General features: G+C 68.1%; 53 protein-coding genes and 2 pseudogenes (1 of these 55 only partly in view). 23 read left to right on the top strand and 32 right to left on the bottom strand.

From position 1 onward, the window contains the following. The coding region (locus JJB11_RS17620) for an integrase core domain-containing protein (protein ID WP_201171588.1) at positions 1–157 on the top strand (157 nt) is incomplete at its 5' end. 35 nt (positions 158–192) lie between these two features. Here the strand turns inward: JJB11_RS17620 and JJB11_RS17615 are convergent. Continuing rightward, positions 193–1155: a recombination-associated protein RdgC gene (locus JJB11_RS17615; RefSeq protein WP_201174272.1), complete on the bottom strand. Its 963-nt coding sequence runs from the start codon at positions 1153–1155 to the stop codon at positions 193–195. Between the two features lie 148 nt (positions 1156–1303). Between JJB11_RS17615 and JJB11_RS17610 the strand changes: the two genes are divergently transcribed. Then, a complete protein-coding gene (locus JJB11_RS17610) occupies positions 1304–2638 on the top strand; it encodes an MFS transporter (protein WP_201174352.1) in 1335 nt (444 codons plus the stop codon). Between the two features lie 45 nt (positions 2639–2683). Here the strand turns inward: JJB11_RS17610 and JJB11_RS17605 are convergent, their stop codons facing one another. Then, entirely contained in the window at positions 2684–3442 is a 759-nt protein-coding gene (locus tag JJB11_RS17605) for a glutathione binding-like protein (RefSeq protein ID WP_201174270.1), read from the bottom strand. On the opposite strand from JJB11_RS17605, the gene JJB11_RS17600 reads away from it, so the two are divergent. Then, on the top strand, positions 3441–4121 hold the full coding sequence (locus JJB11_RS17600; protein WP_201174268.1) for a hypothetical protein: 681 nt from the start codon (positions 3441–3443) through the stop codon (positions 4119–4121). The two genes, JJB11_RS17605 and JJB11_RS17600, sit on opposite strands and share 2 nt — an antisense overlap. On the opposite strand, the gene JJB11_RS17595 is transcribed toward JJB11_RS17600, so the two are convergent. From JJB11_RS17595 to JJB11_RS17560, 8 genes are all read right to left on the bottom strand, one after another. Next, on the bottom strand, positions 4111–6093 hold the full coding sequence (locus JJB11_RS17595; RefSeq protein ID WP_201174266.1) for an O-linked N-acetylglucosamine transferase, SPINDLY family protein: 1983 nt from the start codon (positions 6091–6093) through the stop codon (positions 4111–4113). The genes JJB11_RS17600 and JJB11_RS17595 overlap by 11 nt on opposite strands. A gap of 170 nt (positions 6094–6263) precedes the next feature. Next, complete coding sequence (locus JJB11_RS17590; RefSeq protein ID WP_201174264.1) at positions 6264–7538, bottom strand: acyl-CoA dehydrogenase family protein; 1275 nt, start codon at positions 7536–7538, stop codon at positions 6264–6266. Positions 7539–7565: 27 nt separating this feature from the next. Beyond that, on the bottom strand, positions 7566–8672 hold the full coding sequence (locus JJB11_RS17585) for a phosphotransferase (protein WP_201174262.1): 1107 nt from the start codon (positions 8670–8672) through the stop codon (positions 7566–7568). A gap of 20 nt (positions 8673–8692) precedes the next feature. Next, positions 8693–9412: a Crp/Fnr family transcriptional regulator gene (locus JJB11_RS17580; protein ID WP_201174260.1), complete on the bottom strand. Its 720-nt coding sequence runs from the start codon at positions 9410–9412 to the stop codon at positions 8693–8695. 92 nt (positions 9413–9504) lie between these two features. Then, positions 9505–10284 (bottom strand): oxepin-CoA hydrolase, alternative type, encoded by a 780-nt coding sequence (locus JJB11_RS17575; RefSeq protein WP_201174258.1) that lies wholly within the window; start codon positions 10282–10284, stop codon positions 9505–9507. Between the two features lies 1 nt (position 10285). Beyond that, a complete protein-coding gene (locus JJB11_RS17570) occupies positions 10286–11806 on the bottom strand; it encodes a 3-hydroxyacyl-CoA dehydrogenase (RefSeq protein WP_201174256.1) in 1521 nt (506 codons plus the stop codon). A 123-nt stretch (positions 11807–11929) separates the two neighbouring features. Beyond that, positions 11930–13117, bottom strand: coding sequence for an MFS transporter (locus JJB11_RS17565; protein ID WP_201174254.1), 1188 nt, complete (start codon positions 13115–13117; stop codon positions 11930–11932). A gap of 85 nt (positions 13118–13202) precedes the next feature. Beyond that, positions 13203–14210: a D-2-hydroxyacid dehydrogenase family protein gene (locus JJB11_RS17560; RefSeq protein ID WP_201174252.1), complete on the bottom strand. Its 1008-nt coding sequence runs from the start codon at positions 14208–14210 to the stop codon at positions 13203–13205. 94 nt (positions 14211–14304) lie between these two features. Here JJB11_RS17560 and JJB11_RS17555 point away from each other — a divergent pair, with 94 nt between their 5' ends. Next, entirely contained in the window at positions 14305–14820 is a 516-nt protein-coding gene (locus JJB11_RS17555) for a DUF1993 domain-containing protein (protein WP_201174250.1), read from the top strand. A gap of 49 nt (positions 14821–14869) precedes the next feature. On the opposite strand, the gene JJB11_RS26110 is transcribed toward JJB11_RS17555, so the two are convergent. Together JJB11_RS26110 and lexA are read right to left on the bottom strand one after the other, a co-directional pair. Continuing rightward, positions 14870–15181, bottom strand: coding sequence for a hypothetical protein (locus JJB11_RS26110; RefSeq protein WP_201964917.1), 312 nt, complete (start codon positions 15179–15181; stop codon positions 14870–14872). A gap of 111 nt (positions 15182–15292) precedes the next feature. Next, the gene (gene lexA, locus JJB11_RS17545) at positions 15293–15967 is read right to left on the bottom strand and encodes a transcriptional repressor LexA (RefSeq protein ID WP_201174248.1); all 675 of its coding nucleotides are present in this window, start codon (positions 15965–15967) and stop codon (positions 15293–15295) included. Positions 15968–16033: 66 nt separating this feature from the next. Here lexA and JJB11_RS17540 point away from each other — a divergent pair, with 66 nt between their 5' ends. Continuing rightward, complete coding sequence (locus tag JJB11_RS17540) at positions 16034–16969, top strand: asparaginase (RefSeq protein ID WP_201174246.1); 936 nt, start codon at positions 16034–16036, stop codon at positions 16967–16969. A gap of 66 nt (positions 16970–17035) precedes the next feature. Here JJB11_RS17540 and adk read toward each other — a convergent pair whose 3' ends face one another. From adk to JJB11_RS17510, 6 genes are all read right to left on the bottom strand, one after another. Then, positions 17036–17695: an adenylate kinase gene (adk, locus tag JJB11_RS17535; RefSeq protein WP_201174244.1), complete on the bottom strand. Its 660-nt coding sequence runs from the start codon at positions 17693–17695 to the stop codon at positions 17036–17038. 124 nt (positions 17696–17819) lie between these two features. Next, positions 17820–18578, bottom strand: coding sequence for a 3-deoxy-manno-octulosonate cytidylyltransferase (kdsB, locus tag JJB11_RS17530; RefSeq protein WP_201174242.1), 759 nt, complete (start codon positions 18576–18578; stop codon positions 17820–17822). 1 nt (position 18579) lies between these two features. Then, positions 18580–18786 (bottom strand): Trm112 family protein, encoded by a 207-nt coding sequence (locus tag JJB11_RS17525; RefSeq protein ID WP_201174240.1) that lies wholly within the window; start codon positions 18784–18786, stop codon positions 18580–18582. Further along, positions 18767–19759, bottom strand: coding sequence for a tetraacyldisaccharide 4'-kinase (lpxK, locus tag JJB11_RS17520; protein ID WP_201174238.1), 993 nt, complete (start codon positions 19757–19759; stop codon positions 18767–18769). The genes JJB11_RS17525 and lpxK overlap by 20 nt, the downstream gene beginning before the upstream one ends. Then, entirely contained in the window at positions 19756–20184 is a 429-nt protein-coding gene (locus tag JJB11_RS17515) for an ExbD/TolR family protein (protein WP_201174237.1), read from the bottom strand. Before JJB11_RS17515 ends, lpxK begins: the two co-directional genes overlap by 4 nt. Further along, the gene (locus JJB11_RS17510; protein WP_201174235.1) at positions 20181–20813 is read right to left on the bottom strand and encodes a MotA/TolQ/ExbB proton channel family protein; all 633 of its coding nucleotides are present in this window, start codon (positions 20811–20813) and stop codon (positions 20181–20183) included. Before JJB11_RS17510 ends, JJB11_RS17515 begins: the two co-directional genes overlap by 4 nt. Positions 20814–21182: 369 nt before the next feature. Here JJB11_RS17510 and xseA point away from each other — a divergent pair, with 369 nt between their 5' ends. Then, positions 21183–22487, top strand: a complete 1305-nt coding sequence (xseA, locus tag JJB11_RS17505; protein WP_377372022.1) for an exodeoxyribonuclease VII large subunit — start codon at positions 21183–21185, stop codon at positions 22485–22487. A 37-nt stretch (positions 22488–22524) separates the two neighbouring features. After that, positions 22525–23106, top strand: coding sequence for a superoxide dismutase (locus JJB11_RS17500; protein WP_201174232.1), 582 nt, complete (start codon positions 22525–22527; stop codon positions 23104–23106). Between the two features lie 111 nt (positions 23107–23217). Here the strand turns inward: JJB11_RS17500 and JJB11_RS17495 are convergent, their stop codons facing one another. The 3 genes from JJB11_RS17495 to JJB11_RS17485 all read right to left on the bottom strand — a co-directional run bounded on the left by JJB11_RS17495 (position 23218) and on the right by JJB11_RS17485 (position 24368). Next, on the bottom strand, positions 23218–23652 hold the full coding sequence (locus tag JJB11_RS17495) for a DUF192 domain-containing protein (protein WP_201174231.1): 435 nt from the start codon (positions 23650–23652) through the stop codon (positions 23218–23220). Between the two features lie 67 nt (positions 23653–23719). Then, positions 23720–23917: a hypothetical protein gene (locus tag JJB11_RS17490; protein WP_201174229.1), complete on the bottom strand. Its 198-nt coding sequence runs from the start codon at positions 23915–23917 to the stop codon at positions 23720–23722. A gap of 181 nt (positions 23918–24098) precedes the next feature. Beyond that, positions 24099–24368, bottom strand: a complete 270-nt coding sequence (locus JJB11_RS17485; protein ID WP_201174228.1) for a hypothetical protein — start codon at positions 24366–24368, stop codon at positions 24099–24101. A gap of 203 nt (positions 24369–24571) precedes the next feature. Between JJB11_RS17485 and icd the strand changes: the two genes are divergently transcribed. The 3 genes and pseudogenes from icd to JJB11_RS26105 all read left to right on the top strand — a co-directional run. Next, positions 24572–25828 carry an NADP-dependent isocitrate dehydrogenase gene (gene icd, locus JJB11_RS17480; protein WP_201174227.1) on the top strand — a complete coding sequence of 419 codons (1257 nt, stop codon included), beginning with the start codon at positions 24572–24574 and terminating at the stop codon, positions 25826–25828. Between the two features lie 171 nt (positions 25829–25999). Continuing rightward, positions 26000–28234, top strand: a complete 2235-nt coding sequence (locus tag JJB11_RS17475) for an NADP-dependent isocitrate dehydrogenase (RefSeq protein WP_201174225.1) — start codon at positions 26000–26002, stop codon at positions 28232–28234. 216 nt (positions 28235–28450) lie between these two features. After that, positions 28451–28930, top strand: a pseudogene (locus tag JJB11_RS26105) (glycine zipper 2TM domain-containing protein); the annotation flags it as partial. 161 nt (positions 28931–29091) lie between these two features. Here JJB11_RS26105 and JJB11_RS26670 read toward each other — a convergent pair. Both JJB11_RS26670 and JJB11_RS26100 read right to left on the bottom strand, forming a co-directional pair. Then, positions 29092–29172 (bottom strand): hypothetical protein, encoded by an 81-nt coding sequence (locus JJB11_RS26670; protein WP_201174350.1) that lies wholly within the window; start codon positions 29170–29172, stop codon positions 29092–29094. Positions 29173–29406: 234 nt separating this feature from the next. Next, a pseudogene (locus JJB11_RS26100) lies at positions 29407–29604 on the bottom strand (cold-shock protein); the annotation flags it as partial. A gap of 241 nt (positions 29605–29845) precedes the next feature. Between JJB11_RS26100 and clpS the strand changes: the two are divergent. The 4 genes from clpS (at position 29846) to JJB11_RS17440 (ending at position 35360) form a co-directional block, all read left to right on the top strand. Further along, positions 29846–30205 carry an ATP-dependent Clp protease adapter ClpS gene (gene clpS, locus JJB11_RS17455; RefSeq protein ID WP_201964914.1) on the top strand — a complete coding sequence of 120 codons (360 nt, stop codon included), beginning with the start codon at positions 29846–29848 and terminating at the stop codon, positions 30203–30205. A gap of 53 nt (positions 30206–30258) precedes the next feature. Then, positions 30259–32604 carry an ATP-dependent Clp protease ATP-binding subunit ClpA gene (gene clpA, locus JJB11_RS17450; RefSeq protein ID WP_201174221.1) on the top strand — a complete coding sequence of 782 codons (2346 nt, stop codon included), beginning with the start codon at positions 30259–30261 and terminating at the stop codon, positions 32602–32604. A gap of 228 nt (positions 32605–32832) precedes the next feature. Beyond that, positions 32833–34209: a DUF1800 domain-containing protein gene (locus JJB11_RS17445; RefSeq protein WP_201964913.1), complete on the top strand. Its 1377-nt coding sequence runs from the start codon at positions 32833–32835 to the stop codon at positions 34207–34209. Between the two features lie 2 nt (positions 34210–34211). Then, on the top strand, positions 34212–35360 hold the full coding sequence (locus tag JJB11_RS17440; RefSeq protein WP_201174219.1) for a DUF1501 domain-containing protein: 1149 nt from the start codon (positions 34212–34214) through the stop codon (positions 35358–35360). A 3-nt stretch (positions 35361–35363) separates the two neighbouring features. Here JJB11_RS17440 and JJB11_RS17435 read toward each other — a convergent pair whose 3' ends face one another. From JJB11_RS17435 to JJB11_RS17425, 3 genes are read right to left on the bottom strand one after another with little or no spacing between them, the layout of a single operon-like run. Next, positions 35364–36125 carry a sulfite exporter TauE/SafE family protein gene (locus JJB11_RS17435; protein ID WP_201174217.1) on the bottom strand — a complete coding sequence of 254 codons (762 nt, stop codon included), beginning with the start codon at positions 36123–36125 and terminating at the stop codon, positions 35364–35366. Continuing rightward, entirely contained in the window at positions 36122–36592 is a 471-nt protein-coding gene (locus tag JJB11_RS17430; protein WP_201174216.1) for an EVE domain-containing protein, read from the bottom strand. The genes JJB11_RS17435 and JJB11_RS17430 overlap by 4 nt, the downstream gene beginning before the upstream one ends. Before the next feature lie 28 nt (positions 36593–36620). After that, the gene (locus JJB11_RS17425; protein WP_201174207.1) at positions 36621–38027 is read right to left on the bottom strand and encodes a cytochrome P450; all 1407 of its coding nucleotides are present in this window, start codon (positions 38025–38027) and stop codon (positions 36621–36623) included. A 217-nt stretch (positions 38028–38244) separates the two neighbouring features. On the opposite strand from JJB11_RS17425, the gene JJB11_RS17420 reads away from it, so the two are divergent. Further along, complete coding sequence (locus JJB11_RS17420) at positions 38245–39135, top strand: ketopantoate reductase family protein (protein ID WP_201174346.1); 891 nt, start codon at positions 38245–38247, stop codon at positions 39133–39135. 68 nt (positions 39136–39203) lie between these two features. Here JJB11_RS17420 and JJB11_RS17415 read toward each other — a convergent pair whose 3' ends face one another. Further along, positions 39204–39650 carry a hypothetical protein gene (locus JJB11_RS17415; RefSeq protein WP_201174205.1) on the bottom strand — a complete coding sequence of 149 codons (447 nt, stop codon included), beginning with the start codon at positions 39648–39650 and terminating at the stop codon, positions 39204–39206. A 225-nt stretch (positions 39651–39875) separates the two neighbouring features. Between JJB11_RS17415 and JJB11_RS17410 the strand changes: the two genes are divergently transcribed. The 5 genes from JJB11_RS17410 to JJB11_RS17390 all read left to right on the top strand — a co-directional run bounded on the left by JJB11_RS17410 (position 39876) and on the right by JJB11_RS17390 (position 47340). Beyond that, complete coding sequence (locus JJB11_RS17410; RefSeq protein WP_201174344.1) at positions 39876–41642, top strand: DEAD/DEAH box helicase; 1767 nt, start codon at positions 39876–39878, stop codon at positions 41640–41642. An 11-nt stretch (positions 41643–41653) separates the two neighbouring features. Continuing rightward, a complete protein-coding gene (locus JJB11_RS17405; RefSeq protein ID WP_201174203.1) occupies positions 41654–42697 on the top strand; it encodes an SIR2 family protein in 1044 nt (347 codons plus the stop codon). Then, positions 42688–44547, top strand: coding sequence for an ATP-binding protein (locus JJB11_RS17400; RefSeq protein ID WP_201174201.1), 1860 nt, complete (start codon positions 42688–42690; stop codon positions 44545–44547). The genes JJB11_RS17405 and JJB11_RS17400 overlap by 10 nt, the downstream gene beginning before the upstream one ends. Before the next feature lie 638 nt (positions 44548–45185). After that, positions 45186–46694: an indoleacetamide hydrolase gene (gene iaaH, locus JJB11_RS17395; protein WP_201174200.1), complete on the top strand. Its 1509-nt coding sequence runs from the start codon at positions 45186–45188 to the stop codon at positions 46692–46694. Between the two features lie 244 nt (positions 46695–46938). Beyond that, a complete protein-coding gene (locus JJB11_RS17390; protein WP_201174198.1) occupies positions 46939–47340 on the top strand; it encodes a collagen-like protein in 402 nt (133 codons plus the stop codon). On the opposite strand, the gene JJB11_RS17385 is transcribed toward JJB11_RS17390, so the two are convergent. The 5 genes from JJB11_RS17385 to JJB11_RS26095 form a co-directional block, all read right to left on the bottom strand. Further along, positions 47309–48601 carry an amidohydrolase family protein gene (locus JJB11_RS17385; RefSeq protein WP_201174195.1) on the bottom strand — a complete coding sequence of 431 codons (1293 nt, stop codon included), beginning with the start codon at positions 48599–48601 and terminating at the stop codon, positions 47309–47311. The genes JJB11_RS17390 and JJB11_RS17385 overlap by 32 nt on opposite strands. Positions 48602–48670: 69 nt before the next feature. Further along, positions 48671–49309, bottom strand: a complete 639-nt coding sequence (upp, locus tag JJB11_RS17380) for a uracil phosphoribosyltransferase (RefSeq protein WP_201174193.1) — start codon at positions 49307–49309, stop codon at positions 48671–48673. 11 nt (positions 49310–49320) lie between these two features. Beyond that, positions 49321–50592 (bottom strand): URC4/urg3 family protein, encoded by a 1272-nt coding sequence (locus JJB11_RS17375; protein WP_201174191.1) that lies wholly within the window; start codon positions 50590–50592, stop codon positions 49321–49323. A gap of 55 nt (positions 50593–50647) precedes the next feature. Then, on the bottom strand, positions 50648–51895 hold the full coding sequence (locus JJB11_RS17370) for a GTP cyclohydrolase II (protein ID WP_201174189.1): 1248 nt from the start codon (positions 51893–51895) through the stop codon (positions 50648–50650). A gap of 114 nt (positions 51896–52009) precedes the next feature. Beyond that, complete coding sequence (locus JJB11_RS26095; RefSeq protein ID WP_242529005.1) at positions 52010–52549, bottom strand: REP-associated tyrosine transposase; 540 nt, start codon at positions 52547–52549, stop codon at positions 52010–52012. 422 nt (positions 52550–52971) lie between these two features. On the opposite strand from JJB11_RS26095, the gene JJB11_RS17360 reads away from it, so the two are divergent. The 3 genes in view from JJB11_RS17360 to hemF are tightly spaced (at most 1 nt apart) and all read left to right on the top strand, a layout consistent with a single transcriptional unit that may run on beyond the window. Then, complete coding sequence (locus JJB11_RS17360) at positions 52972–53697, top strand: YebC/PmpR family DNA-binding transcriptional regulator (protein ID WP_201174342.1); 726 nt, start codon at positions 52972–52974, stop codon at positions 53695–53697. Continuing rightward, positions 53694–54974: a phosphoribosylamine--glycine ligase gene (gene purD / locus JJB11_RS17355; protein ID WP_201174185.1), complete on the top strand. Its 1281-nt coding sequence runs from the start codon at positions 53694–53696 to the stop codon at positions 54972–54974. Before JJB11_RS17360 ends, purD begins: the two co-directional genes overlap by 4 nt. Before the next feature lies 1 nt (position 54975). Then, a protein-coding gene (hemF, locus tag JJB11_RS17350) for an oxygen-dependent coproporphyrinogen oxidase (protein ID WP_377372019.1) crosses the window boundary here: on the top strand, positions 54976–55383 show its 5' portion. The gene runs 507 nt beyond the window's last position; only the first 408 of its 915 coding nucleotides appear in the window; its start codon is at positions 54976–54978; its stop codon lies beyond the right edge, outside the window.

The raw sequence follows: 55383 nt of genomic DNA, 5'->3' as shown, positions 1-55383 counted from the left end.
CTATGTACGACCCTACGAGAGCTCAGCCGAACGCGAAGCCGCTTTGCAGCCCTTCATTGACCGCTACAACTGGCTGCGACCACACTCCGCTCTTAATCACAGGCCGCCCATGTCTCGGATCCGTGCTGTGAACAACCTCCTGAGATTCGACAGCTAGCGCGCATATTTCGACACCCTCCGGGCGGTCAGCGTTCAGGCGGCCACGGCCTCCGCCTCAGCCTGCGCCCCCACTTCCGCTTCCCCGCCCAGCGCCTCCAGCAGGTCCGGGATCAGCTGCGACAGCTCCCCCGTGAGGATCGCGGCGTTGGCGTCGAAGTTGTCGTCGTCCTTGCCCTTCGCGTCCTCGGCCTCCTTCACCACCACGTCCAGCATCTTCAGCTTGCGGATCTGGCCCGCGTCGGTGAGCGTGAAGGACACCCGGTCGTTCCAGGTCAGGGCGAGCTGCGTCGGCACCTTGCCCGCGGCGATGTGCTGCGCGACTTCGTCGATGTCCAGCGTGTGCCGCGCGTAGCGCACGGCGGACTTCTGTTCGTCGGCGGCCTTCAGTTCGCAGTCGCGGTCGACGGTGAAGCGCCAGGGCGCCTCGCGCGTGCTGAGCCAGTGCGACATGGATGCCGCGGGCGAGCTCTGCGTATGCACCAGCTGCAGGTCCAGCGCGGGGCCGGCCCCGGGCACTTCGAGCAGGGCCGCGAGCAGCGAGGACACGACGCGGTCGGCGGCGGCGAGGCTGCCTGCATCCACCACCAGCATCTTCGACTTCGGGTCCAGCCAGAGCAGGGTGGTGATGCGCTTGCTGAAGGCGCGCGGCAGCAGGTCCAGCAGCACCTCCTCCTTGAATTCCTTCTTCAGCTTCGCCGGCACGCGCTCGTTGCCGGTCTCCGTCTTGTAACGCTCGATGCGCTCCTCCACGGCGGACTTGATGGCGGAAGAGGGCACGGCCCGCTTCTCGGTGCACAGCTTCAGCACGAGATGGCCGCCCACCAGTTCAGCCAGCACCTTGCTCTTGTTGCCGCGCGGCGGCACCCAGCCCGTGGACTCGGGCTGCGTCGGGCCGCACGCAACGAAGCGCGCCTTGTGCAGGACGCGCTCGAGGGCGTCGAGGGGGGGCAACTGGAAATCGTCGGCGATGCGGAAAAAACACGCGCTCTTGAACATGGGAATCCGATACTGCCAAAGGGCGCGATTCTAGTGGGCGCCGCAAGGACTCCCGCACGCGGTTAGACTGCCGCCGGTGCAACAGAGAGTGGAACAGGGCGCTGCCGCCGTCGCCGACGGCCTGCCGGCGCCGGAGCGGTATTGGGCGATGGCGGCGATCCTCATGGGGATCGCGCTCTCGGTTCTCGACAGCACCATCGTCAACCTGGCCCTGCCGGACATCACGCGCCACTTCGGCGCGTCGGCCTCCGATGCCGTGTGGGTGGTCAACGCCTACCAGCTCGCGACCCTCGTGCTGCTGCTGCCCTGCGCGAAGATCGGCGAACGCGTGGGCTACCGCCGCGTGTACATGGTGGGCCTGGTGGTCTTCACCATCGCCTCCCTGGCCTGCGCAGTCGCACCGTCGTTGCTGCTGCTCGAACTCTCGCGGGCCTTGGAAGGCCTCGGCGCGGCCGGCATGATGGCCGTCAATGCGGCCCTCGTGCGCCTCACCTATCCGTCCCGCATGTTGGGGCGCGGCCTCGCGTTCAACTCGATGGTCGTCGCGGCGTCGTCGGTCGCCGGGCCCAGCCTCGCGGCGCTGGTGTTGTCCGTCGCCTCCTGGCCCTGGCTGTTCCTGATCCAGATCCCGCTGTGCGTGGTCGTCCTGGTGCTGGGGCGACGGGCCTTGCCGCGCAACACGTCGGCCGCGACCGGCCCGCGCCTGCATCCGCTCGACGTCGTCCTGAACATCGCGACCTTCTCGCTGGTCTTCCTGGGCGCGGACGCGCTCGGGGTGAGCGAAGGCGGCGTGCAGGGGGGCCATGGTTTCGCGCTACCCGCGCTGCTGCTGGCGGGCGCCGTCGTGGTCGGCACCTTCTACGTGCGCAGGATGTGGCGCCAGCCCGCGCCGCTGCTGCCGGTGGACCTGCTGCGCATCCGGGTGTTCGCGTTGTCCATGTGCACGTCGGTGAGCGCCTTCGCGGCGCAGACGCTGGCGTTCGTGGCCTTGCCCTTCCTGCTGCTGGAGGGCCAGGGCCGCAGCCACTTCGAAGCGGGCCTGCTGATCACCGCCTGGCCGGCCGCGATCGTGCTGTTCGCGCCGCTGGCGGGCCGCCTGATCCATCGCGTCGGCGGTGGTGCGCTGGGCGGGTTCGGGCTGGCGCTGCTCGCGGTGGGGCTGGCCCTGGTCGCCGTCCTGCCCGCGCATCCGTCCACCTGGCGCATTGCCTTGCCGCTCGCCTTGTGCGGTGCGGGCTTCGGGCTGTTCCAGACGCCCAACAACCACACGATCGTGACCAGCGCGCCCCTGAAGCGGGCAGGCGCCGCAAGCGGGATGCTGGGCACCGCGCGCCTCACGGGCCAGTCGCTCGGGGCGGTGCTGCTGGCGTTGATCTTCAGCGTCGCCGGCGTGCGCACCGGAGGCTCCATCGCGCTCGGGCTTGGCGCCGCGCTCGCCGCGGTCGGATCGCTGTTCAGCAGCTTGCGGATTCGCCGGGCCTAGCGTTCCGGGGGCCGAGGCAGGGTCGTGGCCTTGGCCACGCGCCTGCTAGTGCCGCTGGTACTGCGTCGAGCCGAACAGGTTCTCGCGCGCCTTGTCGTCGGTGATCGGCTTGCGCAGGTGCGCCAGCACCTGCACGCCGCGCTGCACCGCGGGGCGCGCGGCGACCGTGTCGAACCACCGTTTCAGGTGCGGGTACTCGTCCAGCACGATGCCCTGGTTCTGCCAGCTGCGCAGCCACGGGAACGTGGCGATGTCCGCGATGGAGTACTCCGCACCCCCGACCCACTCGCTTTGCGACAGGCGCCGGTCGATGACGCCATAGAGGCGGCGCGCCTCGTTGGTGTAGCGGTCGATCGCGTACGGGATCTTCTCAGGCGCATACAGGCGGAAGTGGTGCGCCTGCCCGAGCATCGGGCCGACCCCGCCCATCTGGAACATCAGCCACTGCAGCACCTCGAACTTCGCGCGATCCGACGCCGGCAGGAAGCGGCCCGTCTTCGAGGCGAGATACACGAGTATGGCGCCCGACTCGAACAGCGAGATCGGCGCGCCGTCGGGGCCGTCCGGGTCCACGATGGCGGGGATCTTGTTGTTCGGACTGATCGCGAGGAAGTCGGGGCGGAATTGCTCGCCAGCGCCGATGTTCACGGGAATGGCCCGGTAGGCCAGTCCGCATTCCTCCAGCATGATGTGGACTTTGTGCCCGTTGGGCGTGGGCCAGGAGTAAACGTCGATGGCGGACAACGGCGTAACCTTATGTTTCAGTTCATAATCCCTGCACTTTAGGCGAAAGCTCGGTGGCATGTTCGACCGCATCAAGAAAGCCTTCCTGCGTGATTCGAGGGATCACCCCGACAGCGTGCTCGCGCAGGCGCACGGGCCGGTCTCGGAATGGGCGGCCACCCGCGGGATGACCTTCTCCGGTGCGGCGCTCGGCAGCTCGATGACGATGCAGGGCAAGGTGGGCAACCGGCCCTGGCGCATGGAGCTCGGACGCCCGACGCGCGACTACATCAGCGGCGAGGAACTGCGCGCACGCGCGGAGATCGCCGTGTCCGACCAGGTCGGCGCCATGGTGATCAACCGCCCGCTGAAGGAAGTGCTGGAGCGGCGCGCCTACAGCATGATCACGGACACGCTGCAGACGACGGCCGACCCGCGCCTGCCCGAGGAGATGCGCTGGCTGGCGATGTACGACGAGATCGGCTGGGAGGGCCCGGGCGACGCATTCTGGACCCGCTATGCCGTGCTCTCGGACACGCGCGAACATGCGCTCGCCTGGGTGGACGACCACCTGGTCAAGCAGCTGATGTCCTGGCCCGAGCCCTCGCCCTCGGCGCAGGTGCCGTTCATGATCGTCCTGCTGCGCGGCAAGTGCTACCTGCGCATGCAGTACGCCCCGCCGGCCATGGGCACGCTCGACCACGCGACCGACATCTTCGTGAGCGCCTGCGAAAACGCGCTGCGGGCGTTCAGGAAGTAGCCGCGGGCTCGACGGCGAACGCCGCGGGCGGTTCGCCGCGCAGGTGCCGCTCCCACATGATGCGGTAGGCAGCCTCGATGCGCCGGCAGGTGCGCGCCGTGTCGAAGAGGCTGCTGGTGGCGCGGTTGCGAGCGAGCTTCGCGCGCACCTCCGCCAGCGCCTGCGGCTGCAGCGCCAGCTTCAGAGCCAGCGCCTCGTAGTCCCCCAGGCTGTCGGTGACCAGTTCGGGCAGCCCCAGCGCGAGCAGCAGGCTCGCCGCCACGCGGCCAGCGAAGGTGTGGCCCATGCAGGTGACCATCGGCACGCCGGCGCGCAGCGCGTCGCTCGCCGTCGTGTGCGCGTTCACGGGCAGGGTGTCGAGGAACAGGTCTGCGCACGCGTGCCGCGCGAGGTGCTCGCCAAGGGGCAGCTTGGGCGCGAACACCAGCCGCTCCGGGGCTATGCCCGCCGCGCCGGCCTGCTCGCGCAGGCGGCGCTCCATCGCCGGGTTGTTCGCCAGCAGCCACAGCACGCTGCCCGGCACCCCGCGCAGCAGCCGCAGCCAGAGCGCGAACGTCTCCGGCCGCAGCTTGTAGGCGTTGTTGAAGGCGCAGAACACGAAGCCTTGCGCGGGCAAGCCGTGCGCGGCGCGTGACTGCGGCGCGGGCGGCACGACGATCCGGTCGTCGTTCACCTGGTAGCTGTCCGGCAGCCACACGACCCGCTCCGTGTAGAAGCGCTGCTGCTCGGGCGGGATCACCACGCGGTCGGCGAGCACGTAGTCGATGTAGGGCGCGCCCACCGTGGCGGGATAGCCGAGGTAGGTGACCTGCACCGGCGCGGGCCGCCAGCCCAGGATGTTCATGCGCGACCCTTCGGTGTGTCCCTTCAGGTCGATGGCGATGTCCACGCCGAGGTCCGCGATCTGCCGCGCGGCCTGTGCATCGCTCGCACGCTCCACGTCGATGAAGCGATCGAAGGCCCGCTCGAGGCGCGCGCGCATCGGGCTGCCGTCGTTGACGCCCGTCGACAGCCCGATCACCTCGAAGGCGCTGCGGTCGTGCAGCTCGAACAACCGCGTCATGAGTTGCGCGGTTGCGTGCTGGTGGAAGTCGGACGACAGGTAGGCGATGCGGATGCGGGGCGCACGCGTGCGCATTGGCCGCGAGAGCGGCGGCCGCTCGCCGAAGTCCTTGTCCCGCAGGTACACCTGCGTGGCCTGCAGTTGCTCGGCGGGCGAATCCGTGACGGCCAGCAGCATGAAGGGCGAGACGGGCACCCGCTGCTCGCGCGCCTGGGCCCGCAGCGCGGCGATGTGCGGACCGATGGCGCGCCAGTCGCAGGCAAACAGCTCGGCCCAGACCTGCGAGCTCAGGCCATAAGGCAGGTCCGGGTCGATCGCCAGGGCGCGGCCCACACTGGCGGCAGCCTCTTCGTAGCGCTGCAGCGCGTGTTGCACCAGTCCCAGGTTCAGGTGCGCGTGGGCGAACCCTGGTTGTGCGGCGGCGGCCCGTTCGAGCAGGGGCAAGGCCTCCGCGTGCCTGCCGAGCGTGTGCAAGGCCGTACCCGCGTTCACGAGGGCCTCCACGTGCGCGGGATTCACCCGCAGCGCCGCCTGGAAGGCCTCGAGGGCCTCGGCATGGCGGCCCTGGGCGGACAGCACGCTCCCGAGCGTATTCTGGGCATCGGCGGACTGCGGATAGGCCTGCGCCTCGCGTCGCAGGCTGGCTTCCGCGCCGGCGAGATCCCCCAGGCCGAACTGGCAGTGTCCCAGGCGGTACCCGACGCCGCGGCGTTGCAGCCGCGCGGCTGCGGCAGTCAGCGGGGCCAGCGCCTCCGGCAGCCGACCTTCGAAGAGGAAGGTGCTGCCAAGCAGGTAGAGCGCCTCGGCATCCTGGGCATCGCGCGCGATCGCCTCGCGCGCCCGCGCTTCGGCCAAGCGGAAATCATCGCGGTCCAGCGCATCCCAAGCGTCCTTCAGTGGCGCAAGCATTCGGTGGGTCTTCCTTCATCACTCCGGGGCACCGCACTATAGCGACGTGCGCCGCAACGGGAGAAGGCGGACCGCCGGACGAAGAGGTCGCAACGGACATCCGGCTTCGGATGTCCATTTGTGCGCGGCCTGTCCGTTTCTGTCACGAACCCTCGCGTTCGCCAGCGGCTTCAGCCCCCGCGCGTCACCGGCGCCGACGCGTCCTTGCCGTAGGCGCCGTACTTGCCCAGTTCCCACTTCGCGATCGCGTTGCGGTGCACTTCGTCCGGGCCGTCGGCGAAGCGCAGCGTGCGCGCGCCGGCATAGGCGCTCGCGAGCGGGAAGTCGTCGGACACGCCGCCGCCGCCATGCGCCTGCATCGCCCAGTCGATCACCTGGCAGGCCATGGTAGGCGCCACCACCTTGATCATCGCGATCTCGGTGCGGGCCACCTTGTTGCCCGCCAGGTCCATGATCCACGCCGCCTTCAGCGTCAGCAGGCGGGCCATGTCGATCTTGCAGCGCGCCTCGGCGATGCGCTCCTGCGTCACGGTCTGCTGCGCCACGGTCTTGCCGAAGGCCGTGCGGGACAGCGAACGGCGGCACATCAGCTCCAGCGCGCGCTCGGCGAGGCCGATCAGGCGCATGCAGTGGTGGATGCGCCCGGGGCCGAGGCGCCCCTGTGCGATCTCGAAGCCGCGACCTTCGCCCAGCAGGATGTTGCCGGCCGGCACCTTCACGTTCTCGAAGTACATCTCGACGTGCCCGTGCGGTGCGTCGTCGTAGCCGAACACGTTCAGCGGACGCACGATGCGAATGCCGGGGGTGTCCCCCGGAATGACGATCATGCTTTGCTGCGAATGGCGGGGCGCGTCGGGATCGGTCTTGCCCATGGTGATGAACACCTTGCAGCGCGGGTCGGCCGCACCGGAGATCCACCACTTGTGGCCGTTCACCACGTAGCTGTCGCCCTGGCGCTCGATGCGCGTCGCGATGTTCGTCGCGTCGGACGAGGCGACCTCCGGCTCGGTCATGGCGAAGGCGGAGCGGATCTCGCCATTCAGCAGCGGCTTGAGCCAGCGCGCCTTGATCTCGTCGGAGCCGTAGCGGGCGATGGTCTCCATGTTGCCGGTGTCCGGCGCCGAGCAGTTGAACACCTCGGACGACCACGGCACCCGGCCCATGATCTCGGCCAGCGGCGCGTATTCCTGGTTCGTGAGGCCCGCGCCCTTGTAGCCGGAGGCCTCGGCGGTGTCCACCGGCAGGAACAGGTTCCACAGCCCCGCGGACCGCGCCTTCGGCTTGAGCTCCTCGATGATGGGCAGCGGGGTCCAGCGCTTGCCGGCCTCGGTGTTGGACTGCAGCTGCTGCTTATACGTCTTCTCGTTCGGATAGACGTAGTCGTCCATGAACTTCTGCAGGCGCGCCTGGAGTTCCTTGGTCTTGTCGGAGTAGTCGAAGTCCATGTGCGTGCTCCCGGGGATGAAAAGGGGTCAGGCCTTCTGCGCGAAGGACCAGGCGAGTTCCGCCATCGGGCGCGCCGTCTTGCCGGAGGCGACGGCCTGTGCGCTCGAGGCCGTGCCGGCCTCCACGCGCTTGGCGATGCCCTGCAGGATGGCCGCGATGCGGAACATGTTGTAGGCCAGGTAGAAGTTCCAGTCGGCCTTCAGGTCGGCGACCGTGGCGAGGCCGGTGCGGTCGCAGTAACGGCGGATGTATTCGTCCTCGCCGGGAATGCCCAGCGCTGCGAGGTCCAGCCCGCCGATGCCGCGGAAGGAGCCGTGCGGGATGTGCCAGGCCATGCAGTGGTAGCTGAAGTCGGCGAGCGGATGGCCGAGGGTCGACAGCTCCCAGTCCAGCACCGCGATGATGCGCGGCTCGCTGGCATGGAACATCAGGTTGTCCAGGCGGTAGTCGCCGTGCACGATAGCGACCTTGCTCTCGTCGCGTGCCGCGGCGGGGATGTGCGCCGGCAGCCATTCGACCAGCCGCTCCATCTCCGGGATCGGCTGGCTCATCGGGCCGACGCCGTCCGCGGAAGCCTTGTACTGCTTGCTCCAGCGGCCGATCTGGCGATCGAAGTAGTTGCCAGGCTTGCCGTAGTTCGCGAGTCCGCGCTCGGCGAACTTCACGGTGTGCAGGGCGGCGATGACGCGGTTCATCTCGTCGTAGATCTCGCCGCGCTGCGGCGGCGTCATGCCGGGCAGCGCCTGGTCCCACAGCACGCGGCCTTCCATGAACTCCATGACGTAGAAGGCGCGGCCGATCACGGACTCGTCTTCGCACAGGCAGTACATCTGCGGAACCGGTACGCCGGTGCCGTGCAGGCCGCGCATCACGGCGAACTCGCGTTCGATCGCGTGCGCCGAAGGCAGCAGCTTGGCGACCGGCCCCGGCTTGGCACGCATCACGTAGTTGCGCGTCGGCGTGACCAGCTTGTAGGTGGGATTGGACTGGCCGCCCTTGAACATCTCCACGGTCAGGGGCCCGCGGAAGCCGTCCAGGTTCCGCTCCAGCCAGGCGACCAGCGCACCCGTGTCGAAGGCGTGCTGGTCGGAGACGGCCCGGGTGCCGACGAAATGCTCGTAGTTGTCGCTCATGGCCTGGTCTCGGTGTCGTTCTAGTCGTCGGCTTCGACGATGTGCATCAGCGCTTCGCGATTGCGTACCACCAGACCGCCCGGTTCGATGCGGATCACTTCCTCGCGCTCCATCTGCTTGAGCTCCTGGTTCACGCGCTGCCGCGACGCGCCCAGCAGCTGCGCCAGTTCCTCCTGCGCGAGCTGCAGGCCGATGCGCACCTCGCCGCCATTCGCGAGCGAGGGCACGCCGTAGCTGCGCACCAGGTGCGCGAGCTGCTTGGCCAGTCGCGCCCGCAAGGGCAGGGTGTTGAGGTCCTCGACCAGCCCGAACAGCTGGCGGATGCGCCGCGCCTGCAGCTTCAGCAGCGCCTCGTACAGCTCGACGTGCTGCGACAGGATCTTCTGCAGGTCCGCGCGCGAGACCATCAGCATCGTGGTGTCGCCATGCGCATAGGCGTCGTGCGTGCGCCGCTCGCCATCGAAGATCGCGATGTCGCCGAACCAGATGCCCGGCTCGACGTACTGCAGCGTCACCTGCTTGCCGGTGATCGAGGTCGAACTCACGCGCACCGAGCCGCGTGCCACGGCGCTCCAGAATTCGGCCGGATCCCCGCGCGCGCAGATCAGGTCGCCATCCTTGAAGCGTTTGACGAAGGCGCATCGCAGGATGTCGTGGCGTAACGAGGGCGAGAGGGAGGAGAACCAGCGACCGTTGTTGATCGCTGCGCGTTCCTCGATGGTAAGAATGGGCTCGTCCATGGTCTGTCTTGTGAGCGACTGGCGCCTGGGGCATTGTCGCGTCCGGGACCGGGCGCGACGCTCAGGGTTGTCACCTGCGCGTCGCGCCGCTGTCAGGAGTACCGCGGCGGCTGTTTCGAGAGAAAGGCCTGGATGCCCACGCCGGCATTGGCGTGGTGCAGGTTGCGCACGAAGTGCTCGCGTTCGCGCGCGAGCTGCGCGGTGAGGGAAGCTTCGGGAGCCTCGTTGAGCAATTCCTTGATGCTCGCGAGGGCGTTGGGCGCGCGCTCGTTCAGGCGGGACGCCAGCGCGAGCGCCTCGGCCAGGGCGCTGCCCGCGGGCACCACGCGATTGACCAGCCCGAGCTGCTGCAGGCGCGCGCTGACTATGCGCTCCCCGCACATGAGCAGTTCGCTCACGAGCGGCCGGGGCAGGGCGCGCGCCAGGCTCCAGGTGCCGCCGCCGTCCGGCGACAGCGCCACGTTGCTGTACGCCATGACGAACACGGCGTTCTCGGCGGCCACGACGAAGTCGCAGGCGAGCGCCAGCGAGAAGCCGGCGCCGGCCGCGGCGCCTTCCACCGCGGCGATCACCGGCTTCGGGAAGGTGCGGATCGCTTCGATCCAGCCGTGCAGCCCTTCGATGGACTGGGCCTGCACCTCGGGGGGCTTCGCGCGGTTGTCCAGCAGGCGCTGCAGGTTGCCGCCGGCGCAGAAGGTCGTGCCCGCGCCCGTGATGACGACGCTGCGCACTTCCGGATTGCTGTCGGCGGCGTTGAGCGCCTCGACACCGGCCGCGTAGACCTCCGGGCCCAGGGCGTTGCGGTGGTCGGGGTTGCTGATCGTGAGGACCATCGTGCGGCCCTCGCTCGCGCTCTTCAGTTCCGCAGCCATATCAGGCCTCTTCCTGCAGCAGCGACAGCCCGATGGCGCCGCGCCGGCGCAGCCACGGGCTGGGGCGGTAACGCTGGTCGCCGTACACGGTCTGCATGTTGAACAGCACTTCCAGCACGTTGGTGGGGCCCCAGCGGTTGCCCATCGCGAGCGGCCCCATCGGGTAGCCGAGTCCCAGCGTGACGGCGGTCTCGAGGTCGGCCGGCGTGCAGATGCGCTGCTGGCACATGTCGGAGGCGATGTTCACGATGGTGGCAACGACGCGCTGGGTGACGAAGCCACCCGAGTCACGGATCACGCTGACGGCCTTGCCGTCGCGTGCAAAGAGGGCGTGCGCCGCGTCGCGCATGTCGCTGCGGGTGGCGGGATTGGTCGCGAGCACGCGCCGCTTGGTGGCAGCGTCCTCCACCAGCAGGTCGATGCCGACGGTGCGCGCCGGGTCCAGGCGCTCGACGACTGCAACGGTGGTCACGTCGAAGCCCAGCGGTGCGACCAGCGTCAGCGCCTGCAGCGAGGGCGACTGGCCGGTCTCCACCTTGGCGCCGAGGTCCTTCAGCAACTGGTACAGCTCGGCGCGGCGGGCGGCGCGCGTGGAGACCCATACCGGCGGCAGCTCCGCGACCTGCGGCACCGGCGGCTCCGGCGGGACCTGCGCCTTGCCGTCCACGTAGCGGTAGAAGCCTTCGCCCGTCTTGCGTCCGAGCACGTTGCCCGCGAGGCGCTGCGCGGTGATCACGCTGGGCCGGTAGCGCGCCTCGTCGTAGTACTGCCGGTACACCGACTCCATCACCGGGTGCGACACGTCGAGTCCGGTGAGGTCCATCAGCTCGAAGGGGCCGAGCTTGAAGCCGACCTGGTCGCGCAGGATGCGGTCGATGGTGGCGAAATCGGCGACCCCTTCGCCGGCGATGCGCAGCGCCTCGGTGTTGTAGCCGCGGCCGGCGTGGTTGACGATGAACCCCGGCGTGTCCTGGGCCTGCACCGGGGTGTGGCCCATCTCCCGCGCGAACGCGGTGAGTCCCTCGCAGACCTCGGGCGCGGTGCGCAGGCCGGCGATGACTTCCACCACCTTCATCAGAGGGACCGGGTTGAAGAAGTGATAGCCGGCGAAGCGCTGCGGACGCTGCAGGCCGGCCGCGATCGCCGTCACCGAGAGCGACGAGGTGTTGGTGGCCAGCACGGCGTCGGGCCCGACGATGCCTTCGAGCTGGGCGAACAGCGAGCGCTTGACGTCCAGTCGTTCGACAACGGCTTCGACGACCAGGTCGCAATCGGCGAAGTCCTGGAGGTTCGTGGCCGGGAGCAGCCGTTCCTTCGCCGCGGCCACGGCGGCCGCGTCCATCCGGCCTTTCTCCAGCAGGCGGTCCCACTGTTTGCCGAGTTCGGCGATGGCACGCTGCACGGCCTCCGGCTGCGTGTCGTAGAGGCGCACGACGCTGCCCGCCTGCGCGGCGATCTGTGCGATGCCGCGTCCCATGGCGCCGGCTCCGGCGACGCCTGTCGTCTTGTAACGAGTCTGCATCGCGCCATTATCGGTGCGTCGCCGCAAGCGCCCCGCGGAGATTCTGGCGGGGGAGCGGCCGCGCCGCCGGCTCTCCCGTTTCCGCCGATGAGCTCCAGGACCGGCGGCGCCGGCCAGGCCTCCTCAGCCCGCCCGGCGCGCGAAGCGCGTGGCCAGCGCGCTCGCCACCATCGCCGCGAGCAGTCCGGCGAAGCCGGCCCAGTGCAGCGAATCCATGGCGCCGCGCGCGATCAGCCAGCCCCCGGTGGCGGCGCCGATCGCCTGTCCCGCGTACATCGCCGAGGAGTTGAGCGCCACCGACGCAGCGGCGAGCGCCGGCGCCACGGCCACCAGCCGGGCCTGCTGGGCCGAATTCGACGAGAAGCAGCCCAGGGCCCACGGCACGCTCACGAGGGCTGCCAGCCAGAACGTGGTGCCGAGCGAAAACAGCAGCAAGCTCACGGCCATGAGGGCGATGCCGGCCATCACGGCGCGCGCGGCGCCGACGCGGTCGATCGTGCGGGACATGACGACGTTCCCCAGCAGGCCGAACGCGCCGAACCACATGAAGTACAGGCTCAGCGCCGTCGGCGAGAGGTCCAGCTTCTGGCGGAAGTAGGGGGCGAAATACGAGAACTGCACGAACTGCCCGGCCGCATACAGCACCGTCACCAGCACGCAGGTCATGAGCGCGCGCGAGCGGAAGGTCTCGGCCCAGGCGGCGCGGGACAGGGCGGCCGGACGAACGCCGTCGGGCATCGCGCGCCACACCCACAGCGCGCTCACCGCACTCATGGCGGCGACGACGCCGAAGGCGCTGCGCCAGCCGAGCGTGCCGCCCACGTACGCGGCTATCGGCATGCCCAGCACCGAAGCGACGGACCAGCCCAGGAAGATGAAGGTGATCGCGCGCCCGCGCTGGTCGGGCGGCACCAGCAGGCCCATGCACGCCGCGGCCTGCGGCGTGAAGATCGCGGGTGACACCAGCGCAAGCACCCGCAGCACGAGCAGGCTGCGGAAGTCCGGTGCGAAGGCGCAGGCCAGGTGCAGCAGCGCGTACCACACCATGGAGAGGGCCAGCAGCCGGCGGCGGTCCCATCCGGCCACGAGGGCGGCGCACAGCGGCGCGCCCACGCACATCAGCACGGCACCGGCGGAAATGAGCACGCCCGCCGTGGCCACGGGCACCCCGAGGCCGGAGCTGATCTCGTTGAGCGTCCCCGCCACGGTCATGACCCCGCTGCCGATGACGAAATTGCCGAACAGCATCGGCCACAGCACCGCGGGCAGGCGGTCGGTGGCAGGCGAGGCCGTCAGGGTGGTGGAGGACATGGGTCGTGGCGGGCGGGGCCGCCCATCTTCGCCGAATCGAATAACCCCAGGAGCCTGCGCAGGCTTGTTTTCCTGCCGCCGGCTCCTAGCGCCGTACCTGCAGCGCGCCGGGATTGACGATGTTGGTGGGCGTGCCCTTGATGTAATTCACCACGTTGTCGAAGGCGGCGCCGAAGTACAGCTCGTAGCTTTCCTGCTCCACGTAGCCGATGTGCGGCGTGCAAATGCAGTTCTCCAGCCGCAACAGGGCGTGGCCTTGCAGGATGGGTTCGCTCTCGAACACGTCGATGGCCGCCATCCCGGGCCGGCCACGGTTCAAGGCGGCGATCAGCGCTTCCGGCTCCACCAGTTCGGCGCGCGAGGTGTTGACGATCAGCGCCGTCGGTTTCATGCGATTGAGGTCCTCCAGCTTCACGATGCCGAAGGTCTCCTCGTTCAGGCGCAGGTGCAGGCTGAGCACGTCGCTTTCGGTGAAGAGCGCATCCCGGCTCGGCGCCGCGATGAGGCCGTCCGACTCCGCCTTCGCGCGCGACTCGGGACTGCCCCAGACCTGCACGCGCATGCCGAACGCCTTGCCGTAACCGGCCACCAGCTGGCCGATCTTGCCGTAGCCCCAGATGCCGAGCGTCTTGCCCCGCAGCACCATGCCCACGCCGAAGTTGGGCGGCATGGACGCCGCCTTCATCCCGGACTGCTGCCAGGCCCCGTGCTTGAGGCTGGCGATGTACTGCGGCAGGCGGCGCATGGCCGTCATGATGAGCGCCCAGGTCAGTTCGGCGGGCGCGATCGGCGAACCGACGCCTTCTGCCACCGCAATGCCGCGCTCGGTGCACGCCTCGATGTCGATGTGCGCGCCGACGCGGCCCGTCTGCGAGATCAGCTTCAGGCGCGGCAGCTTCTCGATCAGCTGGCGGCTGATGGCGCTGCGCTCGCGGATCAAGACAATCACATCCGCGTCGCGCAGGCGCACGGAGAGTTGGCCGATGCCCTTGACGGTGTTGGTGAAGACCTTGGCCGGGTAGGCCTCCAGCTTGGACGCGCACTGCAGCTTGCGGACGGCGTCCTGGTAATCGTCGAGGATCACGATGTTCATTCCCTCGATTGTGCCTTGGCTCCCGGCCGCCGCCGCTGCAGGGCTCGCGCAGGAGCGCTAGCATCCACGCTTTCCCAACAGCAGGAGCGCCTCGATGGCCATTTCGATGTACACCGCCAGTGTCCCCGTCTTCCAGCACATGCTGCGCAACCTCTCGCACATCCTGGACAAGGGCGAGGCAAGCGCTCAGGCCCGCAAGTTCGAACCGGCCGTGCTGGCCACGGCGCGCCTGGCCCCGGACATGCTGCCCTTCACCCGGCAGATCCTGATCGCCTGCGACGCCGCGAAGAACGGCGTCGCGCGCATCGCAGGCATCGAAGCGCCCAAGTTCGAGGACAACGAAGCGACTTTCCCCGAGCTGAAGGCGCGCATCCAGAAGACGCTGGCGTTCCTGGAGACCGTGCCCGCCGCGAAACTGGAGGGCACGGAGAACAAGGAAGTGACTTTCCCCGTCGGCCGTGACGCCACCCGGACCATGACCTCCCAGGCCTACCTCACCACCTGGGTGCTGCCCAATTTCTTCTTCCACGTGACGACCGCGTACGCGATCCTGCGGCACAACGGCGTGGACCTGGGCAAGGCGGACTACCTGGCCGGCGCGCAGCGCTGATCGCCACGGCCGCTGGCGCCCTTGGCGCCAGCGGCACCCGAGCGTGGCCTCAGCGCCATCCGACTGCGGAGCGCAGCGCGGTGGGCTCATTGCCTGCCTCCAGTGCGGCGAGCCGGTCGAGCTCGGCGCACACATCGGCGAGACGTCCGGAAATCACCATGCGGCCCGCGACCGTGCGCGGGGCGCTCGGCTCCACGACGCGCACGACCCGCAGCGGCGTGGCGGCCCTGGCCGTCGCCGCTTGCGCAGGCGCGCGCGAGGGCAGGGTCGCGCTCGGCTGCGGCCGGGGTGAGAACCAGTAGACCAGCGATTCGACGGCGGTGAACAGCTTGGTGAGCGGGAGGAAAAGTGCGTTTGCCATGTGACAGCTCCTTCGGTGCAGGACACAGGCAGGATTCACTCGGACATGCGGCGGCCGCAGGGTGATGGCGATGCCCGCCATACGCCTGCCACCTGCGATCGCCGCGGGGGGTTACATGAGCATGGTGTTGCGGATGAGGCCGACGGCCACGCCCTCCACCTCGAAGGGCTCCCCGGGCTCCACCACGATGGTGGGGTAGTCCGGGTTCTCCGCATGCAGCTCGATGAGGTGCTTGTTGCGCCGGAAGCGCTTGACGGTGACGTCGTCGCCGAGGCGCGCGACGATGATCTGGCCGTTCTTCGCGTCCTTGGTGGACTGCACTGCGAGCAGGTCGCCGTCCATGATGCCGGCGTCGCGCATGGACATGCCGCGCACCTTCAGCAGGTAGTCGGGGCGCCGCTGGAACAAACCGCTCTCGACGTAATAGGTCTGGTCGACGTGTTCCTGCGCGAGGATGGGCGAGCCCGCCGCGACCCGGCCCACCAGGGGCAGGGCCAGCTGGGCCAGGCCTTGCAGCGGCAGCTGGAACTGCTTGATGCGCGACTCGTGGATGGAGCGCAGGGCTTCGCTCTGCAGGCGGATGCCGCGCGAAGTGCCGCTCACCAGTTCGATCACGCCCTTGCGCGCGAGCGCCTGCAGGTGTTCCTCCGCCGCGTTGGCCGACTTGAAGCCGAGCTCCGCCGCGATTTCCGCCCGTGTAGGCGGCGCACCCGTGCGCGCGATGGCGCTCTGGATCAGGTCCAGAATCTGTTGCTGGCGGGGCGTCAGCTTCGGTGTGTCCATCATCGCGGGCTCCTCGGGAGGCACTGTGTTGATATCCAGTATCTGTATTTTTGAACAGTTTGGCCGGGAATGCAAGTGAGGCAAAGAACAATCGTGGTCCTCGGCACCGGCGGCACCATCGCCGGGCGCGCCGCGTCGGCCCAGGACAACCTGGCTTACCGGGCTGGCGAGGTCGGCGTGGCGGACCTGCTCGCGGGCGTCACGCTGCCCGAAGGCGTGGCGGCGCAGTGCGAGCAGGTCGCGCAGATGGACAGCAAGGACATGGACTTCGCGACTTGGTGCGCGCTGTCCGAGCGCTGCGCGCACTGGCTCGCGCAGCAGGACGTCGACGGCATCGTGGTCACGCACGGCACGGACACGATGGAGGAGACCGCGTTCTTCCTCCAGTGCGTGCTGGCACCGGTGAAGCCGGTCGTGCTCACGGGCGCGATGCGCCCCGCCACTTCAGCGGCAGCGGACGGCCCGCAGAACCTCGTCGATGCGATCGCCGTTGCCGCATCGCCGCTGGCGCAAGGCGTGTGCGTGGCGTTCGCCGGCGGGGTGCATTCCGCGGCGGATGTGCAGAAGCTGCGCAGCTACCGGCTGGATGCGTTCGCCTCGGGCGACGCCGGTCCGCTGGCCTGGATCGAAGAGGGGCGCCTGCGCGTGCTGCGGGCCTGGCCGCAAGGCGTCGCGCTGCGCAGCGCGGCGTCGCTGCCGCTGTCGCCGCAGTGGCCGCGCGTGGAGATCGTCTTCAGCCATGCAGGTGCGAGTGGCGCGCTGGTGGACGCGCTGGTGCGCGACGGCGTCGCGGGCCTCGTCGTTGCAGCCACCGGCAACGGCACCGTCCACGAGGCGCTGGAGGAGGCGCTGATGCGCGCCCAGGAGCAAGGGGTGGCCGTGCGGCGCGCGAGCCGCTGTGCGGAGGGGCGCGTGCCGCCGCAGCCTGGCGATCGCCTGCCTGGGGCCGACGGACTGTCGCCGGTCAAGGCGCGGATCGCGCTGATGCTCGAGCTGATGAAGTGAGGCGGGCGCGGCCTCGCAGTGGCTGCGCCGCGCGAAGCGGCCCGTGCCCGCCGGTGCGCCGGCGAATCAGTTCCCGCCGAGGGCGGCCAGTGCACGCGCGGTGATCTCTTCGACGGTGCCGAGCCCGTCGATCTTGCGGACCTTGGGCGCGTTCTGCGGATCGGCCTTGGCCCAGTTCGCGTAGTAGTCCACCAGCGGGCGCGTCTGGTCGGAGTAAACCTGCAGGCGCTTGAGCACCGTCTCCTCGCGGTCGTCGTCGCGCTGGATCAGTGGCTCGCCCGTGACGTCGTCGACGCCCTGCATGCGCGGCGGGTTGAACTTGACGTGGTAGGTGCGCCCCGAGGCGGGGTGCGAGCGGCGGCCGCTCATGCGCTCCACGATGGCGGCGAAGGGCACGTCGATCTCCAGCACGTAGTCGATCTTCACGCCGGCGGTCTTCATCGCCTCGGCCTGCGGGATCGTGCGCGGGAATCCGTCGAACAGGAAACCGCGCGCGCAGTCCGCCTGGGCGATGCGCTCCTGCACCAGCCCGATGATGATGTCGTCGCTCACGAGCGCACCCGAGTCCATGACCTTCCTGGCTGCCAGCCCGAGCGGCGTGCCGGCCTTGACGGCGGCGCGCAGCATGTCGCCCGTGGAGATCTGCGGGATGCCGTACTTCTGGCAGAGAAAGGTGGCCTGTGTTCCCTTGCCGGCGCCTGGCGCGCCCAACAGGATCAGTCTCATGGGGTCCTCGGATGGAGTTTTGGAATCGCTCGCGGCGCTGCGGGCAGCGCCTCCCGCGCCGCCGTCGCACCTGTTGCCGCGGAGGATATCACGCACCCCCTCCGTGGAACTGACAGCGGAGGGCTCAGCCGGCCGCGAAAAACGAGCGCACGCGCTCCAGGTCCTCGGGGGTGTCCACGCCCGCGCCGGGATCGTCCGGCGTCACGTGCACCGCGATCCGATGCCCGTGCCAAAGGGCCCGCAACTGCTCCAGGGCCTCGCAACTCTCTACCGGCGCTTGCGGCAGGCGCGGGAAGGTGCGCAGGAAGCCCGCGCGGTACCCGTAGATCCCGATGTGGCGCAAGGGTGCGGGCTCGGGCAGGGCGGTGATGCCGGCCGCGAAGCCGTCGCGCCACCACGGGATGGGCGCGCGGCTGAAGTAGAGCGCGAGGCCGTCGGACTGCAGCACCACCTTCACGACGTTCGGGTTGCGGAACTCCTCGACGCTCGCGATCGGGTGCGCGGCCGTGCTCATGCTCGCATCGCGGCGCCGCTCCAGCAGGTGCGCCACGGCGTCGATCAGCGCCGGGGCTATCAGCGGCTCGTCGCCCTGCACGTTGACCACGACGTCGTCGTCCTGCAGGCCCAGGAGCTCGCAGGCTTCGGCCAGGCGATCGCTCCCCGAGGGATGATCGTTGCGCGTGAGGACGGCGCGCACGCCGTGGCGGCTGCACGCGTCGGCGATGCGGGGGCTGTCGGCGGCGACCACCACCTGCGCGGCTTCCGACTGCTCGGCGCGCTGGGCCACGCGCACCACCATCGGCACGCCGGCGATATCGGCCAGGGGTTTGTCCGGCAGGCGCGTGGAGGCCAGCCGCGCGGGGATCAGGACCGTGAAACCCACGCTACACCAGCGGCGTGCGCGCGGGCAGGCGCTCCAGTTCCTCGTCGGACAGCGTGCGCGCTTCTTCCTCCAGCAGGATCGGGATGCCGTCGCGGATCGGATAGGCGAGCCGCGCGCTGCGGGACAGGAGTTCCTGGCGTTGACGGTCGTAGTCCAGGGGGCCCTTGGTGACCGGGCACACCAGCAGCTCAAGCAGGCGAGGATCCATGCAGGGATGATAGCCGGGCGTCCAGCAGCCGATCGAACTCCTGCCAGAACGCGGTCGGGATGCGCACCTCCAGCGGCACCGCCCAGGCATCGGGCCGGATGCGCCACAGCTTCACCGCGTCCTTCTCCGTGCACAGGAGCGTCGCCTGCGCCGGTACGCCGGACAGGCCGGCGAAATCGTGGTGGTCGGGAAAGGGGTGGTTGGCGGCGAGCGTGAGGCCAGCGGCGCCCAGCATCGTGAAGAAGGCTCCGGGCTGCGCGATGCCGGCGAGCGCGTGCACCGGTGTGCCGCGCAGGTCGGCCAGCGCGATCATGCTGCCATCCGCGCGCACGGCGTGCGCTGCGAGGCGTCGCTCCATGGCGTAGCCGGGCACTCCTGCCGGATGCCCGTGCTGCAGCACCAGGTCCACCGGACGCGGCCAGGGTTCGCGCAGCGGCCCGGCGGGCAGCAGCCAGCCGTTGCCGATGCCACGCGCGTCGAAGACGCAGATTTCGACGTCGCGCACGAGCGCGTGGTGCTGCAGGCCATCGTCGCTCACGATGACCCGCGTCGCCGGATACGCACGCAGCAAGGCCCGTCCCGCCTCCGCGCGGCGCGGCGCCACGAAGACGGGCGCACCGCTTCGCTGTCGCACCAGCAACGGCTCGTCGCCCGTGCCCTCCGGCGCACTGTCGGCGAGGACTTCGCGGCAGTCCCTGGCGCTGCGGCCATGGCCGCGCGACACGACACCGGCGGCAAGGCCCCGCGCGGCCAGATGCTCGAGGACGGCCAGCACGACGGGTGTCTTGCCGGCGCCTCCGGCCACGACGTTGCCCACGACGATGACGGGCACCGGCAGCTGCTCGCGATGTTTCCATCCCGCGGCGTAGCAGTGCCGGGCTAGCGCGGCAAGCGCGCCGTAAACCAGCGACACGGGATAGAGCAGCCGCGCCACCGCGCCGCGGCGCAGCCAGGCGCGCTGCAGCGCGCTCACTTGTGGCCGGCCTGCGCGGAAGACTGCGTGGCGAACGTGATCTGCGTCAGGCCGATGCGGCGTGCCGCTTCCATCACGGTGATCACCGACTGGTGCGTGGCCGTCGCGTCGGCGCTGATGATGACGACCGAGTCCTTGCCCGCCTTGGCTGCGTCGGAGAGCGATTCCGCGAGCGAGTCCGGCGTGCGGCCATCCACCGCCTGCTTGTTCACCATGTAGTGCCCGTCGGCCGAGACGGCGACGATCACTTCGCGCGGGTAATCGCGCTGCGCGTCGGCGTCGGCCACCGGCAGCTTCAGCTGCATCTCGGTGAACTTGCTGTACGTGGTGGTGAGCATCAGGAAGATCAGCACCACCAGCAGCACGTCGATGAACGGGATCAGGTTGATCTCCGGTTCATCCTTGACGCGGGGACGGAAGTTCATGCGCGGCGCAGGTGGTTCAGGTGGCGCACGAAGCGTTCCGCCGCGAGCTCCAGGGTCAGCAGGTACTCGTCGACCCGGCCGCGGAAGTAGCGCCAGAAGATCAGGGCGGGGATCGCCACGATCAGCCCGAAGGCCGTGTTGTAGAGCGCGACCGAGATGCCGTGCGCGAGCTGTGCCGGGTTGGCGCCGGTGGCGCCGCCGGCTGCGCCCTGCGAGCCGAAGATCTCGATCATGCCGATCACGGTGCCCAGCAGCCCGAGCAGCGGCGCGGCGGAGGCCACGGTGGCCAGCGCATTGAGGTAGCGCTCCAGGCGGTGCGCGACGGCGCGCCCGGTGCTCTCCATGTTGGCCCGCAGGTCCGCCTCGGTGCAACGCGGGTCGGAGTTCAGGGCGCGGAAGCCGCTCGCCAGGACTTCACCGAGCGCCGAGTTCTGCTCGAGCTGGCGGACGACATCGGGCGCGGGCACCGAGGTCCGCGAGACGGCGAGCGCCTCGTCCAGCAGGCGCGGAGGCGCGACGCGGGCGGTCTTGAGGCTCAGGAAGCGTTCGATGATGAGGGCGAGGGCGAGGATGGAGCAGGCAACGAGCGGCCAGATCGGCCAGCCTGCGGCTTGTATGATCGAAAGCAAACGGGTCCTCCGCCGGGGTCTCTACTGCTGGAACGAGCGCTTGCGCGCATCGTGTGCGGCGGATTATGGCGGACGTTTGCACCTGTAGGACTCTGGTCCGCTCCCGTAGGACTTCGCCGCGTGGCCGTAGGACGACACTCACAAAATGTGTGGATAACTTTGTTGAGAAGCGGCCCTCCCCAGCCTCCCGGCCCGCGCCAATGCTCGCGCATGACAGAACGATGACGAAATGAGCAGGAAAAAAGCCTTTCGAATCAAGCACTTGCTCGGAAGAATCAGCATCCGCACGGGCACCGGCCGCTCGTTCACCCAAACATGCGCGCTGTGGATGAATTTCCATCGGGTTTACCCGGAGAGGCGGTCGATTTGCTGACGGACGGAGTCCCCGCAGCCGGCGGACGCCGGGTGTGGGCCGTCGGGGCGCTCTGCCGCGCCGTCGCGGACGCACTCGAGACCCGCTTCAATCCCGTCGCGGTCCGCGGCGAGATCACGGGCTTCTCGCGCGCGGCCAGCGGCCATTGCTACTTCGCCTTGAAGGACCCGCAAGGCCAGGTGCGCTGCGCGATGTTCCGCCGTTCCGCGAGCCTGCTCGATTTCGCGCCACGCGATGGCGAACTCGTCGAAGTGACCGGCCGGCTCGGCGTGTACGAGGCACGAGGCGACCTGCAACTCGTCGTCGAGGGCATGCGGCGCGCAGGTCAGGGCGCGCTGTTCGAGCAGTTCCTGCGCCTGAAGGCGAAGCTCGAGGCCGAAGGCCTGTTCGACGGCGCGCGCAAACGCGATCTGCCCTTGCTGCCCCGAGGCATCGGCATCGTGACGTCGCTCGGCGCTGCCGCCTTGCACGACGTGGTGACCTGCCTGCGGCGACGCGCGCCCCACATTCCGGTGGTGCTCGCGCCCGCAGCGGTGCAGGGGTCCGGTGCGCCGGCCGAACTGGTGTCGGCGCTGCGATCCCTGTACCGCGCAGCCGAAGCGGGACAGCTGGACGTGATCCTGCTGGTGCGCGGCGGCGGCTCCATCGAGGACCTCTGGGCCTTCAACGACGAACAGGTCGCGCGCACGATCGTCGCGAGCCCCGTGCCGCTGGTGAGTGGCGTGGGCCACGAGACCGACTTCACCATCGCCGATTTCTGCGCCGACCTGCGTGCACCGACGCCCACCGCTGCCGCGGAACTCGCGGCCCAGCCGCAGGAAACCTGGCTCGCCGCGCTGGGCATGATGCAGGAGCGCCTGCATGAGGCGGCCCTGCGCCGCATCGACCGTGCCAGCCAGCGGCTGGACCAGGCGGCGGCGCACCTCGGGCGTCCCTCGGCGCGCACGGCCCAGCAACACCTGCGCATCGAGCGCCAGGCTCAGCGCTTGCGCTTCGCGGTCGCGGCGCGCCTGCAGCGTGCGAACGACCAGCTCCTCGCCGCCGGCGAGCGCGTCCGCGCCAGCGCGGCTGCGCGCATCGAGCGGTCCGGGCGCCAGTGCGAACGCCTCGAACTGCGCCTGAAGCTGCTCGATCCGCGGCTGGTCCTGCAGCGCGGCTACGCGTTGCTCACCGACGCGACCTCGGGCCACATGATCACGAGCGTGACGCAGGCCCATGCGGGGCAGGCGCTGCGTGCCGCCCTTGCGGACGGCGAGGTTGATCTCCAGGTGCGCGCTCCGGCGGCGCAGAATCGTCCCTAGAATCGCGCTTCGAACCACAACCCCACCGAGGAAGAAGATGGAACACGTCCTGCCCCCGCTGCCTTACCCGATCGACGCCCTGGCGCCGAACTACTCGAAGGAGACGCTCGAGTACCACTACGGCAAGCACCACGCCGCCTACGTGACGAACCTGAACAACCTGCAGAAGGGGACCGAGTTCGAGAACATGCCGCTGGAGGACATCATCAAGAAGTCCTCGGGCGCGATCTACAACAACTCCGCCCAGGTGTGGAACCACACCTTCTTCTGGAACTGCATGAAGCCCAATGGCGGCGGCGAGCCCACAGGCGCGGTGGCCCAGGCGATCACCAGCAAGTGGGGCAGCTACCAGGCCTTCCGCGACGCCTTCGTGAAGTCCGCGGTCGGCAACTTCGGTTCCGGCTGGACCTGGCTGGTGAAGAAGGCGGACGGCAGTGTCGACATCGTCAACACCGGTGCCGCAGGCACGCCGCTGACGACCGCCGACAAGGCGCTGCTGACCGTCGACGTGTGGGAACACGCGTACTACATCGATTACCGCAACCTGCGCCAGAAGTTCGTCGAGACCTATCTCGACAAGCTGGTGAACTGGGACTTCGTCGCGAAGAACTTCGGCTGATCCGCCGCACGCGATACATGCCAGGGGCCGCAGCTGCGGCCCTTTTTCATTGTGCGGCTCGCGGCACGGGATGCCGCGGGCGCGGAGCTCACGCGCTCCCGCGTGCGCGCGTCACTTGAAGGGCGGGCCTTCGAGCTTCGCGCCGGCCTTGATGCCCTTCTTGCTGAACCAGCCCTGGTTCATTTCCAGGACGTAGCGCACGGGCTTCACGGAGCAGTGCGAGTCCAGCGTCTGCGGCTTCATCTCGTCGATGTTGACGATGGTGCCGTCGTCCGCCACGAACGCCACCGACAGCGGCAGCAGCGTGTTCTTCATCCAGAAGCATTGCTGCGACGGGTACTCGAAGACGAACAGCATGCCCTCGTGCTGGGGCATCTCCTTGCGGAACATGAGCCCGGTCATGCGCTGGTCGTCGGTCGCGGCCACCTGGGCGTCGATGACGTGCATCCCAGCCATGAGCTTCACGCGGGGCAGGTTGGTCTGGGCTTCCTGGGCGAAAGCAGCGGCGGCGAGCAGGGCGACCGCCAGGGCGATGAACTTCTTCATGGGCGTATTCTCATGCCGCCAAGAAAAATGCCCGCGCACAGGCGGGCATCGTGAGGCGAGCCGTGGCTCAGCTCTTCTTCTCTTCCTTCTTTTCTTCCTTCTTGGCGGAAGACTTCTTGGCCTTCTTGGAAGACTTCTTCTCGGCCTTCTTTTCGACCTTGGCTTCGGGCTTCGCGCCAGAGGCGGCGGCGGCCGGCGCGTCGGCGGCGAAGGCGGTGGAAGCGGCGAAAACGGTAGCGACCAGGGCGGCCAGCAGCTTGCTCATGAGAGTCCTTTCGAGGTGGATGTGGTTTCTTTTGTGCCACCCCGAAGCGGGCTGGCCCTACCGTAACGGCGCGCGTGACGGCCGGGTTGACAGCTCGTTTGCAGCACGCGCCCGATTCGGCGACCGCCCATGAAAAAGCCGCCCGGAGGCGGCCTTTCGATGTAGCAGGAAAGCAGTCGGATCAGGACTTCTTTTCTTCGGCCTTGGGGGCGGCGGCCTTCTTGCTGTCCTTCTTCGCGACCTTCTTGTCGGCCTTCTTCTCGGTCTTGGCGGCGGCCTTTTCTTCCTTCTTCTCGGTCTTCGCGGCAGCCTTCTCTTCCTTCTTCGCGTCGGCCTTCACTTCCGCCTTGGCGGCGGGCGCGGCGGGGGTCGCGGGGGTGGCCGGGGTGGCCTGGGCGAACACGGCGGCGGAGAACAGGCCGGCGATGAGAACGGCGAGGAGCTTGGTCATTTGGATTTCCTTCGGAGCTATCGTTGTGGAATGTGCCTGATGATTCAGACCCTCCGCCAACGCGGCAGTCACGCGGCCGGTTGACACGCAGGTTGATACGCAGCAAGGAGGCCGCAGTGCCCCGGGGCTAGAATTCGCGCGTTCGCTGCCGCCGCCCGGCGCGAAGACGACGACCGAATTCTTTTCTCCCGCCGGAGACGCCCATGGCCTACCAGCACATCCAGGTCCCCTCGCAAGGCGAGAAGATCACGGTCAACGCCGACATGTCCCTGAACGTGCCGGACGAGCCGATCATTCCCTTCATCGAAGGGGACGGCACCGGCGTGGACATCACGCCCGTCATGCTCAAGGTGGTCGATGCGGCCGTGGCCAAGGCCTATGGCGGCAAGAGGAAGATCCACTGGATGGAGATGTACGCCGGCGAGAAGGCGACGCGCATCTACGGGCCCGATGTGTGGCTGCCGGACGAAACGCTGGCGGCCTCGCGCGAGTACGTGGTCTCCATCAAGGGGCCGCTGACCACGCCGGTCGGCGGGGGCATCCGTTCGCTCAACGTCGCCCTGCGCCAGGAGCTGGACCTGTATGTCTGCCTGCGCCCCATCCAGTACTTCAAGGGCGTGCCCTCGCCGCTGAAAGAGCCGGAGAAGACCAACATGGTGATCTTCCGCGAGAACTCGGAAGACATCTACGCGGGCATCGAGTACGAGGCGTACAGCGACAAGGCGAAGAAGCTCATCGCCTTCCTCACCAAGGAGATGGGCGTCACGAAGATCCGGTTCCCGGACTCGTCGGCCATCGGCATCAAGCCGGTCTCCGTCGAAGGCACCGAGCGGCTGGTGCGCAAGGCCTTGCAGTACGCGATCGACAACAACAAGCCGAGCGTCACGCTGGTCCACAAGGGCAACATCATGAAGTTCACGGAAGGCGGCTTCCGGGACTGGGGCTACGCGCTGGCGAAGAAGGAGTTCGGCGCGGTGGAGATCGACGGCGGCCCGTGGTGCAAGCTGCGCAACCCGAAGACCGGCAAGGACATCATCGTCAAGGACGCGATCGCGGACGCCTTCCTGCAGCAGATCCTGCTGCGGCCCGCGGAGTACAGCGTCGTGGCGACGCTCAATCTCAACGGGGACTACATCTCCGACGCGCTCGCAGCCCAGGTCGGCGGCATCGGCATTGCGCCCGGCGCCAACCTGAGCGACTCGGTGGCGATGTTCGAGGCCACGCACGGCACCGCGCCCAAGTACGCGGGCAAGGACTACGTCAACCCCGGCTCCGAGATCCTGTCGGCCGAGATGATGCTGCGGCACATGGGCTGGACCGAAGCGGCCGACAAGATCATCTCCTCGCTGGAGAAGTCCATCCTCTCCAAGAAGGTCACCTACGACTTCGCCCGCCTCATGGAAGGCGCGACGCAGGTCAGTTGCTCCGGCTTCGGCCAGGTGATGATCGATCACATGTGAGCGAAGTCCCGGCCGACCTGGCCCTGCAGGAAAGCCGCCCCTGTGGCGGCTTTTTGCCGCGCCCCCATGCCGCAGGTCATTCATCTGATGGCGCGTGCTCCCATCTCGTAAAATGGCGGGGTCGCGTCCTGACGACCCGCGACCTCACCCCAACTTCCTGAGAGACATCCCTTGGCTGCCGACCGTTCGAAGATCATCTACACGCTCACGGACGAAGCTCCGTACCTGGCGACGCACTCGTTCCTGCCCATCGTCCGCACCTTCGCCGCGGCGGCCGGCATCGACGTCGTGGAGAGCGACATCTCCGTGGCCAACCGGATCCTGGGCGAGTTCCCCGAGTGCCTGAAGGACGACCAGAAGGTGCCCAACTCGCTCGCCGAACTGGGCCGCAAGACGCTGCAGCCCGATGCGAACATCATCAAGCTGCCGAACATCAGCGCCTCGCAGAACCAGCTCGTGGCGGCGATCCGCGAACTGCGTTCCAAGGGCTACATGGTTCCCGAGTACCCGGAGAACCCGAAGACCGACGAAGAAAAGGCGATCCGCCAGCGCTACGCCAAGGTGCTGGGCTCGGCGGTGAACCCGGTGCTGCGCGAGGGCAACTCCGACCGCCGCGCGCCCAAGGCGGTGAAGGAGTTCGCGCGCAAGCATCCGCACAGCATGGCGGAGTGGAGCCCGGCGTCGCGCACCCACGTGTCGCACATGACGCACGGCGACTTCTACGCCGGCGAGAAGTCCATGACCCTGGACAAGGCACGCGACGTCAAGATGGAGCTGATCACGAAGTCCGGCAAGACCATCGTGCTCAAGCCCAAGGTCTCGCTGCTGGAAGGCGAGATCATCGACTCGATGTTCATGAGCAAGAAGGCCTTGCTCGCGTTCTACGAACAGCAGATCGAGGACGCGCACAAGACCGGCATCATGTTCTCGCTGCACGTGAAAGCGACCATGATGAAGGTATCGCACCCCATCGTGTTCGGCCACGCCGTGCGCATGTTCTACAAGGACGCCTTCGCCAAGCACGCCAAGCTGTTCGACGAACTGGGCGTCAACGTGAACAACGGCATGGCGAACCTGTACGAGAAAATCGCCACGCTGCCGGAATCCAAGCAGGACGAGATCAAGCTGGACCTGCACAAGTGCCTGGAGCACCGCCCGGCGCTGGCCATGGTCGATTCCGCCCGTGGCATCACCAACTTCCATTCGCCCAACGACGTGATCGTGGACGCCTCGATGCCGGCCATGATCCGCCAGGGCGGCAAGATGTACGGTGCCGACGGCCGCCTGCACGAGGTGAAGGCGGTGATCCCCGAGTCGACCTTCGCGCGGATCTACCAGGAGATCATCAACTTCTGCAAGTGGCATGGCGCCTTCGACCCGAAGACGATGGGCACCGTGCCGAACGTCGGCCTCATGGCGCAGCAGGCCGAGGAATACGGCTCGCACGACAAGACCTTCGAGATCCCCGAGGACGGCGTCGCCAACATCACCGACCTGGCCACCGGCGAGGTGCTCCTCACGCAGAACGTGGAGCAGGGCGACATCTGGCGCATGTGCCAGGTCAAGGACGCGGCGATCCGCGACTGGGTGAAGCTGGCCGTCACGCGCGCCCGCAACTCCGGCATGGAAGCGGTGTTCTGGCTGGACAACTACCGGCCGCACGAGGCGGAGCTGCGCAAGAAGGTCGAGAAGTACCTGAAGGAACACGACACCACCGGGCTCACCATCAAGGTCATGAGCCAGGTGCGCGCGATGCGCTACACGCTCGAACGCGTCATGCGCGGCAAGGACACGATCAGCGTCACCGGCAACATCCTGCGCGACTACCTGACCGACCTGTTCCCGATCATGGAGCTGGGCACCAGCGCCAAGATGCTGTCGATCGTGCCGCTGATGGCGGGCGGCGGCATGTACGAGACGGGTGCGGGCGGCTCCGCGCCCAAGCACGTGCAGCAGCTGGTCGAAGAGAATCACCTGCGCTGGGATTCGCTCGGCGAATTCCTGGCGCTGGCCGTGAGCCTGGAAGACGAAGGCATCAAGACCGGCAACAACAGGGCAAAGATCCTCGCGACGGCGCTCGACGCCGCCACTGGCAAGCTCCTGGAGAACAACAAGAGCCCGTCGCCCAAGACCGGCCAGCTGGACAACCGCGGCAGCCAGTTCTACCTCACGCTCTACTGGGCGCAGGCCCTGGCCGCGCAGACCGACGACGCCGAGCTGGCGGCGCGCTTCGCGCCGCTGGCCAAGGCGCTCGCCGAGAGCGAGAAGCGCATCGTCGAGGAGCTCAATGCGGTGCAGGGCAAGCCGGTGGACATCGGTGGCTACTACCTGCCGGATCGCAAGAAGGTCACGGCCATCATGCGCCCCAGCGAGACCTTCAACGCCGCGCTCGCGAAAGTGAGCTGAGCCCGCGGCCCCGGTGCGCCGGTCGTGGCGCGCCGAGGGTCACGCGCCTGACGGAAAGCCGCCTCCGGGCGGCTTTACTTTTGCTGCATGCGCGCAACGTGGGTTCGCCGGCGCGTGAGGTCTTCCACGGCCGCTGCGAGTGCGCTTTCTTACAGCTGCTCCTGCGGCTGAGGCACCGCGTACCGTCGGGGGTATCACTCGAGAAAGTTGGGAACCATGCGCCGCTTCATCCTCCTCGCCGCCGCCGCCGTGGTGTTCGCGGCACCGGCCGCCCGCGCGCACGGCCATGACGACGAACATGAGCATGGCCACGGACACGGCTGGGGTCATGGCGACAAGGAGGAGTACTGGGACGGGAACTGCCGGGTCGAACGCAAGTGGAAGCACGGCGAGATGGAAGAAAAGCGCAAATGCCGCGCGCCGGAGACCGTCGTCGTGGTGCCCGCGCAGCCGGCGCCGCCGCCCCAGGTGGTCTATGTGTACCCGCCCTGGATCGTGCGCCAGCAGAACGAGTACGTGTACGCGCCGCAGTACCAGCCCCAGCAGGTCGTCACAGGGGTGAGCTACTGCCACAGCGAAGCCGTGGGCCAGGTGCTCGGCGGCGTGGTCGGCGGTGCGCTGGGCAGCCAGATCGGCCGCGGGAACGGCCGGACGGCGGCCACGATCGGTGGCGCCATTGCGGGCGTGCTGGTCGGCGGCGACGTGGGCCGGCGCATGGATGCTGGCAACCAGGCCTGCCTGGGCCAGGTGCTGGAGGTGGCGCCGGTCAACCACCGCGTGCAGTGGGTGGAAGGCCCGTCGACCTACGTCGTGGTGCCCGCCCAGGCCGTCATGCGGCACGGCACCTACTGCCGTCCCTACACGGTCGAGGTCCGTGGCCCGCACGGCGTGCAGCACACCAGGGGGAACGCGTGCCGGCGCGGCGACGGGGTCTGGATCGCCGCCTGACGCGAACGAAGCCGCCCTCGGGCGGCTTTTTCACAGGTGAACCGGACTGCGCGACGCTCGCCGGCGCGAGGATGACCGTGCGCGCAGGGCGCGCTACGGCAAGCTCACTTGCTGGCGTGGTCGTTGCCGTGGCTGGCGGCGTGGAACTGCGGCGCGCGCACCTTGGGCTGGCGGGGCGGGCGCTCGCCGGCCGAGGCGGGCTGGGTCTGGATGGGGCCCGGCTGGGCCTGGATGTTCTGCGCCAGCTGCCCCTTGGGGCCCTGCTGGATGTCGAAGCTGACGCGCGAGCCCTGTTTCAGGGTCTTGAAACCGTCCATGGCGATCGCCGAGAAATGGGCGAAGACATCGGAGCCGCCGCCGTCGGGCTCGATGAACCCGAAGCCCTTGGCATCGTTAAACCACTTGACTGTGCCGGTCGCCATGATGCGCGCCCCTACTCTTTGTTTCCCTCGGAGCGCGCGAGTGTCCTTGAGAACCGCCCAAGTGTCAATATTTTCACTTAGTCGTGGCCAAGTGTTGGCCGCCGTTGGGGTGACCCCGGCGGCGTGGCTCTTTTTGTGGGAAAGGGGCAGCGCGATGCGCCTTGTCGCTTGAATGTGACGGGACCGTCACCAATTCACCTTGCATCGTCCGGTGCGATTCACCGTCGATAGAATGATTTTCATGGCCAGTCAGACACCTCTTCCTCCTCCGGCCGGTCCCGTCATCCGGCCGTCGGACGACGGTGGCGACTCGGTGGTCGCAGAGCGGAAAACCCAGAAGACCAAACCCCCGCAGATGTACCAGGTCGTCATGTTGAATGACGACTACACGCCCATGGAATTCGTGGTGGTGGTCATTCAGGAGTTTTTCAACAAGGATCGCGAGACGGCTACCCAGATCATGCTGAAGATCCATCTGGACGGCAAAGGCATTTGCGGCGTCTATTCCAGGGACGTCGCGGCCACCAAGGTCCAGCAAGTCCAGGAGGCCGCCCGCCAGGCGGGCCACCCCCTGCAGTGTTTGAGTGAACCGGCCGACTGAGCCGGCCTCGAAGGAAGTAGAGTAAGAGTGAACGACAGGCAGAAGGAACCCTCATGATTGCCCAGGAATTGGAAGTCAGCCTCCACATGGCCTTCGTGGAAGCGCGTCAGCAGCGCCACGAGTTCATCACCGTGGAGCATCTCTTGCTGGCCCTGCTGGACAATCCCAGCGCGGCCGAAGTGCTGCGCGCATGCAGTGCCAACATCGACGACCTGCGCAAGTCGCTGGCCAACTTCATCAAGGACAACACGCCCCAGGTCGCGGGCACGGACGACGTGGACACCCAGCCGACGCTGGGCTTCCAGCGCGTCATCCAGCGCGCGATCATGCACGTGCAGTCCACCGGCAACGGGAAGAAGGAAGTCACCGGCGCCAACGTGCTGGTCGCCATCTTCGGCGAGAAGGACTCGCACGCCGTGTACTACCTGCACCAGCAGGGCGTCACCCGCCTCGACGTGGTGAACTACATCGCGCACGGCATCAAGAAGAGCGACCCGCCGGAGCCCGCCAAGAGCGGCGAGAACGCTTCGTCCGAAGAGGGCGAGGGCGGCGAGAAGAACGAGAAGGCATCGCCGCTCGAACAGTTCACGCTCAACCTGAACCAGTCCGCCAAGGACGGCAAGATCGATCCGCTGATCGGCCGCGAGTACGAGGTCGAGCGCGTGATCCAGATCCTGTGCCGCCGCCGCAAGAACAACCCGCTGCTGGTGGGCGAAGCCGGCGTGGGCAAGACCGCCATTGCCGAAGGCCTGGCCTGGCGCATCGTGCAGAAGGACGTGCCGGAGATCCTCGCGGACTCCACGGTGTACTCCCTCGACATGGGCGCGCTGCTGGCCGGCACCAAGTACCGCGGCGACTTCGAGCAGCGCCTGAAGGGCGTGCTGCGCTCGCTGAAGGACCGCCCGAACGCGATCCTCTTCATCGACGAGATCCACACGCTGATCGGCGCCGGCGCCGCCTCGGGCGGTACGCTGGACGCGTCCAACCTGCTGAAGCCGGCGCTCTCGAGCGGCGCGCTCAAGTGCATCGGCGCGACCACGTTCACCGAGTACCGCGGCATCTTCGAGAAGGACGCGGCCCTGTCCCGTCGCTTCCAGAAGGTCGACGTGGTCGAGCCGAGCGTGGAGCAGACGATCGAGATCCTCAAGGGCCTCAAGAGCCGCTTCGAGGAGCACCACAGCGTCAAGTACGCCGCCGGCGCGCTGCAGGCCGCCGCGGAACTCTCGGCGAAGTACATCAACGACCGCCACCTGCCGGACAAGGCCATCGACGTGATCGACGAGGCCGGCGCCGCCCAGCGCATCCTGCCGGTGAACAAGCGCAAGAAGACCATCACCAAGGGTGAGGTCGAGGAGATCGTGGCGAAGATCGCCCGCATTCCGCCTGCATCCGTGTCGAGCGACGACCGCGGCAAGCTCCAGAACCTGGAGCGGGACCTGAAGTCGGTGGTGTTCGGCCAGGACAAGGCGCTGGAAGTGCTGGCGGCGTCCGTGAAGATGGCGCGCTCCGGCCTCGGCCGCGGCGACAAGCCGATCGGCGCCTTCCTGTTCTCCGGCCCCACGGGCGTCGGCAAGACGGAAGCGGCGAAGCAGCTGGCCTACATCATGGGCATCGACCTGATCCGCTTCGACATGTCCGAGTACATGGAGCGGCACGCGGTGTCGCGCCTGATCGGCGCGCCTCCGGGCTACGTCGGTTTCGACCAGGGCGGCCTGCTCACCGAAGCCATCACGAAGAAGCCGCACGCGGTGCTGCTGCTCGACGAGATCGAGAAGGCGCACCCGGACATCTTCAACGTGCTGCTGCAGGTGATGGACCATGGCACGCTGACCGACAACAACGGGCGCAAGGCCGACTTCCGCAACGTGATCATCATCATGACCACGAACGCGGGCGCCGAGACCATGAACAAGGCGACCATCGGCTTCACCAACGAGCGGCAGACCGGCGACGAGATGGCCGACATCAAGCGCCTGTTCACGCCGGAGTTCCGCAACCGCCTGGACGCGATCGTGAGCTTCCGTGCGCTGGACGAGCAGATCATCCTGCGCGTCGTCGACAAGTTCCTGCTGCAACTCGAGCAGCAGCTGTCGGAGAAGCGCGTGGAGGTCACGTTCACCGACGGCCTGCGCAAGTACCTGGCGAAGAAGGGCTTCGACCCGCTGATGGGCGCCCGCCCGATGCAGCGCCTGATCCAGGACACGATCCGTCGTGCGCTGGCCGACGAACTGCTGTTCGGGCGCCTGACCGAAGGTGGCCGCCTCACGGTGGACATCGAGGTGAAGACCGACGAGAAGGGCACCGAGACGCCGGACGTGAAGCTGGACATCCTTCCGCTGCCGAAGAAGGAAGGCAAGGCCAAGCCGGAGCCGGAGGAAATCTCCACCGACGGCCAGTAAGCCTCGCGCTTCGCGCCACACCAAGCCGCCTTCGGGCGGCTTTTTTTTCGCTTCGCATCGCTGGGGTTTCGCTTCGCTCCACCGCCAGCCTACGAAGACCCAACCGTCGCCGCCAGTAGCCCGTAGGCTGGCGGTGAGCGTAGCGAACCCCAGCGATGCCGCAGGCCGTTTACAAACCCGAAACCATCGCGACACGGCACTTGCCCGCTGAGCATGTTTAATTCCGCCATGACTCCCGCAGCCATCGCCCTCAACCGCTTCGGACTCGGTGCGCGCCCAGACGACGCCGTGCCCGGGGACGCGAAATCCTGGTTGCTCGCGCAGTTCAAGCGCTACGAGCCCTTGCCCGCGCCGTGGCAGGCGCAGCCGCGCACGCCGGTGGTGTGGAACGCGCTGGTCGCGCAGCAGCGCGAGGTGCGCACTGCGGCCGCCAGCGAGAAGCAGGCGGCGCAGCAGGCCTTCCGGCGCGAGTCGCGCGACGACTACCTCGCCGCCGTCGGTGCGCGCGCTGCGAGTGCGCTCGCCACGCCGGCGCCCTTCGTCGAGCGCCTGGTGCACTTCTGGGCCAACCACTTCGCGGTCTCCGTGGACAAGGTGGCGGTGCTCGGACTGGCCGGCGCTTTCGAGGCCGATGCGATCCGCCCGAACGTGCTCGGACGCTTCGAGGACCTGCTGCTCGCGGGCGTGCGGCATCCGGCGATGCTGCTGTACCTGGACCAGGCCGCGTCCATCGGCCCGCAGAGCCCGCAGGCCTTGCGCGTGGCCGAACGCCAGCCGGCCCGCCGCCGCGGGCTCAACGAGAACCTGGCGCGCGAGATCATGGAGCTGCACACGGTGGGCGTGCGCAGCGGCTACACGCAGGCGGACGTGACCGAGTTCGCGCGCGCGCTCACGGGCTGGAGCGTCGCGGGGTTGGGCGGCGCCGAGGCGCATGCGGACGGCGAGACGCCCTTCCAGTTCCGTCCCATGCTGCACGAGCCGGGGGCGCGCACCGTGCTCGGACGCAGCTATGGCGAGCCCGGCGAGCAGCAGGCGCGTGCCATCCTGCACGCGCTGGCCACCGCACCCGCGACTGCGCAGCACATCGCTGCCAAGCTGGCGCGCCACTTCGTCGCCGACGAGCCGCCGCCGCCCCTGGTGGAAAAGCTGGCAGCCGCCTTCACGCGCAGCGGGGGCGACCTGCCCACTGTGTATCGCACCCTGGTGGACGCGCCCGAAGCCTGGCAGCCGCAGCCCGCGAAGTTCAAGTCACCGTGGGAGTGGTCGGTCTCCAGCCTGCGCGCGCTCGGCCGCCACGACGTGCCGGCGCTGCAGGCGGCGAACCTGCTGAACCAGCTGGGGCAGCCGGTCTGGAAACCGGGCTCGCCCGCGGGCTACGACGACATCGCCGCGACCTGGGCCGCGCCCGACGCGCTGGTGCGTCGGGTCGAAGTGGCGCAGCGCCTCGCCGCGCAGGCCGGCGACGCGGTGGACGCGCGCTCCCTGGCGCCGCGCATCCTTCCGGGCAGCCTCACGCAGGCGACCGCCACCGCCGTGGCCCGTTCAGAAAGCCCGGCCGGCGCACTTGCCCTGCTGCTGGTCTCGCCCGAATTCCTCCGGAGATGACGATGCTCCTGCCCCGCCGCACCTTCCTCGCCGGCGCCGCCGGCGTGCTGGCCGCCCCGCGCATGCTGTTCGCGCAGGCCGCCACCGACCGCCGCTTCGTGTTCATCATCCAGCGCGGCGCCGCCGACGGCCTGCACACGGTCGTGCCTTATGCCGACCCGGCGTACGCAGCGCTGCGCGGTGCGCTCGCGATCGATCCCGCGTCCGCGACGAAACTCGATGGCAGCTTCGCGCTGCATCCCTCGCTGCAGGAGTTCGGCCGCCTGTACACCCAAGGCCAGGCGCTGTTCGTGCACGCGGTCGCCTCGCCGTACCGCGACCGCTCCCACTTCGACGGCCAGAACGTGCTCGAAAGCGGCGGCACCGCGCCGTACCAGCTCAAGGACGGCTGGATGAACCGCCTCGTGCGCCTGCTGCCCCAGCGCGGCAAGGAGGCGATCGCGTTCGCGCCCACGGTGCCGCTCGCGCTGCGCGGCGCGGCCGAGGTGAGCTCCTATGCGCCGTCGGCGCTGCCCGCCGCGAACGAAGACCTGTTGCTGCGCGTGCAGCAGCTGTACGAGGGCGATGCGCAGCTGCATGCGCTCTGGTCCGCCGCCATGGACGCGCAGAACATGGCCGGTGCCGCAGGGCAGGGCGGCAAGCGCCAGGACCCGGCGGAGCTCGGGCGCGTCGCTGCCAACTTCCTCGCGCAGCCGCAAGGTCCGCGCATCGCGATGATCGAGACCGGTGGCTGGGACACGCACAGCGCCCAGGCGCCGCGGCTGGCCGCGCAGTTGCGCAACCTGGACGCCCTGGTGGCGGCGCTGCGCGAGGGGCTGGGCGCGGCATGGCAGCAGACCGTGGTGCTGGTCGCGACCGAGTTCGGCCGCACCGCCGCCGCGAACGGCACCGGCGGCACCGACCACGGCACGGCCTCGGCCGCGCTGCTGGCGGGCGGCGCGGTGCAAGGCGGACGCGTCATTGCGGACTGGCCCGGCCTGGCGGCGAGCGCGCTGTACGAAGGCCGCGACCTGCGGCCGACGCAGGACCTCGATGCACTGATTGCGGCGACGGCCGCCGATGCGTTTGCGCTGGACCGCGACCGCGTGGCCCGTGCGCTGTTTCCCGAGATGCGTGCCGGCCGCGCCTTGCCGCGCCTCGTGCGCGCCTGAGCTTCAGCCGCGCAGGGCGGAGAGCGCGGGGCCGATCAGGCCGACGCCCGTCACGACCAGCAGCGCACAGACGATCTTCAGCACCACCTCGCGCGACCACGGCGGCGGGCGTTTTCGCATCCACCAGGTGATCCCCATCGCGAGCGGGACGGACAGCGCGCTCAGCTCCAGCGAGTGCAGCGAGAAGTGGCCGCTGCCCACCACCATCGCCAGCCTGAGGGCAGAGCCGCAGGCCAGCACGGCGACCAGCGTGTCGCGCACGGTGTCGACATCCATGGGCTGCCGATAGAACTGGTAGACCAGCGGCGGTCCCGAAGCGGAGAACAGTCCGCCCAGCAAGCCGGAGAGCACGCCGATGGCGCCGAAGGACGCGGGCGGCGAGCGTTGGGCCAGTGGCTTGCTGCGCACCAGCACCACGATCGCGCAGGCGATCACGACCAGCCCGAGCAGCAGGCGCAGGGCCATGACCACGTTCGCGTGCAGCCACGCGAGCAGCGCCACGCCCAGGGGAACGCCCACCACGGTGCCGCTGACCGTCGCCCGCAGCGCCCGCCAGTCCACCAGGCGGCGCGCACTGCGCAGCGCGATGGCGGCGCTCGCCAACGACAGCACGGTGGCCACGTTCGCGGCGTCGGGCAAGGGCGCAAGCTGGAACAGCCCGGTCAGTCCGAGCAGCACCAGCGCGATGGCAAAACCCGTGATGGCCTGCGTGCAGCTGGCCACCACCACGCACAGCAGGAACCCGCCAAGCTGCCAGCCCGTCATGCGGCCGGCCGATCCAGCAGCTTCACGATGCGTCGCCAGTGGCGCGGCTCCACGGGCGTGATCGACAGGCGATTGCCCTTCTTCAGCACGAGCAGGTCTTCCAGCTGCGGGTCGGCGCGCAGCTCGGGCAGGGTGAGGTTGCGCGTCTTGCGCAGCACCTGCACGTCCACCAGCACCCAGCGCGGCTCGTCGCGCTTCGAGGCGGGGTCGTGGTAGGGCGACCTGGGGTCGAACTGCGTCGGGTCCGGATACGGGGTGGACGCCACGCGCGCGATGCCCACGATGCCGGGCTCCGCGCAACTGGAGTGGTAGAACAGCACGCCGTCGTCCACGCGCATCGCGTCGCGCATGTAGTTGCGCGCCTGATAGTTGCGCACGCCCGTCCAGGGCACCGTCGCACGCGGCGCGGCCAGCGCATCGTCCACCGAGACCTCGGCGGGTTCGGATTTCATCAGCCAGTAGTTCATCGCCCGCCGATCATAGGCGGCGCGGGACTCAGCGCGCGCGCACGCGCAGTTCCAGCGGGCTGGGCGTCAGCGTGAAGGCCAGGCGCTCTTCCACCTCGCCGCCGTCGGCCGCACTCACGGAGAGCAGGTCGAAGCCTCCCAGCAGCGTGGCCATGGCCATCTTGATTTCCAGCAGCGCCAGGTAGCGCCCCGGGCACATGCGCGGGCCCGCGCCGAAGGGCATGGAGATGCGCTTGGTGCCGGCCGCGTCCTCGCGCAGCCAGCGATCCGGGTCGAAGGCCTCGGGATGCGAGAAGTGCTTCGCGTCCGTGGCACCCGTGCGCATGAGGAAGATGCACAGCGTCCCCGCGGGGATGGAGATGCCCGCCAGCGTGGTGTCGCGCGCGGCCTGGTGCGGCAGCAGGGGCGCGACCGGCTTGAGGCGCATGGTCTCGTGCGCGCAGGCGTCGAGGAATTCGAGCTGCTCGAGCTGCTCCAGCCGGGTGGGCACGCGGTCGCTGCCGAGGGCGCGTCGCACTTCCGCCGTGGCGCGCTCCAGCGCCCAGCGATGCCGCGACAGCAGGTGCAGCATCCACGCGATCGTGTTGGCGGTCGTGTCCTCGCCGGCGAGCAGCATGGTCGCGACGTTGGCGGCGACGTCCGCGTCGCGCAGCCCCTGGCCCGGCTCGTCGCGCGCGGCGATCATCGCTTCGATCAGGTTGGTGGGCGACTCGCGCAGCTGCGGGTCGGCGCGCATGCGTTCGCGCGCCGCGGCGATGAAGCCCTGCACGGCCGCGCGGAAGGCGTCGAGGTGCGTATCGAGCTGCCGGTCCGCCGGCAGCTTCACCCAGCGCCAGTACGCGAACGGGGCGAGCGTGCGGCGGAACAGCATGGGCAGGATCTTGTCCATGTGCTGCTGGATGACGTCGCCGTCGTGCTCCAGCGTGTTGATGTCCGTCCCGAAGGCCAGCCCGGCGATCACGTCGACCGTGTAGCGCATGAGGTCGCCCTGCAGCGGGATGGGCGCATCGCCGGCGCGCTGCCAGCGCCGCGACAGGCGCTGCGCGACCTGCACCAGGGCCGGGAAATAGCGGCGGATGTGCCCGGGGTCGAACGCCGCCATCACCATGGGACGCTGCCGCCGCCACTTCTCGCCGTTGGATGCGAACAGGCCGCCGAAACCCATCTCCTCGGCGGCGAGCGACACGCGCGCGGTGCGTCCGAAGGTGCCGGGCCGGTCGCGCAAGGCCTCCGCGGCGAGGTGCGGATCGCCGAACACCACGAAGCGCCGAGCCCAGATGCGCATGCGGTAGGCGTCGCCGTACTCGGCCCGCCACTGCTCCAGTCGCAGGTGGAAACGGGCGCGCTCGATCTGGTGCGCGTTGCCGATCAGGGGCAGGCCGGCCGGCCCGGGCAGGTCGGCAATGCGCGTGGGGGAAGCGGCAAGGGCATGCATGGGAGGGCTCGCGAGGGGAGGCCAGCATACGGGCTGGCTCCTCGGCAAGCCAGTGAGCAATGCACCTAAGTGCTACCCCTTCGTCCATTCGGGCGAGGCGGCGTGCTCGTGGGGGGATGCGCTGCAGTGTCCTGCGCGGCGCGTGCGGCTGGATTAGCATCGCCGGCTCTCCACTGCCACGCCAAAGGAAAGCTCCGTGTCCGTCTCCACCTCGCCCCTGAAAGTCGCCGTGATGGGCGCCGGCGCCGTCGGCTGCTACTTCGGCGGCATGCTCGCGCGTGCCGGCCACGAGGTCACGCTGATCGCGCGGCCCGCGCATGTCGAGGCGATCCGCCGCGACGGTCTGCGCATGGAGGCACGCAGCTTCGACGAGCAGGTGAAGCTGCGCGCGGACACGCAGGCGCAAGCGGCGCAGGGCGCCGACGTGGTGCTCTTCTGCGTGAAGTCGGCCGACACGGAAGAAGCCGGCCGGCAGCTGAAGCCGTTCCTGCGCGACGGCGTGCTGCTCGTGTGCCTGCAGAACGGCGTGGACAACGCAGATCGCCTGCGGGCCGTGCTGCCCGGCCATGCGGTCGCAGCCGCGGTCGTGTACGTTGCCACGGAGATGGCAGGGCCGGGCCACCTCAAGCACCACGGCCGGGGCGAGCTGGTCATCGAACCCGCGCCCGGCAGCGACGTGCTCGCGCAGGCGCTGGTCGCGGCCGGCGTGCCGACCGAGCTCTCGCCGGACGTGCGCGGCGCGCTATGGATGAAGCTGGTCCTCAACTCGGCCTACAACGCGATCTCCGCCATCGCGCGCAAGCCCTACGGCGAGTGCGTGCACAGCGCAGGCGTGTGGGACGTGATGCGCGACGTGGTCGACGAATGCGTGGCCGTGGCGAAGGCCGAGGGCGTGCGCCTCCCTGGCGACCCGCACGCCGTCGTGCGCAAGCTGGTGGAGAGCATGCCCGCGCAGTTCTCGTCCACCGCGCAGGACCTGATGCGGGGCAAGCCCACGGAGATCGATTACCTCAACGGTTATGTCGTCCGCCGCGGCGAGGCGCTGGGCATCGCCACGCCGGCGAACCGCGTGCTCTGGGCGCTGGTGAAGCTGATCGAGGCCAAGTAGCGCGAACCGGGCCGCGGGCCGCGGGCCGCGGGCCGCGGATCTTGCCTGCTGCAGCGAGCGCGCGCGGGTCAGTGGTGCCCGCCGCCGTGGCCGCCACCGCCACCCCAGTGCCCGCCGCCGCCGCCCCCGTGGCCACCCGAGCCGCCGTGACCGTGGCCGCCATGTCCACCGTGGCCTCCGTGCCAGGCTGAGCCGTACCAGACGCCCAGCCCCCAGCCGCTGTACCAGTAGGGCCAGCCGTACCCGTAGCCATAGCCGTACGGGTAGCCGTACGCGTACGGATAACCATACGCGTACGAGTAGGGATACGCGTAGCCGTAGGGATACGCCTGTGAGTACGTTTCGGAACCATAGCCCGGAGCGAGCACCACGTTCGGCGCGCCCTCGGAGGACCCGTTGGTGCCGTAGGAGGGAACGACCGCGTACGGCGCGCCATACGGGACTCCGTACGGCGCCGGGTAGGCGCAACCGGCCAGCGCAGCGACCAGGGCCAGTGCAAGGAGAAGGAATTTCATGAGCAGTTCCTGCCAATACAAATGCAGTTCTCCTTTCATACCTGCCGCGCGCTGGCGGTGCAAGGGAGTTGGTCAAGGGCAGTGCGTAAAGCTGCGCGGGTCGGCGGGGCAGTAAGCCATTTGGTTGCTTGTCAGCAAATGTTCGATCACCCATGATCCGCGCGGGGAGGAGAACAAACAAAAGTGGCCACCATGATCCCGGCCCTGGGTTCGTGCGCAGCGCGCATGACCCCGGGCGAGCGCCGGCTTGCCGAGCGCCTGGAGCACAAGCTCGATGAGGATTACCTGCTCTGGTACGACGTGCCCGTCGGCCCGAAGCAGACGCATCCCGACTTCGTCGTCCTCCATCCCCGGCGCGGACTGCTGATCCTGGAGACCAAGGACTGGCGCCTGGACACCATCCGCAAGGCCACGCGCGAGTACTGGGAGATCCTCGCGGACGGCCAGACCAAGGTCGTCAAGAACCCGCTCGCGCAGGCGCGGCACTGCGCCATCCAGGTGGTCAACGCCCTCGAGCGCGACGCGCAACTGGTGCAGCCCGAAGGCCCGCACCAGGGCAAGCTGGCCTTTCCGTGGGGCCACGGCGTCGTCTTCACCAACATCACCCGCCAGCAGTTCGAGCAGGCCGGCCTGGGCCACGCCATCGCGTCGCACCTCGTGATCTGCAAAGACGAAATGCTGGAAGGCGTGGAGGCCGAGAGCTTCCAGCAGCGGCTGTGGGACATGTTCCCGCACGCCTTCGGCAGCAAGGCGATGTCGCTGCCGCAGCTGGATCGCGTGCGCTGGATCATGTTCCCCGAAGTGCGCGTGCCGGAGCAGGGCGGCCTGTTCGCGGACGACGCCGAGGACCTGCCGGACATCATGCGCGTGATGGACATCCAGCAGGAGCAGCTGGCGCGCAGCCTGGGCGAGGGCCACCGCGTGATCCACGGCGTGGCCGGTTCGGGCAAGACCATGATCCTGGGCTACCGCGCCGAACACCTGGCGAAGCTGCCATCGCCCAAGCCGATCCTCGTGCTTTGCTACAACGAGCCGCTCGCGGTGAAGCTCGATGCGATGTTCCAGGCCAAGGGACTGGCCGACCGCGTGCATGCGCGCAACTTCCACAAGTGGTGCCGGCAGCAGCTGAAGGCGTATGCGCAGCCGATTCCACAGGGGCAGGGTGGCGACGTCTTCGACCGCATGGTGGACAACGTCATTCGCGCGGTGGATCGCAAGCAGATCCCCAGCGGCCAGTACCAGGCCGTGCTCCTCGACGAAGGCCACGACTTCCGGCCCGAGTGGTTCAAGCTGGTCACGCAGATGGTGGACCCGGAGACCAACAGCCTGCTGGTGCTGTACGACAGCGCGCAGAACATCTACGGCAAGAGCACGAGCCGCAAGTTCAGTTTCAAGAGCGTGGGCATCCAGGCCGCGGGCCGCACCACCATCCTGAAGATCAACTACCGCAACACGAAGCAGATCCTGCAGACAGCGAACCTCGTCGCCGCCGAATTCCTGCAGCCCGACGCGCAGGACGAGGACGGGACGCCACTGGTGCAGCCCGTGAGCTGCGGCCGCGAAGGACTCGAGCCGCTGATCGTGCGCCTGCCCAGCCTGCGCGACGAAGCACTCAAGATCGCCGACCTGTTATCGGCCGCCCACCAGGAAGGACATGCGTGGGGCGACATGGCCATCCTGTGTCGCCGGCACTCCGTGATGTTCGCGTGCGCGGACGTGTTGCGCGCGCGCGGGTTGCCGCATCAGGTGCGAGAGCGCTCGGGTGACTTCGCGCCGCTGGCGAACAGCATCAAGGTGATGACGATGCATGCGAGCAAGGGGCTGGAGTTCCCCGTCGTCGCGGTGCCCGGCGTGGGGCAGATGCCGGAGGAGGGCGAAGAGGTGGGGGATGAGGCGAGGTTGTTTTATGTGGCGGCGACGAGGGCGACGCAGAGGTTGGTGGTGACGGTTAGTGGGGAAGGTTCATTCGGCGAGGCGCTGGAAATCTGTTAAAGGGGGAGCGAATGGCACGGTACCTTCCAATTCACGCTCTATCGAACGAAGACTTTCGCAAAGTTCTACTCCGGACGATCGAATCAGGCAACCTCAACCTCCTGATCGGCTCTGGCGCGTCAGCACCGGTGATTCCGGTGGGAGGAGACATTGAGTCTCAGATCAATGCGCTTATCGTGAATGGTAAGGAGGCTGACGCGGATGCCTTATCAATCAAACTTCTGAACAGTATCCAAGCCCCCACCAACCTGATGGTGGCCGGGTCCCTCAACGACGCGCTGACCGACTTGGTGTCTGAGTACACCGCCTTGATCGGTCAACTCGGCACTCTACTAGCCGAGAGAAAGACGACACTTCTTCCGAAACAGGCGAGCATCTTCTCGACAAACTACGATCTCCTCGTCGAGCAGGCATGCATTAACAATCCCGTGCTTCGCCTAAACGATGGCTTCTCGAGATCTGCTGCTCTCGATGGGCGCATGACCTTTTCCACGCGAGCCTTCTTCAACAGCACTTTCAACACCGGCAACCTGTTCAACTACAGAGTTGAAGTTCCTGCCATCAACCTGATAAAGCTGCACGGATCCGTTTCGTGGGCGAAAGATGGTGACCACGTTATCTACAGGGTAGAGAAGCTGGAACCCCTGCCTGCGACGGCACCCGCAGAAGCCATCCGCAAGCGCTTGGATCGATATGCAGTCGTTCTTCCCCAAGCGGCAAAATTTAAGACGACGTTGATGGATCGCACCTATTACGATCTGCTCCGAATCTATAACAACGAACTCGACAGAGAAAACACCTCGCTTCTAGCATTCGGCTTCTCGTTCGGGGACGAGCACATTCGGGACATCACCATGCGAGCACTCAAGAATCCTACGCTGCGCCTGATGATCTTCTCGTATGACACAGGCGCCGCGGAAGGGTTCATGAAAATGTTCGAACAGTTCAACAATGTGGACGTTGTTCATCCTGAGAAGGATGCGCAGTTCGGTCTGAAGGAGTTCAATTCCGCTCTTTCACGTGTCCTGCAACGGGGATCCCACTCATGGAACTGAATCAGCTGACGAAGGATGCCGTGCTTCGCGTAGGAGAGGTGTGCGCCGTGGAGGGAAGGCGCATCTTTGTGCTCGTAGATAAGAACAAGAACTTGTCGGATATGTTTCTAGACGGCGACATCCTACGGAACATCTCTGTCAATAGTTTTGTGGAGATTCGTAAGGGCTTTCTGAGCATCATCGGTCGGGTGGAGGGTGAGCGGATTGAAGAAGATCCTCCAGCGGCGGAATCGACAAAGCTTCAGGCCGTAAACAAGAACCGCCGTGTGCTTACAGTTTCGTTGTCTGGATATGTCGATGAACGCGGAGCATTCAGCGGGGGAACAAAGGAACTGCCTTTGATAGGCAACGAGGCATACTTGGTGACACGAGAGACCATCTTGTTGATCCACAACCTTGCTCCCGCGGGAGCTCCGGCCGTAAGAGTCGCCAAACTGTACGGAGACGAGTTCGACATTGATCTGCCGATCGACAAGTTATTCAATGGTCATATCGCCATCTTCGGCAACACCGGGAGCGGTAAGACAAACACACTGGCGTCCTTGTATAAGGCATTCTTGGACTCACTTCGAGTTCGGAATGAAGCGGCGTTCAGGGAAAATACGCGCTTTCTCCTGATCGACTTCAACGGCGAGTACGTGCGCCCCAACTGTCTCACAAGCGAGAAGTATGTCTACTCTGTCTCCACGCGGAACGATAACGGTGATCGTTTGCCACTGGACGCGGAGTCGTTACTCGATTTGGAAGTGCTTTCCATCCTCACAGATGCAACCGATCGCACGCAGAAGCCGTTTCTGAAGCGGGCTGTCCGCCTTTATCGGGTGGTTCTCGGAGCAGAGAACGGGGATCCTAGCGGATACCTGGGGAATATCTTGCGAGCCAGAATAACCGAAGCTCTCAAAATGAGCGACAAGATACGGGCGCATCTGATCTTAGACTATCTCAAGGACATTCTCTTAGAGTGCACGCAATCCACTGAATCGTCTATCGATACAGACAGTGATCTCGAATGGCACAACCAGGCGCAAGGGTTCTTGCTGAGGCAAGGAGGGCACTTCCTTTCCCAGAAGCCGGATCGGATCCCGCAGACAAAAGCTTACGCCAGCATTGCGAACATCGCGGTGCCGCAAAGCTTGATTTCGGCGTTGATCGTTTTCCTGTATGTGCAACTTATCGGTGATGTACTCACGAATCGCGCCCAGAACGATCACATCGCCCCCGTCATCAATCGATTGAAGTCGAAGAGGCGCGACATAGACCGGATATTCGATCTGAGTTCGGCGGAATTTTGGAAGCGTAACGTCGTGGTGGTGGATCTAAGCGACACGAGTATTGAGATGAAGAAGACGGTTCCGCTGCTGTTATGCAAGAGGTTCTACGCTGAACATAAGCTTCACGGTGACAACAAGACTCTCACGGTCATCATCGACGAAGCGCACAACATACTGTCGCATGAGTCTTCACGAGAGGCTGAGAGCTGGAAGGATTACCGCCTCGAGACGTTCGAGGAGATCATCAAGGAAGGGCGGAAGTTCGGAGTCTTCCTAACCATTTCGAGCCAGCGGCCGTTTGACATCTCCCCTACTATCATTTCCCAGGCTCACAACTACTTCATACATCGGTTGATCAATGAGGCAGATTTGCGATCGATTGCAAGTTCGGTCTCTTACATCGATCGGATAACGGAAGAATCGATACCGACGCTGCCGACAGGAACGTGCGTTTTTAGTGGTGTGGCAAGCCAGATGCCTATAAAGCTCGTGGTTAGCCCCCTGGACGAACAATATCGGCCGCAGAGCGAAACACGCAGCTTCTTGGACGTCGTGCCGGTGGCGCCCGTGTCTGCTTAGCTCGCGTGGTCACGCCTGCTAGGTTGTGGACCAGCTCGCGCGCTGTGAGGCAGCGGTGGACTGCGCGCATCGACCCAAGGCCAGAGTCTGCGCGGTGACGCTACAACTCAATACCGAACGCACCTGTCGCCCGCCCCGAAGAGGCACGCATGAACGAAACAGGTTCGGCGCTGGGTGCGCCGTCCCCGCGCTGGCCGCCACGCACTCGTGGTCGGCCACCGCATAGACCAGCACCCTCGCGCAGGACGCGCTGAAGCCGATCTCTGACGAGATCCCGCAGCGTCGGGTGTCCGCTCGCCCGGTTTGATCAGGGGCTTGGCGATGGCCGCGCGGATGTAGCTGCCGCCGACATTGATGCCGCCGTTGGCGAAGTGAGGTTCGGCGCTTCGCGCGCTCACCGCCAGCGTACGCACCGCAGCGTCGCTGTGTTCGTCGCGCGATCGCTGGGGTTCGCTGTCGCTCACCACAAGCCTACGGACTCCGGCCCGTATCGATCGTCTTCGCCTTCGTAGGCTGGCGGTGAGTCGAAGACGAACCCCAGCAAACTCGCCGTTCCCTCCGTCCCCTGCGTCCACCCGCCGCATTGACGCCACCCCCGCACGCGACGATCATGGCCGCCTCGCCCCGAGGAGAAGAACATGTCGCCATCGTCCCTCCTGGTCCCTTGCATCACCGTGGCCGCGCTGCTGGCGGGCTGCGCGACGGGCCCGGGCATCCCGCCCGACCCGACGCAGCTCACTGCCGCGGAAGCCGCCGCCGCCGTGTGCAGCGGGCGCATCAGCAGCGAGAGCCTGGTGCGCACCGCTCTCACTCGGGCGAACGCCAGGAAGGAACTGAATGCCTTCGTGACGCTCGACGAGGCCGGCGCGCTCGCAGCCGCACGCGCGGTCGATGCGCGCCGCGCCAGCGGGGCGCCGTGCCGGCCGCTGGAGGGCGTGCCGATCGTCGTGAAGGACAACATCCAGGCCGCGGGCCTGCCCGCCACCGGCGGCACGCCGGCGCTGCGCGGCTTCGTCGCGGCGCAGGACGCGCCGGTGGTGCACCGCCTGCGCGAGGCCGGCGCCATCGTGCTGGGCAAGACCAACCTGCACGAGCTCGCCTTCGGCATCTCGGGCTACAACCCCGCGTACAACACGGGCCCGCAACCCGGCGTGCGCAACGCCTACGATCCCACCCGGATGTCCGGCGGCTCCTCGGCCGGCAACGGTGCCGCGCTCGGCGCGCGCATCGCGCTGGCCGGACTGGGCACGGACACCGGCGGGTCCGTGCGCATTCCCTGTGCGCTCAACGGGTGCGCCTCGCTGCGGCCCACGGTGGGCCGGTACTCGCAGGAGGGCATCCTGCCGATCTCGCACACGCGCGACACCGCCGGGCCGATGGCCGTGTCCGTGGGCGACCTGGAACTGATGGACCGCATCATCGCGGGCGGCGCGCCCGTCGGTCCCGCGGACCTGCATGGCGTGCGCCTCGGGGTGGCGCAGCCCTTCCTGGCCAACCTGGATGCCGACACGCGCACGGCCTTCGCTGCCGCGCTCACCCGCCTGCGCCTCGCTGGCGCCACCATCGTGGACGTCGCGATGCCGGACCTCATGGCCCTGAACGGCAGCGTCGGCTTCCCGGTGGCGCTGTACGAGGCCTACGACGATGTGTCCGCGTACCTGGCGAAGTACCCCACGGGCATCACGATCCAGCAGCTCGCGGCCGGCATCGCCAGCCCGGACGTGAAGGGCACGTACGACGGTCTCGTGCTCACGCGCAAGCTGCCGGGTCCCAACGGCGGCGTGGTGGACGCCGCGCCTGCGTACCGCGCCGCGATGGAGACGCAGCGTCCGGCCCTGATCCGGCTGTACGCCGACACCTTCAGCGCGAACAGCCTCGACGCGCTGGTCTTTCCCACCGTGCCGCACGTGGCGCCGCCCGCCACGCCCGAGGCGAGCAGCATCGAGAACTTCCTGCTGTTCATCCAGAACACCGACCCGGGCAGCAACGCGGGCCTGCCGGGCCTGCAGGTGCCGATGGCGCTCGGCGCGACGACGCGCCTGCCGGTGGGACTGGAAATGGACGGCCCGGCCGGCAGCGACCGCCGCCTGGTCGCGATCGGCATGGCCGTGGAGCGCGTGCTCGGTCGCGTGCCGCCCGCGCCCTGAGCCGGCCCAAGGCCAACGTGCCGGCGGGGCGGCAGGGCGGCGGGCGAAAGTCCACGGTGCCGGGGCGCAAAACCGTATCCAGTCCCGCGTGAGCAACAGCGGCTTGTAGTCCGGCACCGCCAATCGAGCGCCTGCGTCCGCCAGCGCACAGAGCGCGCGGCCCGCGCGCCTTAACTTCAGCAGCGAACCGTGCCCCGCGCCTTTCGTGCGGGCTCTGCGGTCCATCTCATCGAATCGGACTCACATGAATTACGCAATTGCCTTCTCCATCGCCGCCGCCACGCTGGCCCTCGCAGGCTGCCAGCGCGAAGCTGCCGTCACTCCGGCCCAGGCACCCGCTGCCGCTCCGCCGGTGGTTGTCACCGTCCCCGGCCCCGCAGGCCCGGCAGGTGCAACCGGCGCCACCGGCACCATGGGGAACACCGGCAGCGCCGGGACCACGGGCAGCACCGGCGCAACGGGGGACACCGGCGCGACCGGCTATACCGGCAGCAAGGGCAGCACGGGCAGCACGGGTGCCACCGGCGACACGGGTGCGACCGGGAACACGGGTGCGACTGGCGACACGGGTGCCACTGGCGACACCGGCCGGCGCGGCAAGACCGGCGACAACATCATCGTGGTGCCTTCGACGACGACGCGCTGAACGTTACGCGGCCCGGACGGCCGTCCAGGCCCAGGGTCGCGACGATCTCGGGCGTCTGCGCAAGCAGGCGCCCCCGGCGCCACACGCGCAGCCGGTTGGCTCGCAGGCGGATGGCCTCGATGGGGTCCGTCGCCTGCAGCAGCACGAAGCTCGCATCGCAGCCGGGCTCCAGGCCGTATCCTTGCAGGTGCATCACCTTCGCCGCATTCGTGGTGACTGCGTCGAAGCACGCGCGGATGCCCGCCTGGCTGGTCATCTGCGCCACGTGCAATCCCATGTGCGCCACTTCCAGCATGTCGCCGGACCCCATGCCGTACCAGGGGTCCATCACGCAGTCGTGGCCGAAGGCGACATTCACGCCCGCGGCCATGAGCTCCGGCACGCGCGTCATGCCGCGCCGCTTGGGATACGTGTCGTGCCGCCCCTGCAGCGTGATGTTGATCAGCGGATTGGCCACGACGCTCACGCCGCTTTCCGCGATCAGCGGGATCAGCTTGGACACGTAGTAGTTGTCCATGCTGTGCATGGAGGTGCAGTGCGAGCCGTTGACGCGGCCCTGCAGCCCCAAGCGCTGCGCCTCGAAGGCGAGCGTCTCGATGTGGCGCGAGAGCGGGTCGTCGGTTTCGTCGCAATGCATGTCGACCAGCTTGCCGCGCGCGGCTGCGATCTCGCACAGCAGCTTGACGCTCTCGGCGCCCTGCGCCATGGTGCGTTCGAAGTGCGGGATGCCGCCGACGATGTCGACGCCGAGATCCAGCGCACGCTGCAGGTTGTCCAGGCCCCCCGGCGTGCGCAGCACGCCGTCCTGCGGGAAGGCGACCAGCTGCAGGTCGAGGTAGGGCGTGACGCGCTTCTTCACTTCCAGCAGCGCCTGCACGGGCAGCAGTGACGGATCGCTGGTGTCCACGTGGCTGCGGATCGCCAGCAGGCCGCGCGCGACCGCCCAGTCGCAATAGGCGAGGGCGCGCGCGATCAGGTCCTCGGCCTTGAGCAGCGGTTTCAGCTCGCCCCACAGCGCAATGCCTTCCAGCAGCGTGCCGCTCTCGTTGACGCGCGGCAGCCCGTAGCTGAGCGTCGCGTCCATGTGGAAGTGCGGATCGCAGAACGGCGGCGAGAGCAGGTAGCCGCCGGCGTCGACCGTCTCGTGGGCGGGTGCCTGCAGGCCGGGGGTGACTTCGGTGATGCGGCCGTCCTGCACGGCGACGGAGATGCCGGTGCGGCCGTCGGGGAGGGTGGCGTTGGTGATGAGGAGGTCGAGCATCGTTGGTTGAGAGTCCGCGCGTGCCCCCACCCCAACCCTCCCCCAGTGGGGGAGGGAGCGAGAAAGGGATTATTTCGTGCCGAACATGCGGTCGCCGGCGTCGCCCAGGCCCGGCAGGATGTAGCCGTGCTCGTTCAGCTGCCGGTCGATGGCCGCCGTGTAGATCGGCACGTCCGGATGCGCCTTCTGCAGCGCGGCCACGCCCTCGGGACAGGTGAGCAGGCAGACGAACTTGATCGACTTCGGATGCAGTTCCTTCAAGCGTTCCACCGCGGCGATGGCGGAGTTGCCGGTGGCCAGCATCGGGTCGACGACGATCACGTCGCGCTCCTCCATGTTCTGCGGCATCTTGAAGTAGTACTCCACGGCCATGAGCGTCTTCGGGTCGCGGTACAGGCCGATGTGGCCCACGCGCGCACCGGGCACGACGCTCAGCATGCCGTCGAGGATGCCGGTGCCCGCGCGCAGGATGGAGACGAAGACCAGCTTCTTGCCGTCGATGACGCGCGTCTTCGTCCTCTCCAGGGGCGTGTCGATCTCCACCTCCTGCGTCGGCACGTCGCGCGTGACCTCGTACGCCATGAGCATCGCGAGCTCGTTGAGCAGCCGGCGGAAGCTGTTGGTGCTGGCCTCCTTGTTCCGCATCAGCGACAGCTTGTGCTGCACCAGCGGGTGGTCGATCACGTGGACGTTGCTGTTGTTCGGCATGGTTCGTGGTTTCAGAACAGGGTTCCGTCGCTCGCCACCTTCAACGGCGGCAGGCCGCCGCGCTCGCGCTGCGCGAGCTCGCGGCCGGCGGCCCAGGTGCCGCCTTCGAGGACGCAGGCCAGCGGCAGGTGCTCGGCGTCCAGGTGCATCAGCTTGCGCACGTGCACGGCCAGTTCGTCCAGCAGCGACACCGTCATGGCGCGCCACTCGACGATGATCTCGTCGCCCGGCTGCCAGGTCTGCGCGGCCAGCGCGGGGTCGCGCAGGCGCAGCACGCCGGTGTCCATGAGCAGGCCTCCGTTGCGGTATTCGGCCAGCGCGGTCAGTGCACCGACGTCGCGCAGCTTCACGCCCGACCAGGCCACGGGCTCCAGCAGCGAGTACGTGAGCCACTGCGACAGCTTGTGGAAGGGCACCCAGCCGTCGCTCAGGCCTTCGCCACGCACGGCGGGATGGCGCCAGCAGTCGCCCAGCGGAATGCCTTCGATGAAGCTGGACGTGGGCCAGATGCCGGAGCAGGTCATCAGGATCACCGACAGGATGTCCTGCACGGCCACGTCGGCGGTGTAGGGGACATCGGGGCCCGGCGCGAAGATCTGGGCATAGAGCCCGGACGGCCGTTGCACCTCCGGCCCGAAGGCCTCGGGCTGCTCCTGCATGGCCTCGCCGAAGCGGCGCAGCAGGATGGCGCGCCCTTCCAGGCCCACCAGCGGATTGTTCGCCCGCACCTGGAAGGCGCTGGCGAGGTGGTCGGTGATGAGTCCGCGCAGGCCGTCGGCGTCCACCCGCAGCGGATGGTCCATGTCGCTGGAGAACATGCCGCTGGTGAACGCGTGGAAGCTGGCCACCGCGAGCCCTTCGGAGCGGGTGAAGGTCTTGCCCGTGGCCGGCTCGACGTAGCTCCAGTCGGGGCCGGCGCCGGCATCGAGCAGCACGCTCACGAAGGCTAGGTCCCACATCGCCTCGGCGCGCGTGGCGTGGTCCACGTCGCCCAGCATGCGTTCGAGCTGCGCCTTGCGGTCGACGCCGCCGGCTTCCATGTGGCGCCAGCGGCTGTGCAGGGGGATGTGCCCCTTGGGAAAGCGCTTGCGTGTGAGATCGGCGACGGCGTGCGCCGCCACGGGCAGCGCGTCGTCGTCGACGGTGAACCAGCGCGAGTCGCCCGCACGGGCGCGCTCGAGCAACTGCTTGCAGCGTTCGCGGATGGTGTGGGTGCTGCGCAGGAGGCTCGCGGCTTCCTGCGCCGCCTCGGTCGGGGCGGCGGGAGAATGGGTGTCGCTCATGGGAATCGCTTGAGCGCCGGGCGCTGCGGGACCCGCCTCGCGGCGGCCCCGCGGCTCACAGCGCGCGTCCTTTCGTGTTCTTCAGGGCATCCGCGTCGGGCGCGCCCTCGGGAGTGAAATAGCCGGCGGCCTTCTTGGCCTGCATCTCCACCTGCGCATCCGCAGGGATGAGGCCGGCCGGGATGTCGATGCGCTCGCCCACCTCGATGCCCGAGCCGGTGATCGCGTCGTATTTCATGTTGCTCATCGAGACCAGCCGATGGATCTTCCTGACGCCCAGCCAGTGCAGCACGTCGGGCATGAGCTCCTGGAAGCGCATGTCCTGCACGCCGGCGACGCACTCGGTGCGCGCGAAGTACTGGTCCGCCGTGTCGCCGCCGACCTGGCGCTTGCGCGCGTTGTAGACCAGGAACTTCGTCACCTCGCCGAGCGCGCGGCCCTCCTTGCGGGAGTAGGAGACCAGGCCGACGCCGCCGCGCTGCGCGCCCAGGATGCATTCCTCGATGGCGTGCGTGAGGTAGGGCCGGCAGGTGCAGATGTCCGAGCCGAACACGTCCGAGCCGTTGCACTCGTCGTGCACGCGCGCGGTGAGCTCCACTTCGGGATTGGCCAGGTCGCGCGGGTTGCCGAAGATGTAGACCGTCTGGCCGCCGATGGGGGGCAGGAACACCTCGAGGTCGCTGCGCGTGACGAGCTCGGGATACATGCCGCCGGTTTCCTCGAACAGCACGCGGCGCAGGTTGGCCTCGGAGCAGCCGAAGCGCTTCGCCACGCCGGGCAGCCACCACACGGGCTCGATCGCCGCCTTCGTGACGCAGGCCGCGCCTCCGCGCATCAGGATCTTGCCGTCGGCCGAGATGCGGCCCTTCTGCATCGCCTCGATCACCTCCGGCAGGACGACGTGCGCCTTGGTCACGGCGATGGTGGGCCGGATGTCGTAGCCGGCGGCCAGTTCGGTCGCGAACACGTCGGCCACGGCCGCGCCCCAGGGGTCGAGGCTCACGATCTTGCCCGGGTCGGACCATTGCGGGTAAGGGCCGATCTGGTCGGTGGGCGAGGTGTTGGTGAGGTCCGCCTTGTGCTCGCGGCTCAGCGCGCCGGCCGCGACAGCGAGCGCGCGGTACACGCTGTACGAACCGCTGTGCGTGCCGATGACGTTGCGGTGGCCGCGGTTGGTGGTGGTGCCCACGACCGGGCCGCGCTCCGCCGCCGTGGCCGCACCCCAGTGGATGGGGAGGGCGCCTTGTCCTCCCGCGTGGGAGGTCAGCCGGATGTGGCGCGGAGCGGAAGAGGTGTCGGCCATCGTGCTCGCTGGTAGCAAAAGCCCACTCTAGCAAACGCCGGGCCCGGCGGCGAGTTTGTGGCAACAGCGTGTCGCGTCGCCCGTACGCGCGGTTGGCCCGGAGTGCCGGGCGGTTCACTCGCCGAACGCGCCCTCGATCGCCGCACTGATGCCCCAGTCCTGCGGCAGCCGGCCCTCGCGCACGAACCGGTGCAGGCTCGAATACGGCCAGTCCCGCGCGCGGAGCACCCATCCGTGCTTGACGGGGTTGAAATGGATGTAGGCTATGTGGCGGGCGAGGTCGGCTTCGTCGCGGATCTGGTGTTCCCAGAAGCGGCGTTGCCACACGGTGCGCTCGCCGCGGCGGCCGCGGGGCTGTTGGGCCTCGGCTGGCAGGACGCCCAACTCCGTCAAGCGCCGCGTGAACGATTGCTTCAGCAGCATCCACCGCGTCGCGTAGTCGCCATCGTCTTCCGGCAGGCGCCACAGCGCGTGAAGGTGCTCGGGCAGCACGACCATCGCCTCGATCTCGAAGGGATGGCGTTCCTTCACGGTCTTCAGGCACGCCCGCAACTCCGCCACGTGATCCACGAGGTACCGCGCGCCGCGGTCTTCGAGCGTGGCCGTGAAGAAGTAGGTCGCGCCGGGCGTCTGGGTGCGGATGTAGGTGCGCATGCGACCACAACGCGCGTGCGCGGTGGAGGGCATCCTTCGAAATAACGAGGCTGGCGGTGAGCGCAGCAAGTAGGCTGGCGGTGAGCGCAGCAAGTAGGCTGGCGGTGAGCGAAGCGAACCCCAGCGATCCAGCGTCGCGCAGCAAGCTGGGGTTCGCCTGCGGCTCACCGCCAGCCTACAAAGACCGCGGCTCCGGTGCCTGCTTCTTCCCGCCGAGGAGGCACCCTTGAGCTTCTCCTGGGCGACTCGCACCTGGGCCAGCTTGCTCTCGAGCTTGCCGGGCTGGCTGATGCCGCTCAGGTCGCGCTTGACGCCCGCCAGGAGCACGGACAGCCCGATGCGGCTGACGCTTTCCGTTCCGCCATGAGGCGAAAAGTAGAATGGGGGCCAACGAAGCGTACAGCACAGAACAAGGAACGAGCGTGGCCGGTCACAGCAAATGGGCGAACATCCAGCACCGCAAGGGGCGGCAGGACGAGAAGCGGGGGAAGATCTGGACCCGGGTCATCCGTGAAATCATGGTCGCCGCTCGCCAGGGCGGGGGCGATCCTGCGGCGAATCCGCGCCTGCGCCTGGCCGTCGACAAGGCCAAGGCAGCCAACATGCCGGCCGACACGATCAAGCGCAACATCGACAAGGCAACGGGCAACCTCGAAGGCGTGCACTACGAGGAAATCCGTTACGAGGGCTACGGCATCGGCGGCGCCGCGATCATCATCGACACGATGACCGACAACAAGGTGCGCACGGTGGCGGAAGTGCGCCATGCGTTCAGCAAGTACGGCGGCAGCATGGGCACCGAAGGCTCCGTGGCCTTCCAGTTCAGGCACTGCGGCCAGCTGATCCTGGCGCCGGGCACCAGCGAAGACCAGGTGATGGAGCTCGCGCTGGAAGCCGGCGCCGACGACGTGATCGTCGACGACGACGGCGCCATCGAGGTGCTGACCTCGCCCACCGACTTCGAGAAGGTGAAGAACGCGCTCGAAGCCGCCGGCCTGAAGCCCGAGGTGGCCGAGGTGACCATGCGTCCCGAGAACACGATCGAGCTCTCCGGCGACGAGGGCCAGCGCATGCAGAAGCTGCTGGACGTGCTGGAAGACCTCGACGACGCCCAGAACGTGTACACGAACGCCGAGATCGCTGAATGAAGGTTCTCGTCATCGGCGGCGGCGGGCGCGAACACGCGCTGGCGTGGAAGCTGGCGCAGTCTCCCAAGGTGCAGGCCGTGTATGTGGCGCCCGGCAACGGCGGCACCGGCATGGACGCGCGGCTGGAGAACGTGCCGATCACCGACCTGCGCCAGCTGCGCGACTGGGCGCTGAAGCAGAAGATCGCACTGACGGTGGTCGGCCCCGAGGCGCCGCTGGCGGCCGGCGTGGTCGACGATTTCCGCGCGCACGGGCTGCGCATCTTCGGCCCGACGCAGGCGGCGGCGCAGCTCGAAAGCTCCAAGGCCTTCTCGAAGGCCTTCATGGCGCGGCACAAGATCCCGACGGCCGCCTACGAGACCTTCACGGACGCCGCCCAGGCGCACGCGTACGTCGACCGGCAGGGCGCGCCCATCGTGGTGAAGGCCGACGGCCTGGCCGCAGGCAAGGGCGTCGTCGTGGCGATGACGCCCGCCGAGGCGCACGAAGCGATCGACTTCATGCTCCTGGACAACAAGCTGGGCGTGAGCCACAACGCCGGCGGTGCCCGGGTGGTGATCGAGGAATTCCTGCAGGGCGAGGAAGCGAGCTTCATCGTGTTGTGCGACGGCAGGAACGTCACCGCGCTCGCCACCAGCCAGGACCACAAGCGGCTGCGCGACGGCGACCAGGGCCCGAACACCGGCGGCATGGGCGCCTACTCGCCCGCGCCCGTGGTGACGCCCGAGGTGCATGCGCGCGCGATGCGCGAGATCATCCTGCCGACGGTGCGCGGCATGGAGAAGGACGGCATCCCGTACACGGGCTTCCTGTACGCCGGCCTGATGATCGACAAGCAGGGCCATCCGAAGACGCTGGAGTTCAACTGCCGCATGGGCGACCCCGAGACGCAGCCGATCATGATGCGGCTGAAGTCGGACCTGTTCGACGTGATGATGGCCGCCACGGCTGGCGGGCTCGACCAGGTCGAGCTGCAGTGGGACCGCCGACCGGCGCTGGGCGTGGTGATGGCCGCGGCCGGCTATCCCATGGACCCGCGCAAGGGCGACGTGATCCACGGCCTGCCCAAGGACACGGAAGATGCGGTGGTCTTCCACGCAGCGACGGCGTCCCAGGACGGCCAGATCGTCACGGCCGGCGGCCGCGTGCTGTGCGTCACCGCGATGGCCGACACCGTGAAGGCGGCGCAGCTGCATGCGTACGAGCTGCTGCGCGGCATCAGCTTCGACGGTGCGCAGTTCCGCCGCGACATCGGCTTCCGCGCCGTGAAGGGCTAGCGTGGACGTGCGGCGGACCCAGGTCCGCGAGTACCTCTGGGACCTGCAGCAGCGCATCACCGACACCTTCGGCGCGCTCGACGGGCAGCCGTTCCGCGCCGACCTCTGGCAGAAGGAAGCGGGCGAGCCCCTGCAGGGCAGCGGCCGCACGATGATCCTCGAGGGCGGCCAGGTATTCGAGCGCGCGGGCTGCGCCTTTTCGCAGGTGACGGGGCCGCGGCTGCCGCCCTCCGCCACGCAGCACCGGCCCGACCTGGTCGGCGCCGGCTTCGAGGCGATGGGCGTGTCCCTGGTGTTCCATCCGCGCAATCCGTACGCGCCGACGGTGCACATGAACGTGCGCATGCTCGCGGCGCTGCCGCCGCAGGGCGAGCCCGTGTACTGGTTCGGCGGCGGCATGGACCTCACG

The organism is Ramlibacter ginsenosidimutans (genome assembly GCF_016654015.1).
Lineage (GTDB): Bacteria > Pseudomonadota > Gammaproteobacteria > Burkholderiales > Burkholderiaceae_C > Ramlibacter > Ramlibacter ginsenosidimutans.
This window is presented reverse-complemented; position numbering and strand designations above follow the sequence as displayed.

Coding starts and splice junctions, on each gene's coding strand:
- JJB11_RS17615 (WP_201174272.1), bottom strand. CDS start 1,155: ATGTTCAAGAGCGCGTGTTTTTTCCGCATCGCCGACGATTTCCAGTTG.
- JJB11_RS17610 (WP_201174352.1), top strand. CDS start 1,304: ATGGCGGCGATCCTCATGGGGATCGCGCTCTCGGTTCTCGACAGCACC.
- JJB11_RS17600 (WP_201174268.1), top strand. CDS start 3,441: ATGTTCGACCGCATCAAGAAAGCCTTCCTGCGTGATTCGAGGGATCAC.
- JJB11_RS17605 (WP_201174270.1), bottom strand. CDS start 3,442: ATGCCACCGAGCTTTCGCCTAAAGTGCAGGGATTATGAACTGAAACAT.
- JJB11_RS17595 (WP_201174266.1), bottom strand. CDS start 6,093: ATGCTTGCGCCACTGAAGGACGCTTGGGATGCGCTGGACCGCGATGAT.
- JJB11_RS17590 (WP_201174264.1), bottom strand. CDS start 7,538: ATGGACTTCGACTACTCCGACAAGACCAAGGAACTCCAGGCGCGCCTG.
- JJB11_RS17585 (WP_201174262.1), bottom strand. CDS start 8,672: ATGAGCGACAACTACGAGCATTTCGTCGGCACCCGGGCCGTCTCCGAC.
- JJB11_RS17580 (WP_201174260.1), bottom strand. CDS start 9,412: ATGGACGAGCCCATTCTTACCATCGAGGAACGCGCAGCGATCAACAAC.
- JJB11_RS17575 (WP_201174258.1), bottom strand. CDS start 10,284: ATGGCTGCGGAACTGAAGAGCGCGAGCGAGGGCCGCACGATGGTCCTC.
- JJB11_RS17570 (WP_201174256.1), bottom strand. CDS start 11,806: ATGCAGACTCGTTACAAGACGACAGGCGTCGCCGGAGCCGGCGCCATG.
- JJB11_RS17565 (WP_201174254.1), bottom strand. CDS start 13,117: ATGTCCTCCACCACCCTGACGGCCTCGCCTGCCACCGACCGCCTGCCC.
- JJB11_RS17560 (WP_201174252.1), bottom strand. CDS start 14,210: ATGAACATCGTGATCCTCGACGATTACCAGGACGCCGTCCGCAAGCTG.
- JJB11_RS17555 (WP_201174250.1), top strand. CDS start 14,305: ATGGCCATTTCGATGTACACCGCCAGTGTCCCCGTCTTCCAGCACATG.
- JJB11_RS26110 (WP_201964917.1), bottom strand. CDS start 15,181: ATGGCAAACGCACTTTTCCTCCCGCTCACCAAGCTGTTCACCGCCGTC.
- lexA (WP_201174248.1), bottom strand. CDS start 15,967: ATGATGGACACACCGAAGCTGACGCCCCGCCAGCAACAGATTCTGGAC.
- JJB11_RS17540 (WP_201174246.1), top strand. CDS start 16,034: ATGCAAGTGAGGCAAAGAACAATCGTGGTCCTCGGCACCGGCGGCACC.
- adk (WP_201174244.1), bottom strand. CDS start 17,695: ATGAGACTGATCCTGTTGGGCGCGCCAGGCGCCGGCAAGGGAACACAG.
- JJB11_RS17525 (WP_201174240.1), bottom strand. CDS start 18,786: ATGGATCCTCGCCTGCTTGAGCTGCTGGTGTGCCCGGTCACCAAGGGC.
- JJB11_RS17515 (WP_201174237.1), bottom strand. CDS start 20,184: ATGAACTTCCGTCCCCGCGTCAAGGATGAACCGGAGATCAACCTGATC.
- JJB11_RS17500 (WP_201174232.1), top strand. CDS start 22,525: ATGGAACACGTCCTGCCCCCGCTGCCTTACCCGATCGACGCCCTGGCG.
- JJB11_RS17495 (WP_201174231.1), bottom strand. CDS start 23,652: ATGAAGAAGTTCATCGCCCTGGCGGTCGCCCTGCTCGCCGCCGCTGCT.
- JJB11_RS17490 (WP_201174229.1), bottom strand. CDS start 23,917: ATGAGCAAGCTGCTGGCCGCCCTGGTCGCTACCGTTTTCGCCGCTTCC.
- JJB11_RS17485 (WP_201174228.1), bottom strand. CDS start 24,368: ATGACCAAGCTCCTCGCCGTTCTCATCGCCGGCCTGTTCTCCGCCGCC.
- icd (WP_201174227.1), top strand. CDS start 24,572: ATGGCCTACCAGCACATCCAGGTCCCCTCGCAAGGCGAGAAGATCACG.
- clpS (WP_201964914.1), top strand. CDS start 29,846: ATGGCCAGTCAGACACCTCTTCCTCCTCCGGCCGGTCCCGTCATCCGG.
- clpA (WP_201174221.1), top strand. CDS start 30,259: ATGATTGCCCAGGAATTGGAAGTCAGCCTCCACATGGCCTTCGTGGAA.
- JJB11_RS17445 (WP_201964913.1), top strand. CDS start 32,833: ATGACTCCCGCAGCCATCGCCCTCAACCGCTTCGGACTCGGTGCGCGC.
- JJB11_RS17440 (WP_201174219.1), top strand. CDS start 34,212: ATGCTCCTGCCCCGCCGCACCTTCCTCGCCGGCGCCGCCGGCGTGCTG.
- JJB11_RS17435 (WP_201174217.1), bottom strand. CDS start 36,125: ATGACGGGCTGGCAGCTTGGCGGGTTCCTGCTGTGCGTGGTGGTGGCC.
- JJB11_RS17430 (WP_201174216.1), bottom strand. CDS start 36,592: ATGAACTACTGGCTGATGAAATCCGAACCCGCCGAGGTCTCGGTGGAC.
- JJB11_RS17425 (WP_201174207.1), bottom strand. CDS start 38,027: ATGCATGCCCTTGCCGCTTCCCCCACGCGCATTGCCGACCTGCCCGGG.
- JJB11_RS17415 (WP_201174205.1), bottom strand. CDS start 39,650: ATGAAATTCCTTCTCCTTGCACTGGCCCTGGTCGCTGCGCTGGCCGGT.
- JJB11_RS17410 (WP_201174344.1), top strand. CDS start 39,876: ATGACCCCGGGCGAGCGCCGGCTTGCCGAGCGCCTGGAGCACAAGCTC.
- JJB11_RS17405 (WP_201174203.1), top strand. CDS start 41,654: ATGGCACGGTACCTTCCAATTCACGCTCTATCGAACGAAGACTTTCGC.
- JJB11_RS17400 (WP_201174201.1), top strand. CDS start 42,688: ATGGAACTGAATCAGCTGACGAAGGATGCCGTGCTTCGCGTAGGAGAG.
- iaaH (WP_201174200.1), top strand. CDS start 45,186: ATGTCGCCATCGTCCCTCCTGGTCCCTTGCATCACCGTGGCCGCGCTG.
- JJB11_RS17390 (WP_201174198.1), top strand. CDS start 46,939: ATGAATTACGCAATTGCCTTCTCCATCGCCGCCGCCACGCTGGCCCTC.
- JJB11_RS17385 (WP_201174195.1), bottom strand. CDS start 48,601: ATGCTCGACCTCCTCATCACCAACGCCACCCTCCCCGACGGCCGCACC.
- upp (WP_201174193.1), bottom strand. CDS start 49,309: ATGCCGAACAACAGCAACGTCCACGTGATCGACCACCCGCTGGTGCAG.
- JJB11_RS17375 (WP_201174191.1), bottom strand. CDS start 50,592: ATGAGCGACACCCATTCTCCCGCCGCCCCGACCGAGGCGGCGCAGGAA.
- JJB11_RS17370 (WP_201174189.1), bottom strand. CDS start 51,895: ATGGCCGACACCTCTTCCGCTCCGCGCCACATCCGGCTGACCTCCCAC.
- JJB11_RS26095 (WP_242529005.1), bottom strand. CDS start 52,549: ATGCGCACCTACATCCGCACCCAGACGCCCGGCGCGACCTACTTCTTC.
- purD (WP_201174185.1), top strand. CDS start 53,694: ATGAAGGTTCTCGTCATCGGCGGCGGCGGGCGCGAACACGCGCTGGCG.